Genomic DNA, 57,671 nt, shown 5'->3' with positions numbered 1-57,671 from the left:
ACGCTTCCCAGCGAGCTTTTTCATCACCAGCCAAGGTAGTTTTAACTTTTTCAATTGTGTCATCAAACTCTTTATTAGAGTAATGATCTAAGTTGTAAGGGTTATTCGTCGTAAATAGTTCAAGGAATGTAATTGGATCAGCAAAGTCAGGGCTCCAACCGTCAATTCCAATCTCGTAGTCACCTTTTAATAAGAGTGAAACTTGTTGTTTACGTGGTTGCGGTTTTATATTTACTGTTAAGCCATCTAAATTCTTTTCTAGTTGCCCTTTTAGGAACTCACCAGTTTTCTTCTCAAGGTCACCATCACTTGTTAATAATTCTAATGTTATCTTTTCAGAACCAAGTTCTTTTTTTGCTTTCTTCCATAATTCTTGTGCAGATGTTGTATCAACTTTTGTTAAATCGCCGTTTGCAGTACGGAAGTCTTTTCCATCAGGCCCTTTTGCAAAGTTTTTCGGCACGAGACTAAAGGTTGGTGTAGAGCCATCATTTAATAACGTATTTACAAAGGATTTTCGATCAATTGTTTGATCGATTGCTTGGCGTGCAGAAACGTTTTGAAGTACTTTGTTTTGTTGATTCATACGTAAAAACTGTACCCCTACATTCGGACGTTCTTTGAAGTTAGTATCCTTTTTATATTTATCAACGAAATCAGATGTTAGTTTTATACGGTCTAATTGTTTGGATTCGAATAAATTTACTTCTGTTGATTTCTCTTTCACAACGTTGAAATTGATTTCTTCGAGTTTGACATTATCTTTATCCCAATAGGTAGGGTTTTTCTTAAATTTAAAGCTTTGTTCATGCTTCCAATCGCTTAGTGTAAAAGCTCCGTTGTACAAGATTTTGTTATCTTCTAAAGCGTACTTATCACCTTGTGATTTAAAGAATTCCTCGTTAATTGGTAGAAATGTTGGGAACGCTGTTAAGCTAATAAAGTACGGAACAGGGCGTTCTAATTCTACCTCAAACGTATGGTCATCAATTGCTTTTACACCAAGTTGATCGGCTGGAAGTTCTTTGTTGTTAATTTTTGTTGCATTTTTAATATCAAAGAATAGAAATGCATATTCAGAGGCTGTTGCTGGATCGACAGCTCTTTGCCAAGCGAAGACAAAATCTTTCGCTGTAACAGGAGTGCCGTTTGACCATTTTGAATCTCGTAAATGGAATGTGTATTTCGTTTTATCGCCATTTACTTCATGAGATTTTGCAACGCCAGGGACAGGTTTGTTACCTTCACCAAGATTATACAAACCTTCAAATACGTTTCTCATTACTTGACCAGAATCAGTATCTGTAGCACGAGCTGTATCCATTGTTCGTATTTCAGTAGGTGAAGATAAGTTTAAAACCTGTTTACTAGGTGCCTCGTCTTTTGCATTTGCTCCGCTTGCTTCGTTTTTATAACTGCCGCAACCAGTTAATAAAATACTTACTCCTACAACTGATGCAATACCGGGTACAAACTTCTTTTTCATTTGATTTTCCTCCTAAATGGTTAATAAGATTGGATGATGATGAGGGAATGAAAAACAAAAAATCCCTCTTTTCATATTGAGAAAGAGGGATTTTTACGTACAAGTTATGCACCCGTATATAAACGAAGTCCCTCATTCTATCTTTCAAGCACAAAGCTTGCAGGAAGTGGCACAGTATTCAAAATGAACCTGTTGCCGAGGTTTCAAAGGGCCAGTCCCTCCACCTCTCTTGATACAATGAGTAAACGAATAAATTTTATTAATTTTTGTGTTTCTTTGATAATTCAAAATCTTACACCTTAGATAATGAAGTGTCAATCAAATGGAATATAGTTTAAATTTTCAGTTTTATTAAAAATAAAAAAACCACTGCATATGGCAGTGGTTTCCCTATTAGAAGTTAAAGTTATCCGGATCTGGACCAACGCGATGATCTTCATTTAGAGCTTGAATTGCTTTCATGTCATCAGCACTTAATTCAAAATCGAATATATTTGCATTTTCAATAATGCGATGTTCTTTAATAGATTTAGGGATTGTTACAACTTCGTTTTGTAGATCCCAGCGTAAAATAACTTGTGCAGTCGATTTATTATATTTTGTCGCAATGTCTTGTAATGTTGGGTTATCCAGTAGCTGTCCTTGCATTAATGGTGACCAAGCTTCAAGCTGGATATTATGTTCTTTACAGAAAGTGTGTAACTCTTCTTGTGCTAAACGTGGGTGGTATTCCACTTGATTGACCATTGGCTTAATTTCAGCAATTTCAAATACGTCTTGTAAGTGATGAATGTGGAAATTGCTCACACCAATAGCGCGAACACGGCCATCTTTATAAAGCTTTTCTAATGCTTTCCATGATTCAGTATATTTCCCTTTTACAGGCCAATGTACTAAATATAAATCTAAATAATCTAGACCTAATTTCTCTAATGTAGTTTCAAATGCTTGAAGTGTTGTTTCATATCCTTGATCGCTATTCCATACTTTTGATGTGATAAATAATTCTTCACGTGCAACACCTGATTCACGGATCGCTTGTCCAACGCCTTCTTCGTTTTGATAAATTGCTGCAGTATCGATACTACGGTAGCCATTTTTAATTGCTGCTTTTACAGATTCAATTACTTCTGAACCATCTTCTACTTTAAAAACACCTAAACCGAACCAAGGCATTTTTACGCCGTTATGTAATGTTGTATAGTCTTTTAAACTTGTTAAATTCATATTATTTCCCCCTAGCTTTTTTGTTTGTTGCTTCTACTGCTTTTTGAATTGCCTCTGAAAAATTATATTCATATAAAGCTTTGAGACCCTCAGCTGTGGAACCACCTGGTGTTGTTACTTGTTCGCGGAGGTTAGCTGGATCTTGCGTTTGTTCAAGCATAGAAGTAGAGCCGGAAATCATTTGAATGACAAGGTGTTTTGCGGTTGCTTCATCGACTCCATAACTTTTTGTTGCTTCAATTAAGCTTTCGGCAAAGTAATAAAGGAAAGCAGGTGCACTTCCAGTAACTGCGGTAAGCTGATGAACTTCCTCTTCAGTGCAAAGTTGCGAAGTACCAATGCCTCTTAAAAGCAGTTGCAGGGTTTCTTGATGCATCTCGTTTACTGATCGTCCCATTGTATATAAGGAGATAGACTTTCCGATTTCGGCAGCTGTATTTGGCATAATCCAAGCAACAGGTGTCCCCCCGGGAAGTCTTTCTTCTAAATAAGATGGGCCAATGCCAGCGGCTACCGTTACGACAAGTTGATTCGATAGTAACGGAGATAATTCTGCTAATAATTCTTCATGTGCAGAAGGTGGCATTGCTAAAACAATCGTATCAACAGATGTAACATGCTGCTTCCAATCTGTTGTAGTAGACACATTATATCGTGCTCGTAATTGTTCTAGCTTTTCTACGTTGCTTCGGTTAGAAACGATAATTTCTTCGATGTATTCTTTACTTGTTGTAAGTAGTCCAGCAAATATAGCTTCTGCCATACGACCGGCACCAATAAATAAAATTCGATGTTTATTAGGCATATCCTTTATTCCTTTCTGATGAGAATATGTTATAAAAAACGATACCATTTTTAAGAGAATTTTGTAAAAAGAAACGGCTTGTAGTGGAGAGAATACAATTGGAGGGAAGGAAGGCTATATAAAAAGGACTATGAAGATTATTATATTTGAAAAATAATTATAATCAAAAATCCCTGAAGCATTTATGCTTCAGGGATTGATAAATTATAAGCTTATGCTTTCGTCATACCAAGCAATACAGCGCCACCGATAATTAAAACACTACCTAGTGCAATAAAGATCAATTGACGTTTTGTTTTCTTTTCACCTAAGAATACGATTGCACCGAATGTTGAGATAACGATTCCAGTTTGAGATAATGGGAAGCTTGTTGCTACTCCGACACGTGGTAATGAAAGAAGTAAGAATAAGTTTCCAGTTCCCCATAGTAAACCAGATAAAGCATTACGGATTGCATATTTGTTAAATGGTTTATGTTTAGATGTCAGTACAACCGCACCAACAAACATACCAACTGCTTGTGGTAAAATAGCAGACCAACCATCGATATTATACCAACGAATAATAATTACATATACAAGGTAGCCGAAAGTAGAAACAATTAAAGTAAGAAGTCCTTTTTTCAATTGTCCTGGTGGCTGTGCATTTTCTTTGTCATCTAGTGATGTGAATACAACACCAACTACGATTAATAGGATTGCAATCGTTCCCAGAACAATCGTTGTTGTAGTAGTCCACTCACGGAAAGCGATAACCCCAAAGATAGAAGTTGCAACAAGTTGCATACCAGTAGAAATCGTTACAGTAGTTGAAACACCTAGTTTTTCAACTGTTTTTAATTGGTTTACTTGTCCTAAAGCCCAGAATAAACCTGAAATAAAACCAACAATCAAGACTGTCATTGTTAAAGCTGGTTGAGTAAATACATACATAATTGTTGCGAAGAATAGAGCACCGATTGTCATACCTACCGTTTGGCTGTATGCACCACCGCCCATTTTTACGCTTACTAATAAGATGTTTCCCCATGCGATTGCAGGAAGAAGCGCTAATAAAATGTCCATTACAAGACTCCCTTCGGTTTTCTATACCAATATAATTACATATCGTTCTAACGATCGGTAATGCCCCACTAATAGAGTAGAAGATTACCGATCGCTAAAACAGGATGAAGAACTTACGATATAAATGCGTTTTCATTTCTTCATTTTTTGAAACACCTCCATATAATAACAGGAAATTGCCTATTTTAGAAAGTGAATTCAAATAAAATGTATATTTTAATAAAAGGTAAAATTCAGTTATTTCCCATCGGTATATTTTATTTCCTAAGAAATAAAGAAGCAGCTTCGAAAAAAGCTGCTTTAAGAGTTAGTAATTCTTTTATTAATAAGCTGAATACATAGCAGAAATAGAAGTGACATACTAATAGTGATAACTACAAGTGTCCAGGCGAGTTGCATATTACTTGCATCAATCGCCATATAAATTGCAGTTGGGATAGTCTGTGTTTTACCAGGAATGTTCCCAGCAAACATGAGTGTAGCACCAAACTCACCGAGCGCACGAACAAAGCTCAAAATCATTCCGCTTAGTAAGGAAGGAAATGCAAGCGGGAGTGTCACGTGTAGAAAAACTTGATATTCACTGGCACCAAGGTCACGAGCACTTTCTTCAATTTGTACATTCGCAATAGAAAATCCTGTTTTTGCTGATTGGTACATAAGCGGAAATGCAACGACTGTAGAAGCAATGATCGCAGCAGTAGATGTGAACATAATGGACTGCTGAAACAATGATTCTATCCACATTCCAATGGGACTATTATTTCCAAAAATGATAATGAGAAAAAAGCCAATTACAGTTGGCGGAAGTACCATTGGTAATAAGAAAATAGTTTCTAATATTACTTTATATCTCCATGAGGAGCGTGCTAGCGCTCGCCCGATAATCGTCCCTAAAATTGTAACGATAATGGTGGCGTATGCAGCTACTCGTAAAGATAGAAAGATCGGTGACACAATAGCATCAAAGCTCATGGCAATTATGATAGGACTGTAAATCCATATTTTTTAAAGATAGATTGTGCATCTTTTGACTGCAAATACTCATAAAATGAAGTCGCCTCTTTCTTGTGCTTAGATTCTTTTATAACACCTAAAGGATAGTGAATTGGCTCATGAGAAGTAGCTGCTGCTGTCTCACCAATCTTTACTTTGTCTGAAATAAGAGCATCTGTTTTGTATACGATACCGGCATCGACATTGCCTGTCTCTACATATGTTAACACTTGGCGAACGTCTTTTGTAAACACGACTTTATTTTGAATGTCATTCCAAAGATTTTCATGTGTGAGAGAAGCCTTTGCATATTTTCCCGCAGGTACGGATTCAGGTGTACCAAGTGCGATTTTCTTTATTTTTTCATCTTTTAAATCTTGGAATTTTGCAAGAGAACTATCTTTTGGGACAACTAGAACTAGTTCATTTCCAAGAAGATTTTTCCCTTCTTTTTCATCAATGAATCCTTTTTTAACAAGAGTTTGGAATTTATCTTCTGCTGCAGAGAAGAATAAATCAGCAGGCGCGCCTTGTTCAATTTGTTGTTGAAGTGCACCAGAAGCACCGAAGTTAAAAGAAAGTTGAATAGTTGGTTCTTTCTCTTTATATTGCTTTTCAATTTCTTTTAATGCATCTTGTAAGCTAGCGGCAGCTGATACAGTCAGTTCGACTGTTTTTCCCTCTTTAGCAGCTGACTTTTCTTTCTTTTCCACGCTTGTACAAGCAGCACTAAATATAAGAAGGAAAGAAAGTATAAGTGCCCCAATAGATCGGAATGTGAATTTGTTCATAAAAAAATCCCCTTTCGTTTTGACATATTCAATTATAACTAATTATAACTAAATATAACTAGTTATAATTAAATGTAATTTGAACGATATGGTTGTTTTTAAAAAATAGGAGAAATATTCTTTTCTTTGTTACAATGAAGGAAGAAAGTGAGGAATCGTCTATGGATCATCATTCCTACACAACGGAAGAAGTAGCGAAGCGATTAAAAGTATCAAAATTAACTGTATACGACTTAATTAAAAAAGGAGAACTTCCTTCTTATAGAGTTGGTAGACAGATGCGCATTGATGCAGCGGATTTAGAACAATATATAAAGCAAATGAAAACAGGAAAGATACAAGTTACTTCTGTAAAGAATGACGATAGTAGTATCTTGAATACATGCATTATTAGCGGGCAAGAACTAACGTTAGATATGCTGGCAAAACGTATAGAAAATCGATTGCCAAATTCTAATGTATTAAGAGCGTATCAAGGTAGTTTAACGAGTTTAGTGAAGATGTATCAAGGAGAAGGAAGTGTAGTTAGTTTACACTTATTTGATGGTGAAACGGGTACATATAATGTTCCTTACGTAAAACGTATTTTAGTCGGACAACCATGTATTATGATTAATTTATTATCAAGGAATGTTGGGTTTTATGTGCAAAAAGAGAATCCAAAAAATATAAAAACATGGGCTGATTTATCTCAGTCATCTATACGATTTATAAATCGAGAAAAGGGTTCTGGTATTAGGGTATTAGTGGATGAGCAATTGCGAATTCAAAAAATAAATAAAGAAGATATTAGCGGGTATGAATGGGAAGAATCGAATCACCTTGGTGTTGCCTCGCAAGTTGCGAATGGAAAAGCTGATGCTGGGGTAGGATCAGAAAAGTTTTCACAAATTGTGAACGTAGACTTTATTCCAATCATGAAAGAGCAGTATGATTTAGTGATTTTGAAGAATAAAGAAAATGAAGAGCTGATCGAGGTCATGAAAGACATTCTGCGATCGGAAGAATTTCATGATGAATTAAAAGCGATTGGCGGATACGATATGACGAAAACAGGTCAAATTATATATGAAACAAACTAAAAAGCTGCTTGTCTATAAGACGAGCAGCCTTTTCTATATATAAAGGGGTTTGGGGAAACGAATTGTTAAACAAGACTTTGAGCAAGTATGTAAATGAAAGCTGTAAGAAGAGCTGCTCCACTTGCAAGTCCGATAAAGTCTGATTTGTTAAATGTAATGATGTTCATAATAATCTCTCCTTATTTGTTTAATGTAGTTGCAACTGCTTTTGCATCGATAAGTGCGGATAGCACCATGCTCATTGTATTTAAAAATTTGTTTGATTTCATTTTGTTCATCATGCGTATCCGCTCCTTTTCGAATTGTTGTTGCCCTGCTTTATGTCTTAATTATATGAAATATGGACGCCTGCAACTATCGAATTAGCTTACGGGAGGATTACACTTTTGTAAGAAAAAAAGACATTCGTGTAAGAATGTCCTTTAAAGCATATTGATATGATGATGCTCTTCAATTGTTTTTAAAAAGCTACGCATTGAATTCGTCATATAGCTATCTTTACGGCGTATGAAAACCGTTGAAATACTACCATATTTTTCAGGGATTGCATGACAATGTACCTTACCAGCTTTAGAAAGGTGGTGGACAGCAGACTGTGGTACGAGTGTAATTCCAAGGCCAAGTGCAACACTGTTTAATATTGTCTCTAATATATTAAATTCCATAATTCTCTTTGGCAGCAAACCTTCATCTTTCAGCCAACGTTCTAGCTTGGAACGGTATCCACATCCTTGATTAAAAACGAGTAGGGGCGTCGTAGTGAATTCTTCTATATGAAAAGCTTTATTTTGTGTAACAAGCATTAATTTTTCGGTACTAACATCGTATTGTTCAATTAATGGATGTTTAATAGGACCTGATATAAATGCACCATCTAATTGGTGATCGATTACTTCTCTAATAAGTTCTTCTGTTAGACCAGCTTGTAATGATAGATCGACATTTGGATAGCTCTTATAGTAAGAAGACAAAATGGTAGGTAATGTGCTTACTGTTTCGACTGTACCAATTTTTAATATACCAGATGGTGTTTCGCTATCTAAAAACACTTGTTTTAGCTCTTCAACATCTTGCAAAATTTTATGAACATAAACGAGCATTTTTCTACCTTCAGCTGTTAAAGTCATGCCTCGTTTATGACGGTAAAAGAGCGGTGTTTTCAGCTCGTTTTCTAATTGTTTAATACGTGCGGTTACATTTGATTGTACGTAATTTAATTCCTTTGCTGCGCCGCTTACACTACCACGGTCGGCAACGCTTTGGAAGATTTGTAAGTCTCGTAATTCCATTTTATGCTCCTCCTTGATGTTAACTATCATTATAAATGATAGTTAACATCATTTTGAATCATTTTACGTGATATATTTTTTCTTTTACAATTCTCTTTGTGCAAATAGAAAGAAGTGGGGGATTACGGTGAGAAGAAGTCAAATGATAATAGGTGCGTTCGCATGTTTAATTGCAAGTATGTCATGGGGAGCAATGTTTCCTGTTGCTGATCATGCACTAGAATACATAGATCCATTTTATTTTTCACTTATTCGCTATGGGGCGGTAGCAATAGTGCTGATGGTATTATTGTTAATGAAAGAAGGACAGAAAGCATTTCGTTTAGAAGGAAGAGGAAAGTTACTCGTCTTTTTTGGAACGATGGCGTTTACCGTATATAATGTATTAATTTTTCTAGGGCAAATGTTAATGGGGAAATCAGGTGTAATGGTAGCTTCTATTATGGAGGCACTGATGCCGATGATTTCCATTTGTATTCTATGGGGATATAAACATATAAAACCGAAAAAGTATATGATAACGAGCATGATTATCGCTTTTGTAGGAGCTATATTTGTTATTACAAAAGGTGACATGAGTTTCTTTTTAACATTGAAAGATAACATGTTTTCACTAGCATTTATATTTGTTGGTGTTGTAGGCTGGGTTATTTATACGATGGGTGGTCAAACATGTAGCGATTGGTCAACATTACGTTATTCTACGTTGACATGTGTATTTGGTACAACTGTCACGGGGATTATAACGGTAATCATTACGGCGCTTGGATATGTATCAATTCCGAGTATGGAAACGATCTCTATTGTGAAGTATGACTTGTTATTTATGATGACATTACCAGGTATCGTAGCACTACTTGCTTGGAACTACGGCGTGAAAATCTTATCATCAATTAATGGTATTTTATTTATTAACTTTGTGCCAATTACTACTTTAGTTATTATGATGATGCAAGGGTATAAAATAACAATATTTGATATTGTAGGAACATTATTTGTTATTGCAGCGCTTATTCGTAATAATGTTTGTCAGAGAAAAGAAGAAAATATAAATAAACAAGTTTTACAAGAAAAGCAATTGCGCCAAGCTGTTTAATAGGCAACTGGAGGATTTTATATGTTAGAAAGTTTATTGTTTTTCTTTGCTGCTGGAGTTGCCTGCGAGCTTGCAGCGATTAATCGAAATGGTCGTAAGAATATAAAACAACAAGCTGAACTGATACAGCTTTTAAAAGAATTGAAGGAAAGAAAAAATTAAAAAGACGACCGGGCATAGACGGTCGTCTTTTTCTATATAAAGGGGAAAGGGGACACAAAGTTATACAAGCGTTGCGGCGTAAATAAAAGTAGTAAGAAGAATTGAGCCGCTAGCTAGTCCTAAAAAATCTAATTTGTTAAAAGTGATGTTATTCATAATACATTCTCCTTATTTGTTTAATGTAGAAGCAACAGCTTTTGCATCGATAAGAGCGGAAAATACCATGCCCATTGTATTTAAGAAATTGTTTGATTTCATTTTGTTCATCATATAGATCCGCTCCTTTTCAAATGGTTGTTGTTTCTTTCTGACTTAATTGTATGAAAAATTATAAGAAGTAACTATCGAATTAGCTTACAAGAAAATTACACTTTTGTAAGAATTGAAATTTAACAATAAATACTTATTTTTATTACCAACTCCTAAAACTTAGTGTTATAATCGTTGTAAGAAAATCATTATACTTCGGATATTCAGAAAGGAACGAAACAAATGTATAAACCAATTACATTTTCGTTGAAATATATATTTAAAATGGCTGGGAAGGTAGAAGTGCAAGGGAGAGAAAAATTACCGGAAGATGGCCCTTACGTTGTTGCGTGTACACATACAAGTTTTATGGATGTTTTAATGTTAGCGACAGGAATGTATCCAACCCAAATTCATTACATGGCAAAAAAAGAATTGTTTGAAGGGAAATTTAAAAATTGGTTTTTTAAAAATGTAAATGCATTCCCTGTAGACCGTGCGAATCCAGGGCCAAGCACATTGAAAATTCCATCGCGTTTATTAAAAGAAGGAAAAGTAGTAGGTATTTTCCCGAGTGGAACGAGATCATCAGAAGATGTTTCATTAAAAGCTGGGGCTGTTACGATTGCAATGCGTTCTAACGTTCCATTAATACCAGCAGCTTATGTTGGTCCATCAAGTGTAAAAGAATTGATAAAAGGAAAAAAGGCACGATTGATTTTTGGAGACCCAATTCAAATTGATGCTGAAGAACAAATAGATCGAAAAACGGCTATGAAAATGATGACAGATCAATTAAATGAAAAGTTTGAAGAACTAAAGGAAGCTCTTCAATCAAATCAAAAGTAAGAAAAGACGACCGGGCATAGACGGTCGTCTTTTCTATTACTATTTATAATAAAGGGGAAAGGGGACGCAAAGTTATACAAGCGTAGCAGCGTAAATGAAAGCAGTAAGAAGAACCGAGCGGCTAGCAAGTCCTAAAAAATCTAATTTGTTAAAAGTGATGTTGTTCATAATATATTCTCCTTACTTGTTTAATGTAGAAGCAACAGCTTTTGCATCGATAAGAGCAGATAATACCATGCCCAGCGTATTTAAGAAATTGTTTGATTTCATTTTGTTCATCATATTAGATCCGCTCCTTTTCGAATGGTTGTTGCCCTGTTTCTAACTTAATTGTATGAAATATAGCGGAGAGTCACTATCGAATTAGCTTACAGGAAAATTACACTTTTGTAAGAGAAACGAGTGAAGGTGTAATGATAAGAAGATTTGACATATGTTCATGAGATTCATTAAGTTAAAGGTAGAGGTGAGTGTATGGCTAATATTAAAGATATTGCAAAGATGGCTGGGGTTTCAGTTACGACTGTTTCGAGGGTATTAAATGATCATCCGTATGTAAGTGAAGAAAAAAGGAAAATTGTTTTAGAAATAGTTGAGAAATTGAATTACTCACAAAATGCAAATGCTGTTCATTTATCAAAAGGGAAGACGAATATTGTTGGTGTGATTTTACCTTATATTAATCATCCGTGTTTTGATGCGATGGTGGGTGGAATGATGGAAATTGCGTTAGCTCACAATTATAGAGTGCTTCTTTGTCAAACGAATTACAATAAAAAAGAAGAAATGAAAAGTTTACATATGTTGAAAACAAAGCAACTAGATGGTCTAATCATTTGTTCTCGTGCGAATGATTGGGAAACGATAGAGCCGTATGCTTCCTATGGGGCAATTGTTGCTTGTGAAGATAATGATATTTCGAATATCTCAAGTGTATATACGAATCATTCGGCCGCTTTTCAATTAGGAATGGATTATTTAATCGAAAAAGGTTATAAAAAAATTGGTTATTGCACGGGAAGGAAATTAGGACCGAGTAGTCAAAAGCGTTTTGATGTTTATAAACAGCAATTGCAATCTATAGATGAAGAAGTGGATGAAGAATGGATTTTCACAGAATGTTTTACATTAGAAGATGGCGTGAGAGTGGCTCATAAATTAAAGGGGATGCAGCATCTTCCTGAAGCATTAATAGTAGCAGGAGATGAAGTAGCGATTGGGGTGATGACAGAAGCTGAAAAATTAGGTATTCAAGTTCCTAAAGATTTAGCGATTATTGGTTTTGATAATCAACCTATTTCGCAAGTGTTGCAACTTACAACCATTGATCAAAATTTAAAGGAGATAGGTAAAAAGGCCTTTGAAATGTTTTACAGGCAAATAAGTGATGAAAGTTCTAAACAAGAAAAGGTGGAAATTCCATACGAACTTGTGGAACGCTCTACAGTTTAATCTTAATCCGTTATGTGTATAATCGCATAACGGATTATTTTTTTGAAATATCTTTGACAGGAAACGCGTTTCATACTTTATAACGGAGTTAAACCGGTCTGTAATAATCCATGGATTCTTTTCAAAAATAGTATTTGGAGGGATATGCATGAATGAACTTTTATTGAGTATGAAAAAGTATATAGAGGATGATGAAAAGATTTTGGCTTTTGTAGTAGGGATATTTGAGAAGGATGATTTTACGCTATCGTATCAACATGGGATTTTTGCTGCTACTACTAGACGTCTCCTCTTTTACGGGAAATTTCTATACTATCCTGCAACATTTAAAGATTATTCATATTTGCATATAGATAGCATAGATTTTCATCCGTATTTTGAATTTACTTGTAATCATGAAACCATTCGCGCTAAGTATATTCAGAAAGGGAATGTGGAGCAATTTGTCCGTACAGTTAGAGCGAATATGAATAATTAATCACCCCTCTGTTTAAACATAATATTTCAATTTTTAAGAGGGAAAATGCGGAATAAAAACAACTTCTAAACCTCTAGGAGATAGTGATACAATGTCAAATGGGGGGAGGTATGAACTATGGTTAATCAACGTATAAAGGAAATAACACTAATTACAATTGGTTCATTATTATTCGCAATTGGTATTAATTACTTTGCAATTCCAAACCGTTTATCAGAGGGTGGAATTATTGGTGTAACGGTTGTTACGTACTATTTATTTGATTGGTCGCCGGGGATTGTGAATTTTGCTATAAATGCAATTTTACTAGCTGTTGGTTATAAATTTTTTGATAAGAAAACGATGGTTTATACAATTTTAGGGATTGTAGAAACATCCTTGTTTTTATATGTTACGGAACATATTGAGTATCATGTAAATAGTGATACGTTATTAGCGGCTCTATTCGCTGGCTTATTTGTCGGTGTCGGATTAGGCTGTATGTTCAAAGCTGGAGGTACATCAGGAGGATCGGCAATTTTAGCGCAGTTAGCCAATCAATATTTAGGGTGGAGCGTTGGTAAAGGCGTACTTATTATTGATATTGTGGTAATTGCTGGTTCTGTATTTATAATAGGGCAAGAAAAAGCAATGTACACACTTGTTGCAGTATTCATCGGAGCGAAAGTGATTGATTTCATTGTAGAAGGAATGGATACAAAAATAGCTGTTACAATCATTTCAAATCAACCGGATTTAATACGTGAAACTATTACGAAAAACATGACGCGTGGTGTCACTGTATTAGAAGGACGCGGCGGATATACTGGTAAAAATAAAGAAGTGTTATATATTGTTATTAATAAACAAGAGCTTGTTAAGTTAAAGCAAGTTATTAGCCGAGTAGATGAAGATGCTTTCGTTGTTATTCACGATGTACGTGATGTACTTGGTGGTGGCTTTAAAGCGAGCTAAAAGGTGAACGAGTAAATTCGTTCGCCTTTTTTAATTCTTACAAAAATGTAAGTGTAATGTAAGGAGATTCAATAGTAGATTTTATTCCTTCTTTTTAAAATGGATGTATATATATCCTACAGAGGAGGGATGTTTATTATGAAGAAAAAAATGATCACTACTATAATAGCGATGATAGTGATAGTAGTAATGTTACTGCCTACGAAACTTGGACCAGTTATCGATAAATATAATCCACTTTATAAGACGAAAGAATATTATACGGTTGTGAATACAATTGGTCAGCATATTGGTGATGAGTGGTATGAATATGAGTTTATTGCATTTGACGAACGTGGAAGAGAGCAAAAAATAAAGAAGACTGTTAAGTATATGTTAAAGAAAGATGAAGCATTAAAGGTGTACGCAAAAGGACGCTACGGCGAGGCGATTGAAGAAATTGAAGCTGTAAATATTCCTATTAATGCAAAGAGTAAACTTTTAACGATGAGATAGCGAATTATACCCCCGCCTATTTTTTGTCGAAAATAAAAATACTAGGTAGAGGTATTTTGGGATGCATGAAAGAGCCTTAGTCCATACGGACTAAGGCTCTTTTTATTATATAAAGGGGAAGGGGGTACATTGTAGTAGCATGAGTGAAAGGTATAAGAAGAGTAGGCTACTAGCAATGTAATTTGGTTATGTGAGTGTTCTTCTTATTTGGCTTACTTTCTAACTTTATTGTACGAAATATAGGTAAGGGGAACTATCGAATTACATTACACATAGCTTACAAACATGTAAGTCTTCTGTAATGTAATTCGATGGTTAAAAGCTAGTGAATTTCATATAGTGTAATTAGAAAGTCTCACTGTATTACTTTCTGTTTGTAATGTTAATGAAGAATGAAAAACCAACTACTTTTTAATAGCCCTCATCTGTATTTAGATGAGGCTCTTTTTTGAACCTTACAACATTGTAAGGTTCACGTAAGTTAATTCGATAGTAAATTTGTCATATTTTTTGCATAATAGATACAAATAGATAAAAATAATTAGGGATATAGTAAGAAGGGAGAAAACTGGGATGCATAAAGAAGAAGTAGTGAAGTTTCCAATTAAAGATTACTGTAGCTACTTTACTGTTGCCGTAGTATGTATTGGATTATTTGATATAATAACAAATTTAATTGTTAAATAATATAGATGATAAAACAAGAAGGGAGATCCTTTCTTGTTTTTTTTATGGGGGAATAAAGATGAAATGGATTGATAGTCATATACATGTTGACCAATATAAAGGTGAAGAGAAAAATAGATTACTTAAAGATGTGGAAAATAGTAAAGAGGTAAAGGGGCTTATTGCAGTATCTATGAATTATCAATCATGTAAAGACACTTTATCTTTAGCGAAGCGATATCCTTTTGTACATCCAGCAATAGGTTTTCATCCGGAGCAACTGATTCATAGAGAAGAATGTGAGCGCATATTTAAATTAATTGAAGCTCATGTAGAGGACATTGTTGCGATTGGTGAAGTGGGACTCCCGTATTATTTAAGGAAAGAAGATGAAAATATTGCTATCGATCCATACATAGCGGTGTTAAAAAAGTTTGTTGAACTAGCTAGTAAACATGATTTACCAATTGTATTGCATGCGGTTTATGAAGATGCTGACACTGTATGTGATTTTCTTGAAGAATATAAAGTTTCACGTGCACACTTTCATTGGTTTAAAGGAAGTGAAGAGACAATGAAACGGATGATGAGGAATGGTTATTATATTTCTATCACACCGGATGTTTTACATAAGGAGAAAATTAGGAAAATCGTTTCGTATTATCCGCTTGAATATATGATGGTAGAAACAGATGGCCCATGGGAATTTCGAGAGGATACTATGACGCACCCTAAAATGATTCGAGAAGTACTAAAAGAAATCAGTGTCATAAAAAACGTATCTGTTGATGAGGTTACAGAAACAATATACGAAAATACAATTCAATTTTATTTGAAAGGATAGGAGATGCACTCTTATCCTTTTTATTATGGATATTTTTTTTAATATTTTCTGTAATTTATCATGTGTTTAATTTGATGAAGGAAGTAGGGGGAGAAAATGGGGGAAGCATATAAAAAGATAGCTATTACGATTATGACCGGAGCGCTTTCGCTTGCGATGTTTGGGTGCGAATCAGAAAAAAAGGCGACAAATACAAACGTAGCACAAGAAAGTAAGGAAGAACAAATAGATCCATTAGTTGAAAAACAGATGAAAGAAAATGAGAAAAATGGGAATGCAGTTGGAAATAGTTCTAACAAAGGAAAAATGGCAGAGAGTAATGGATGGATTTACTATGCGGTAAATGGTGATAAAAACACCAAGCATCTCGCTTGGTGTTTTTTTATGACTCTAATTTTTTCGCACGTCTTAATAATAAAAGAAAGACAATTACAATGAACCCAATTATAAGGAAGAACCCATATTGTTTTATATAATCAATCATGTCATTCGCACTTGTTGGTTTTTCAACGTGAATGCCGTCTTTATTAGTAGTAATATGAATATCTTTCATTTTTACTTCATTCGTTTCTTTTTGTAAATCAATCCACGCTACGTTTGGAATACTTTCTAGTTCCTTTAATACTTCTTTTAATGGTTGAACACCTAAGTAAGGATGATAAAAAGCGCCGATAATTCCATCAGATAGTTTAGTGATAGATAAAGCACGTTCTTTCATTTTGGCAATATCTTGTGGCGTGCCTTCTTCGATAAATCCAACCGTTTCAGGCATTAATTTCATCCCATGTAAAAACGATGGTGTACTCGTATAAGCTGGTGAATGCATAGATTTCCAAGTTGTATCGTTTAGTTGTAGTTGTCCTACATAAGTAGAGAAATATTGAGAAAGTATCTCGTATCCTTTTTGAGACATTGTATAGTGCGGAGCTTCAAAGGCAACTGGATACAATTTAGCTTCTACAAGCTCTGTAATCCCTTTTTCAATATGCTCTTTAATATACTTTTCTTCAAAGGTTTTTCCGTTTTCCACGTATTTATTATAGTCCTCTGTAGATTGGAAATCGTCTTTTGTTTTTGGTTTTTCATGGTTCGGTTGACGAATTGGTTGATCAGTTTTTACATCCCAAAATTCAAAACCTTCGCCAGTTTCACTATCATAAAATTGATGAGTGTAACCATGCATGACGATAGAGCCACCGTTATCTTGCATAAAGCGTAAAACATCAATTAATTCAGAGTTATCCTTTAAATGTACTGTTTTTCCTGTGTTTGGATCTTTGTAGACAGGGATAACGGTAATCATATAAGGAAGCTTTTTCTTTTTTAGTAATTCAGCAATTTCTTTTAATTGCTTTACATTTACAGCTGGGTGAACGTCTTCAAGGCGTAAATAAGCTGAAGTTTTATTTGTCATAGGCTTTTGTTCGAAGTAAGAAAATAGCATTTCACCGACGTAATGAGACATCCAATCAAAAAGGTTTGGAGTCGCGACATAATATGATGTTCCTTGGTGAACGATTAACGGATGGGTTCCATCGGCACTCAAGGCGTAAGCAAGAGTTGTTCCTTTTGCTTCAATTTTCTTCATTAAGCGTTCTTCTTGTAATTCATTTTTTAATTTGTGTGTCGGATATTCTATAGTATGAGTTCGTATATCAGTTTCATCCGAGGTAATGAAAGAAAAACGATTAGATAATTGTTCAACATTTTGCCCTAAAACTAATACTGGACCTGAGAAGTTTTCTAGAAATTGTTTTGCTGCAATAGAAAAACCTTCTTTTTTTTCTCCGATATAAACAATATTTGTATAAGAAGATGAGTTAGTAGTTTCATTCATTTCTTTTAAACTTTTTACTGTTATATCATTTGTAAAGTGTCCTAACTGAGTATTAAGGATTTGTACATTGTTTGTAATTTTGTTGTCTTCTGTACTATACAAAATAAGTACTTTTGGCTTGTATGATGTTTGCGCAGATGTGTGTATAGGAATGAGTAGTAAAATGCTAAAAAAGAGTAGTAGGACTTTTTTCATTTATATATGCTCCTAGTCTATATGGAATTCAATTTACAATTATATACAAGAAAAAAGTTATAGTCCATGTAAGTTACATTTTTGCATGTATTTACCAATTGCTTTTTCACAAAATCGGTCTAAAGCATGATGATAATATGTATAGTAATTTGCTATGATGGAAGAGTAAGAGAACGATAGAATGTAGGTAATTGTAAAGGGAAGGCTGAAAGGGGACAAATTTCAGCGGAGAAAGAGGTAGAGGTAGTGAAGAAATTCTTTGTAGGATTTTTAGTTGTTCTTGGAGTGTATTTATATTTCCAAGAGAAGTCTGAAGGAATGGATAAGCTAATGAATGAGACAAGCTATGTTGATTCAGAGGAAGCAAAACAGATGAAACAAATTATTATAGAGGAAGCAAAGAAAGTAAACCTTCCAGAATGGATACCTCTTACAATTGCCGAACATGAAAGTAGGTTAAATCCAAGAAGTGTTGGAGATAACGGAACTTCATTCGGATTGTTTCAATTGCACCGCGGTGGTGGGCTTGCACCAGGTAATTTAACTGATGAAGAGTTGAAAGATCCGCGTACAAATGCGCAAATAGCAATGCCGCATTTAATGAAGGGATATCAGCGCGGGGTGCAAAAAGGTTTGACTGATTTTGCATTACTGAAATATGTAGCGAATACATCAGGTTGGCCAGGAAATTTAGGGCCAGAGTGGACGGATAACAACATGAAGTATAACGTTGGATTAGAGGACGTATACTATCGAAATAAAGGTGTAATAAAGTAAATCTTTAATCAGTGAGAAGTTTTACTACCCTAAAATAGTGGGAAAACAGAGTAGGCTTTCGATACCTACTCTGTTTTCTTATGGAGAATTTCATCTTCTCGTCTCGTGAAATACTGCGCTAGTTGTATTTTTACATCCTCTAGTTTTGTAGAAACTTGGGGTATTTTATATCCTACATACAACGGTGAAACGACAAACCTAGGAACAACTTTACAAATGATTTTTCCGTTTAGGTTATAGAAAAATAGGTTATAACTACTACACCCTTTATGGAAATCTGTCAGTATGTAACGTACAGTTTGCTGAATATAGTTTGTCATTTCATCGAGAAATGCAATATCTTCAATGATTATGTTAAATTCAGTAAAACCGATAATGGGGCGCTCTGAAATGTTGAGCTCAATGTGTCCGTTTTTTTGAACAATTACCCCTTGGAAATTTTCTTCTTCAATATTGTCGAGATAGTCTACATGCTTCATTCCGATAATTTGCATGTGTGCATGATGCAAACTTCCACCTGAAAATGGACCGTGATTTTTGTATAAAATCACAGATGTAAATTCTTCACTTTTCTGCAAGTGTAACCAATGTTGAATAGAGAAATGAATTAATTTTCTCATATGCTCTTCTGTATATGTTCCGATATGATCCTCACAATTATCAGTTTCAATTAACACTGTTTGAAATGTATCTTTTAATGTAGGGAATTTGTTTTTCAACCAAATAATAGAGCCCTCAGTTGCTAAAATATCCGTTAAATTCTCTCTGTCACAAAAAGGACATGCAGCGCTTCTGTTCCGAATGCTTTCCGGCTTTTGTTTACCGATATCGTTTAAAAAATATAGTTGTTGAGTATCCATTTGTATATATGCCCCTTTAAAATATGTGTAAAAATCCCGCTTAATACATTCGGGAAAAGGAGGGGGAAATCCTTTAAAGGGAATAGGGAAAAATAAAAGACAAGATATCCTCATTATAATAGGGTACCTTGTCTTTTATTTTTTCTTTAATAATGTGTATGGATAATATAGAGTATTTTCGTTTTGTTTCTTTGTTCTATTTTTTATTGTGTATAAGGCAATTGCTGTACTTGCGATTACAATAATGGCTTTCTTCATATTCATATACCCCTTTTTATTGTTGGTTTAATTCTTGACTAACTGCTTTTGCGTCGACTAAAGCGTGTAAAATCATTTTTACCATGTTCATCATATTCCTTCACTCCTTTTTATAGTTTGTTTAGTTCTTTTACAACTGCTTGTCCGTTCACTAATACCTCGAAGATTGCTTTTACGATTTCTTTCATCACGATTGTTTCCTCCTTGTTTTTGTCTCTCTTGTTTCTATCTTTATTGTATAGGGAGGTATCTTTTCGTACTATCGCTTTCCATTACGTGAACATAACAGTTTTGTAAGATTTGATGTCACTTATTGAAATGTTTAGTCTATCTTCATTATTTTCAGAAAAATGACTATTCAAACATGGAATGGGAAAGTATAATAAAGAAGTAAGTATTAAATTCCGTACGAAAGGGGTGAATGAGATGAAACGTTCTTTAGCTGCGCGTGCCAAATTTTTAGATTATATCTATTTTTGTCGTGCGATTTTTCATGATGTAGTTGTTAACGGGATACGTATGCCCTTTTTTAACAATTGCATAGTAGCTATTGAACGATAGAAATCTCTTCACCCATTTTTGATAAACGTGTGAAAAGGGAGCTATTTGGCTTCCTTTTTCTATGCCAAAAACCATGGGGAATGTTTCTTTTCCATGGTTTTTTATATTGAAAGGAGTACGGAAAATGACAATTTGTAGTGTAAATAATGTAACGAAATCTTTTGGTGGAAACATCATATTTGAAAATATATCGCTTGAAATAAAGAATGGTGAACGTATTGGTTTAGTTGGTCGTAACGGTAGCGGGAAGACAACTATCTTGCAGCTTCTAACAGGAATGGAGAGTTTGGACGAAGGAGCCATTCATATGAAGAAAGGTACACGTATTGGTCATGTGGCGCAAATTCCAAAATTTGATGAGGATATGACTGTATATGATGTATTGAGCTCCGCTTTTAAAGAAGAAAAGGAATTAGAAAGAGAAATGCATGCTTTAGAAAAGCATATGGCGGAAGAACGGGAACCGTCTGCTCTGCAAAAATTGATGGAGAGGTATGGGTTAATTCAAGAAAAGTTTGCGTTTCTCGGTGGTTATGAGATAGAAGCGAATATCATGAAGGTAGCAAATGGTCTACAGGTGACGGAACTATTTCCCCGATCATTTATGGAGTTAAGTGGTGGAGAACAAACAAAAGTAAGTCTTGCGTACATGCTATTGCAGAAACCGGATTTACTTTTGCTAGATGAACCAACCAATCATCTAGATTTATTTGCCGTAGAATGGCTAGAGCAATTTCTAAAAGAATATACAGGAACAGTTATGGTCATTTCACATGATCGCTATTTCCTTGATGAAGTTGTAACGAAAATTTTTGATTTAGAAGATGGAGAAATTCACGTATATTATACGAACTATTCCCAGTTTGTTGAGGAAAAGGAAGAACGGTTGCTTCAAGAATTTCAAGCGTATCAAGAACAGCAAAAGAAAATAAAGAAAATGAAAGAAGCAATTAAGCGTCTGCGTGAATGGGCAAATCAAGCGAATCCACCGAATGAAGGATTGCACAAGAGAGCGAGAAATATGGAACGTGCATTAGAGCGTATAGAGAAACTAAAGAGACCCATTTTGGATAGAAAACAGATGGGACTTCAGTTTGAAGGGCAAGAGAGAAGCGGAAAAGATGTTGTTGTAATGAAAGAAGTGAGTAAAGGATTTGCTGACAAATCTTTATTCGAGAAGGCAAATTTGCATATTCGTTTTCAGGAGCGCGCAGCTATCGTTGGACGTAATGGTACAGGAAAGACTACTTTATTAAAATTACTATTAGAAGAAATGAAGCAAGATGCTGGAGAAATTCGGATTGGTAGTAGTGTGAAAATCGGTTATTTATCGCAACATGCGTATGGGAATATGAAGAACAATGTATTGGAAGCTTTCAGAGATTGCGTAGCTGTAACAGAGGGAGAAGCAAGACATATATTAGCTCGCTTTTTATTTTATGGTCCAGCTGTTTTTAAGAAAGTAACGCAACTTAGCGGCGGAGAAAAAATGAGGTTAAGGCTCGCGCAACTCATGTATCAAGATGTCAACTTTCTTATTTTAGATGAACCGACGAATCATCTTGATATTGAATCAAGGGAAGTTTTAGAGGAAGCCCTTGAACAATATAACGGGACAATTTTAGCTGTTTCACATGATCGTTATTTCTTAAATAAATTGTTTGAAAAGACATATTGGATTGATGAGCACAAATTATTTGAGTTTGTGGGGAACTATGCATGGGCTCGTCAAAAGTGGGAAGAAAGAATTGAGAAACAAGTGGCAAAACAGAAGCAGCAACAGCAAGGGAATAAAGTGTTAAAAGTAATACCTATAAAAAAGAAGGAGTCTAGGAATTTAGAGGAAGTTGAAAACGAGTTAATGCATGTAGAAGAAGATATATATGCAATAGAATGTGAAATGGAACATCTAGCTGATGTTGAAAAACTTGAAAAATTATATGAGGAAAAAATGAAGAAAGAGTTGTTACGAGTAGATTTATATAATGAATTAGAGAATATTGTGGAGTAAAGAAAATAGAATGAAGGAGCAAATTGCTTTCTCATATTTTGAGGGAGGGATTGCTCTTTTTTTGTGTAAGAATAGATATAAATTGGTATAATTTTCTTATTGTTACATAAAAAAGAGATGAACTTTAGGTTATTAAAGTGTGAGGAGAATTTTATGTTAGGATACGCGCGGATTGCTACAATCGTCATGATTTGTTTCGTTTATGCAAACCATGTTTCACGTGAAACAGCATATTTACAAGTTTTTGTCGGTATTGCACTTTTTATTTATATTGTGAATCATATTTTACTTGTAAAAGTAAAAGGGAGTAGAAAACTCGTATTTTATACTTTGCTAGCAAATGGTATTGTTACAGCGTTATTAGGATTTTTATTTCCCGAGACATGTTTATATTTGATTATATTTGGGATTGATGCGGTAGGGTTATTTATTCATGATTGGCGTAAAAGCATGACGTATTTTTTTATTATCTTTTTCTTTCTTTGTTGGTTTGTGAATATCTTACATACGTATCAACATGTAGGGAGTTTAGAACTTGAGAGTAATGCGATTAATTTTATGTTCATCGTTTTTAGTGCTTTAGCTGGAAGTTTAATAAAAAAACTTACAGTAGCTCGGCAAATGGTAGATGAGCAATATGAGGAATTAGCATTATCTCATACAGCTTTAAAAGAAGCGCATGAACAATTACGGCTATATGCTAAAGAGGTGGAAGAATTGACTGCTGTTCGGGAGCGGAATGATATTGCCCGAGAAATTCATGATACAGTTGGTCACAATATGACTGCCTTACTTGTTCAATTACAATTGGCAGAGGCTTTGTGGAAACAAAAATCGGACGCTACGGAAGAGGTTTTACATACATGTCACGGGCTAGCTAGAAAATCACTTCAAGAGGTGAGAGCTTCTGTGCATGCCGTAAAAGAAGAAAGTAAACTAGGGAACATAATAGAGGATATGCGTGAAATGTTACATGGATATTCTAAAGCGACGAAAGTACAAGTATCTTTTCAATTACAAGGGGATCCGGTTGTGATTCCGTTGTCACTACAACCTACATTGCTTCGGATTATGCAAGAGTCTTTAACGAATGCAAAACGTCATGGGAAAGCGAGTTTATGTGAAGTGAGTCTAACCTGTTCAATGAAACAAGTTAAACTATGTATTCTGGATAATGGTTTTGGGGTTAATGAAGTAAGTCCAGGCTTTGGTTTACTTAATATGAAAGAACGTGTAGAGGAACATGGTGGAACTATTCAATTTGAGAGTGAGATAGAAAAAGGTTTCCGGTTACAGATTGAATTTCCGCTTCAGGAGAAAACGTGGATAATAGGGGGAACGGTATGATTCGCATTATGATTGTTGATGATCAATCACTCATTCGTGATGGTTTAGCGATGTTGTTAAATTTACGTTCGGAACTTGAAGTAGTGGGAACAGCTACTGATGGAGACGAAGTGATACAGAAAGTGAAAGAGTTACATCCTGAAATTATTTTGATGGATATTCGGATGCCTCGTATGAATGGTGTTGAAGGAACACGTCTAGTTAGAGAACAGTTCCCTCATATAAAGGTTCTTATGTTGACGACTTTTAGTGATAGTGAGCTTATTTTTGAAGCATTAGAGCAAGGAGCAAGTGGGTATTTATTGAAGGACATGGAGACAGATGCAATCGTTCAAGCTATTTTAACGGTACATGGCGGAGGAGCTGTGCTTCCTCAAGATGTAACAGCGCAAATTGTAAAGGAATTAAAAAAGACAAAAACAGTAGTAGAGTACACCACGCCAGAACAATTAGAACTATTAACTGAGCGAGAAGTAGATGTTTTAAGAGAAATTGGACTTGGGTTAAATAATAAAGAGATTGCGGAAAAGCTATTTATTACAGAGGGAACTGTTAAGAATCATGTTTCCAATTTAATTAGCAAGTTAGAACTGAGAGATCGAACGCAAGCAGCGATATACGCAGTAAGATATGGCGTCACGATGTACACATGACTTTTGGCATATATAAGTGTGAAAAAGCAGCAGAATTTGCTGCTTTTTTATTTTGTATTTCTATCTTAAGGGTGATGGAGAGAAGAAGAAATTTTTCTACAATGAAAGTGTAGATGAATGCAAAGGGGCTGAATCAATATGTTAGTCATAGATCATATTACGAAATCATTTGGTAAGAAGGAAATCATAAAGAATGTTTCTTTTGAAGTGAAAAAAGGTGAAACATTTGGATTGCTTGGCCCAAATGGGGCAGGAAAATCAACGACGATATCAATGATTTGCGGATTAATTCCATACGATAGTGGTGATATAAAAGTTGGTGGGAAATCTGTAAAAGAGTATCCATTAGAAGCGAAAAAGAAAATTGGTATTGTTCCGCAAGACATTGCGCTGTATCCGACACTTTCAGCAAAGGAAAATTTGGTTTTTTGGGGAAAGATGTACGGTTTAAATGGAAAAGTTGCAAAAGAGCGAGCGGAGGAAGTGTTAGGTTACGTCGGTTTACAGGATCGGGGAAAAGATAAAATTGAAACATTTTCAGGTGGAATGAAAAGGCGTATTAATATTGGTGCAGCACTTATGCACGAACCGGAGTTATTAATTATGGATGAACCGACAGTCGGGATTGATCCACAATCGAGAAATCATATTTTAGAGACTGTTAAAAAATTAAATGAAAAAGGTATGACAGTCATTTATACGAGTCATTACATGGAAGAAGTTGAGTATTTATGTGAGCGGATTGCAATCGTTGATCACGGAAAGGTAATTGCATTAGGAACGAAAAGAGAGCTATGTAATCGCCTGACAGATGGATTTATGGTGAAATTGCAATTAAACCGCTATAGTACGGAACTGCTGCACAAGCTAAAAGCACTACCCATTGTTGAAAGGATTATTTTTGACGAAGATAATAGCACGATTGATATTGGACTAAATGGTGGGGAGGCTATTGGGACAGTTGTGTCAGCAGTTGTTGAGAACAAAGCTCAAATTTTAAAACTGGAAGTACAAGAACCGAATTTAGAGGCACTCTTTTTACAATTAACAGGACGTTCACTGCGTGATTAAGGAGGTTAGTGCGAGATGAAAAGTTTCATTATTGCATGGAAAGATTTAAAAATCCGTTTAATTGATCGCCGCGGATTTATGATGATGTTAATTATGCCGCTTTTATTAACAGCGATTTTAGGTTCAGCGTTAAGTAATGTATTTGATAGTGGTGGACTACCGAAAACAATAATTGGCTATTATCAAGGGGGAACGGATGAGTTTGCAGATGTCTTTCAAAAAGATGTATTGCAATCTAAAGAAATAAAAGATGATGTGAAAGTAAAGGTAGTTAATTCTCAGGAAGAGCTTGAAGATATGTTAAAGGAAAAGAAAATCGATGTAGGAATTGTCATCCCAAATAAATGGAGCGAACAAATACAAGATGGAAAATTAAAAGAACCAAAGGTGCTTATAGACCCATCAAAAGATATACAAGCGAAAATTGCCGAATCAATGATCCGCTCTTTTTCAGAACGTGTTCAAACAGTCGCAGTATCTACTAAAAGTGTTGTAACAGAATTAGCGAAATCTCAGCAGGGTGATGTAGCACAAGTTGCAAAGGAAGTAAGTGGAAGTCTACAGACGATAGCAACTGCAAGTGTGGATAACATCCAAAAAGGAACGATAGGTAAAAAAACAGTTGCAGCGATGCAATATTATGCAGCAGCAATGTTAGTCATGTTTTTACTATATAACATAACAGTAGGTGCAAAGTCAGTTGTAACAGAGCAACGAACTGAAACGTTGGCGCGTTTGTTCAGTACACCGACGAGCTCATTTTCAATTTTATTCGGGAAGTTTTTAGGTACATTACTATTTGCCTGTATACAATTTGGAATATTTATAGTTGCTACACACTTTATGTTTCATGTGGAATGGGGCGAAGACGTGTCTCAAATAGTAGTGTTGGGAATTTCTTATGCAATTTGTGTTTCTGGTTTATCTATGTTAATTGCAGCCTTTATTCGTGAGGAAAAAACGGCAGATTTAATGGGGGGAATCGGTATTCAAATACTAGCTATATTAGGGGGATCAATGTTACCGATTTACGTATTTCCCGATACACTTCAAACAGTTGCGAATATTGCTCCGAATAAATGGGCACTTACGAGCTTCTTAAATATTATGTCGGGAACATCTTGGGATGTGCTATTCCCTGTCATTTTAAGTTTATGTAGTGCAGGAATTATCTCCGTTATGATTGGAACGTTACGTTTACGCACGAGATAGGAGGGGAAATGATGAAGAAGGTTTGGGCACTTTGTTGGCTAGAATTAAAACAAATTTTAATAAAGCCACAAAGTTATATACTTATGTTTGGAATGCCTATTATTTTCACACTCATTTTCGGTGGACTTTTAGGTGGAAGCGGGAATGAGAAAGTAAATATTAGTTTAGTAGATAAAGATGGTTCTGTATTATCTGGTAAGTATTATGAGGAAATAAAGAAAAGTGATTTAATTTCTATAGAAAAGGTAACGTATAGGGAAGGGACACAGAGGATCGAAGACAAGAAATCATCTGGTATAATCATCATTCCGAAAGATTTTCAAAAGAGTATGCTAGATGGAAAAGTAGAAAATATTCAATTTCAAGCCAGTGCTGATTTTACGGGTGGAACTTCTGTAGAGCAAGTATTGGCAAGTGTGTTAAAAAAGATGGAGATAGAAGTTAGTGCAGCAAGAGAGTTTGAAAAGAAAAGTAACACTTCGTGGGAAACGATGTATAAAGAAATCTATACAAAAGTAGAACCTGTTTCGATTCAAAAAGAATCAATTTTACATGATGATCAAAAGTTAAATAACGTTACAGGACGAGCGGCAGGTTTTTCGATTCTATTCGTTATGATTGTCATGTTAAGTGCCACGGGAACTATCTTGAAAGCTAGGCAACTTGGTGTTTGGTCTCGTTTATTAGGAGCGCCAGTTTCAAAAGTTCAAATACTGGCAGGATATATCCTTTCCTTCTTTTTAATAGGGTGGATTCAATTTGGTGTTCTAATGATATTAACGCATTCATTATTTGATGTGCAGTGGGGGAATGTATTAGGGGTTATTACACTTGTCTCGGTATTATTATTAGCTGTCATTGGTTTAGCCTTATTATTAGCAAGTATCGTAAAAACAACAGAACAACAGTCTGCATTAGGTAATATCGTTGTGATTTCAACATGTATGATTGGTGGTCTTTATTGGCCGATTGAAATTGAACCGGCATGGATGCAAACGGCAGCAAACTTTGTTCCGCAAACTTGGGCGATGCGTGGCTTTACAGAGTTAATTGTAAGGGGAGGTACATTAGCAGATATAGGAGGATATATTGGTATACTCATTTTATTTGCGGGAGTATTTTTCATAATTGGTTTAACAAGAATACGTTATGACTGAAAAAAGAAAGCAGAGTTCACAGCTTTACGCGCTGAACTCTGCTTTCTTTTTGTGTGGCATCTTCTCTCGTTGAAATTATAATAGCGATCCCGAGCATAATAAAAAAAGCTAAAAAGAGGACGAACTTTGGGAAGAAAGGGAATAGTAATAACGCCCCGACGATCATGAGTGTCAATAATATATAGTGCAGGACATATTGGAATAGATTGTCCATATTTTCGCCCCCTTCTTGGTAGTTAATTGTTATTATTCTATGCTGGGCTATTAGGTAATAGAAGGTGTTTTTTATTTTTTTGAGGGAAAACAATTAGCAAGGATTGACATAAATAGTGAAAAGGAATAATCTTGAAATTAATTCATACTATTTACATAGGTAAAATAAAGATAGTTACAGAAGGGCGTTATGTTACCACTTAATTAAAAAACAGGAAAGTAAGGGTGAGAATTATGCGAAAGGTCTTTAAAGGGTTATTTGCTATGTTTCTTAGTACATCGGTTTTATTAGCAGGATGTGCTCAAGAAGAGACAAGTACAAATGAAGCAACAGAGATGCCGAAAGTAAAAGATGAGTTTATTAAAGCGAGTGACAAAGCAAAAAGTCCAGCAAAGGCAAAAGAAAGAAAAGATACTTTTGTAATTGGAATGCCGAGCCCTGGCGGGATATTCCTTCCGCATTTTATGGAGAATGGGTGGGATGGTAATATAACGCAAGCGATCTTTGCGCCTCTTGTTGGGCTGGATAAGGAAGGAAAACCAATCCCAATTCTAGCGAAAAAATGGGATATTTCTCAGGATCAGCTTACATATACGTTCCATTTGAAAGATGATTTAAAGTTTAGCGATGGTTCGCCGTTAACAGCGGATGATGTAGCATTTACATTAACGTTACTACATGATCAGGCATATAGCGGAGCAACTGACATAAGTCAAACAGCAATAAAGAGTGGGCAAGCATATAAGGAAGGAAAAGCAAGCTCTATTGAGGGGATTCAAGTAATCGATCCGAAAACAATTACGATTACAACTGAAAAGGTAAATGCCCAAACATTATCGTTAATTGGTGGAGAAGTTATATCAAAAGCTTATTACGGTAAAGAATATAAGCAAGGGAATTTAGAGTATTTAAAAGAGTTATATGGAAAACCGATGGGAGCAGGAGCTTATAAACTTGATAAATATATTCCAGGTCAAGAAGTTCGTTTTGTAGCAAATGAAAATTATTTTGAAGGTAAACCGAAGATTGGGCACTTTATTTATAAAATTACAAAAGGTGATACGAATTTGCAACAATTTCAAGCGGGAGAAGTAGATTATGATGGTTTCACGACAAATGCGGAAACGATTGAGCAATTAAAAGAGCTAGGTTTCGCTAATATTAATGTGTATATAGGAAGTTCTTACGGCTATATTAAAATGAATTATAAGAAGCCCTACTTTAAAGATAAACGTATACGCCAAGCGTTTATTTACGGATTAGAGCGCCAAAAAGTAATTGATACGTATTTCCAAGGTTATGCTTCACTCGTCAATGTACCAATTACACCAGTCTCTTGGGCGTATACAGAAGAAGGGATCAATAAATACGAATATAATTTAGAAAAAGCAAAGAAATTACTTGATGAAGCAGGGTGGAAAGCTGGGGCAGATGGTATTCGGGAAAAAGATGGCCAGAAATTGAAGGTAAGTTATTTTGCTTCTTCTGCAAGTAAAATCAACGATGTGATGATCCCCGTTATGAAAGAGGATTATAAAAAGATTGGGGTAGATTTCAATCCTGAATACATGGACTTTAATACGATGATTTCCAAGGTAATTAAGGGAGATTATGATTTAGCGATGGTCTCCACACCGATGATTGATGATCCGAGCGGAACAATTGAGGAGTTTGTTTCGACAAGTAAGCGTAATTATGATGGATATTATAATCCGAAGGTAGATGAATTAGCTAAGCAGGCACTAGAAACATTGGATATTGAAAAACGAAAAGAAATCTATAAAAAATTATATCAAGAGTTAAGTGAGGATCCACCTGTTATCTTCTTAAACAATAGTAAAGTCGTGTCTGCACATAATGCACGAATTCAAGGATTACAAGAAGATAACTATAATGGTATTTTGTTAAGTTTACCTAAATTGAATATTGCTCAATAATTTTTGGAGAATTCTCGAAATATTTATATAGAAATAATTGACAAAATATACTGAAAGATATAAGCTAATAACCATAAAGTCTACCGGAAAGGTCGGAATAAGATTGTTACCCCTCAAAAACATCTTTTTTTACGTTCAAAACCGACTTTTCCGATTGGCTATAAATGTTGCTGTGGGAGGCATACATAAGGCAAGCAGTTCATAAAGTGTAATTATTAAAAAAAGTTAGGGTGGGGACAATGAAGAAAAAGACAAAAAAATGGGCTGGTGTATTTTCAGTATTATTGAGTAGTTCGTTTGTGTTATCTGCTTGCGGGGGACAGGAAGATACGGCTTCTACAGAACCAGTTAAACAGCAAGATTTAAAAAATATAAAAATCGAAAAGATTGCTGCTACAGATAAGACGAAAGTACCCGATAAAGCAAAAAATCGAAAAGACACGTTAGTTGTTGGGATTAGTAAACCGGGTGGTGTCTTTTTACCATACTTCCAGCAAAATGGTTGGGATGGAAATGTAACTTCTGTCATTTTTGCGTCGCTTGTATCGACAGATAAACAAGGAAAGCCAACTCCAGAATTAGCTGAGAAGTGGGATGTTTCTTCTGATCAGTTAACATATACATTCCATTTACGTAAAGATTTAAAATTTAGTGATGGTTCGCCATTAACAGCGGATGATGTAGCGTTCACATTGGCGCTTTTACATGATAAGGCATATGAAGGCGAAATAGACATCTCTCAATATGCTGTTAAAGGTGGTAAAGAATATAAAGAAGGAAAAGCAACTTCTATTGAAGGAATTCAAGTTGTTGATCCACAGACAATTAAAATTACGACTGAAAAAGTTAATTCGCAGACACTAACTGCTTTAGGTGGACCGGTGTTATCAAAAGCGTATTATGGAAAAGACTATAAACAAAATACAAGTTTAGATTATTTAAAAGAGTTATATGGAAAACCGATAGCTGCGGGGCCGTATAAATTTGAAAAGTATATTCCAGGTCAAGAAGTTCGTTTTGTAGCAAACGAAAATTATTATGCAGGTAAGCCGAAAATTCCAAACTTCATTTATAAAATTACTGCTGGTGATACAAAACTCCAATTGTTCCAAACAGGCGAAGTTGACTATACTGGCCTAGGTACTGGTGATGAAATTCTTGAACAGGCGAAAGGTTTACAATTCGCGAACATTCAAATCGAAACAGCCGCATCATTTAACTATATTTATATGAATAATAATAAGCCGTACTTAAAAGATAAAAAGGTTCGCCAAGCACTTATTTACGGGTTAGATCGTAAAAAATATGTTGATACAGCATTGAAAGGATACGGTACGGTAGCTAATGTACCAATTCATCCAACTTCTTGGGCTTATACAGAAGAAGGAGTTAATAAATATGAATACGACAAAGAAAAAGCGAAAAAATTATTAGATGAAGCAGGATGGAAAGTTGGTTCGGATGGAGTTCGTGAAAAAGATGGTCAAAAATTAAAGCTTTCTTATTTCGGCCCAAGTTCGGCTAAAGATAGTGATTTATTAATTCCAATTGCAAAAGAGAATTATAAAGAGATAGGTGTAGAATTTAATCCTGAATTTATGGACTTTAATACTATGCTTTCGAAGGTAAATAAAGGTGATTATGATTTAGCTTCTGTTGCTACACCGATTACAACTGATCCGAGTGAAACTGCAGGTGAATATTTATCTGGTGTTAATAAGGAGAGTCTTGGTTATAAAAATGCAAAAGTTGATGAGTTAATTAAAAAAGGTATTGAGACAGTTGATATTGAGAAACGTAAACCTATTTACAAAGAATTGTATAAAGAATTAAGTGATGACCCACCAGTAATTCTATTAAACTACCGTAGAACAATTACAGGATACAACGGGAATATAAAAGGAATTGACCCTGAAAAATACAATAGTATTAGTTCAAACTTACCAGTATTATCTATTGAAAAATAACGATAAGAATGTATAAGTAGAAGACATTTTTTCATTCGGCAAGTAGTGTGCCGTTTTGAAAAAATGTTCTTCTATTTTAAGCATAAGATTGGAGAGAAAAAGGGTGAAAACATATATCATTCGTAGGGTGTTACAAATGATTCCTACACTGTTGGGTACGTCAGTTATTATCTTTTTTTTGTTCGCGCTTCTTCCAGGTGACTATATTGATTCAAATCCAAAGATTACACCGCAAAGAGCTGAGGAACTTAGAGAGCTATATGGTTTAAATAAACCAATTGTTGAGCGTTACTTTCATTGGTTAGGTAATGCATTGCAGGGTGACTTTGGTTTTTCACTTCAATATCAAGAACCTGTAACATCATTATTAAATAAATTCATATGGAATTCGTTTATTGTTGCGATCATTGCATTGTTCTTTATTTGGCTAATTGCACTTATTATCGGTGTGTTTTCAGCGACAAAGCAACATTCCTTATTCGATAAGTTTGTAACAATTGGTGTCTTTGCAGCGATGTCATTCCCTTCATTCTTTATCGGTTTGTTTTTAATTAAAGTGTTTGCGGTTGACTTTAAGTTATTACCGATAGGCGGGATGATTGATGTTGGTAGTAATTCGACTGGGCTTGCTTACGTAATAGAAGTTTCAAAGCATATGGTTTTACCAGTGTTTATTTTAACCCTGCTTGGAGTAGGGTCACTAACTCGCTATTTTAGAACGAGTATGTTAGAAGTTGTACGGCAAGATTACATTCGAACGGCTAGAGCAAAAGGTTTAAAGGAGAAGACTGTTATTTATAAACATGCATTAAAAAATGCAATTTTACCGGCTATTACATTGCTTGCATTTGAGTTACCGGGATTGTTTTCAGGGGCAATTATTATTGAACAAATTTTCAACTGGCCTGGCATCGGTAATATTCAATTAGAGGCACTTAGTTTCCGTGATTATACAGTATTAATGGCATTTACGATGTTTCTTTCTTGTTTGACAATCGTTTCAAATTTTTTAGCGGATGTTGTATATGCAGTTGTTGATCCACGTATTCGGTTGAAGTAAGGGGGGAAAGAGATGGAAACTGTTACAGCAATTACAGAGAAAAAGGCAAAAAAGAAAAGACGGAATGAATCATCGCCGTGGAGGCAAGCTTTTAAAAGGATAAAGAAAAATAAAATGGCACTTATAGGATTTTATGCATTAGTTTTTATGTTTTTATTTTGTTTTATCGGTCCATTCTTTTCACCGTATGCATCAGGAAAAATACAAGTTACGCTAATTAACAAGCCACCTAGTTTTTCTCATTGGCTTGGTACGGATCAATTAGGACGGGATATTTTAACGAGGCTTATGCAAGCAGGACGAATTTCATTAACAATTGGCTTAGCTTCAATGGTTTTATCAGTAATATTAGGAGCTTTATTAGGAGCTATTGCAGGTTTTTATCGCGGTATCGTTGACAATATTATAATGCGTTTTGCAGATGTTTTAATGTCGATGCCAGGATTACCTTTACTTATTATAATGGGAGCTATTTTATCAGAATGGAAAGTACCATCTGATTACCGTCTTTATGTCATCATGATTATTTTAAGTTTAGTAGGTTGGCCAGGACTTGCACGTCTCGTACGAGGTCAAATTTTATCACTTCGAGAACAATCGTTTATGCAAGCTGCTGATGTGCTCGGGATAAAAGATTACCGGAAAATTGTATATCATTTAATCCCAAATGTTTTGCCGATATTAATTGTTGTATCAACATTAGGTGTTGCTGGTTCTATTTTAGGAGAGTCTGCACTAAGTTACTTAGGACTTGGCGTCGTTCCACCTACACCATCTTGGGGAAATATGATTAGCGCAGCAAACTCATTAATCGATTTCCAAAAACGCCCGTGGTTATGGATACCACCTGGTTTTGCAATTTTTATAACAGTTGTATCAATTAATCTACTTGGCGATGCACTTCGTGATGCATTAGATCCAAAGATGAAGCGGTAGGTGAGGAAGCATGAGTAAAGCAGTGGTAGAGCTAAAGGATTTACAAACACATTTTCAGACGGAAGAAGGTACAGTAAAGGCTGTTAATCATGTTAGCTTTTCAGTTCGAGAAGGTGAAACAGTTTGTGTAGTAGGCGAATCAGGTTGCGGGAAAAGTGTGACGGCTTTATCTATTATGGGACTTATTGCTGAATCTGGCGGTATCGTTGGTGGTGATATTCTTTATGAAGGAAAAAGTCTTTTAGGAATGAAAGAGAAAGAGCTTCGTAGTTTACGAGGTAATGACATTGCGATGATTTTCCAAGAACCGATGACATCGCTAAATCCTGTCTTCACCGTAGGCGAACAAATTGTAGAAACGTTAAGAGAGCATGAACTACTTAGTAAAAACGAAGCATACAAAAAGGCAATTGAATTAATTCGTAAAGTTGGTATAGCTCGCGCTGATGAAATTGTCCATTCTTATCCACATGAACTAAGTGGTGGGATGTTACAACGCATTATGATTGCTGTTGCACTTAGTTGTAATCCCAAGTTATTAATTGCAGATGAACCGACAACAGCTCTGGACGTTACGATTCAAGCGCAAATATTAGACTTACTAAGACAAGTAAAAGAGGAATTTAAAACGTCCATTTTATTAATTACACATGATCTAGGTGTTGTAGCGGAAATGGCCGATTACGTTGTCGTTATGTATGGCGGAAAAGTTATTGAAGAGGCACCGGTACTAGAGATATTTCAAAATCCTAAACATCCATATACACAGGGGTTGCTAAAATCAAAACCAGTAATGGGGAAACGAACAGATAAACTTTATTCTATTCCAGGGCAAGTTCCAAATTTAGTTGGCTTAGATGAGTTTTGCTACTTTAGTGGTCGCTGTGAACATTGCATGGAAATATGCAAAAATGAAGCGCCAAATCTTAATGTGCATGACGAGGATCATAAAGTAGCTTGTTGGTTATATGAGGAGCGTGCTGGGCAATGAGTGAACCATTATTAGAAGTGAAGAACTTAAAAACGTATTTTCCGATTAAGGGAGGCGTATTTAGTAGAACGATTGGACATGTGAAAGCGGTAGATGGGGTAAGCTTTACAATTGATAAAGGAGAAGTGTTTGGCCTAGTAGGAGAGTCTGGAAGTGGGAAGACGACGATAGGGAAAACAATTCTCCGTCTCGTTCAAAAAACAGAAGGTGAAGTGAAGTTTAAAGGTCAAGATGTTCATGCTTTATCAAAAGAGGAGCTGAGAAAGCATCGTCCTAATATGCAGCTCGTGTTCCAAGATCCATTTAGCTCATTAAATCCTAGAATGAGAATTGGAGAAGCGCTCGGTGAGCCAATGTTGGCTCATGGGCTAGCGACGAAAGAAAATGTCCGTGAAAAGGTGATAGAAGTATTGGAGTTATGTGGTTTAGCGCCGTATCATATTGACCGGTACCCTCATGAGTTTTCCGGTGGGCAACGTCAACGTATCGTTATCGCAAGGGCGATGGTATTAGATCCAGAATTTATTGTAGCTGATGAGCCTGTTGCGGCATTAGATGTATCTATTCAAGCGCAAATTATTAATTTGTTTAGTGAATTACAGGAGAAAAAGGGATTATCATATTTATTTATTTCACATGATTTAAGTGTTGTGGAGCACTTATGTACGAAAATTGGAATTATGTATTTAGGAACTATTGTGGAAACAGCACCACGTGATGAGTTATTTGCGAATCCGCTTCATCCATATACAAAAGCATTGTTATCGGCAGTGCCAATACCGGATCCAACAGTTAAGCGAGAACGGATTATTCTAGAAGGGGATATTCCAAGTCCGGCAAACCCGCCGTCAGGTTGTCGTTTTCATACACGCTGCCCATTTGCTACGGATATTTGTAAAACGAAAGTACCAGAATTTCGTAATGTAGGTGAAAATCATTTTGTTGCTTGTCACCATGTGTGAAAAAAGGACTCTTTCCAAAAGTGAAAGAGTCCTTTTCTTATTTACTAGATGAAGTTTGTTTCAATACAAATTGCTCGATTGCATGAGCAACACCATGCTCATTGTTTGTTAATGTTACAACGTCACATAGTTTTTTTACATCTTCTTCGGCATTTCCCATTGCAACTGATAAGCCAGCTACTTGTAACATTGGCACATCATTAAAGTTATCACCGATTGCAACAGTATCTTCAATTGGTATATTGAAATAAGCTGCCATTTCTTGTAGGCCGTTCCCTTTATGACCATGCTTATCCATAATTTCTACATTAGTAGGAGCTGATGCGGTAACTGAAATATCCGTATCTTCTTGTAAAGTTTGTAATAGCTGCGAACGATGGGCGGCATTAAATGTCAAAATAAAGAATTTAGATATTTCTAATTCTGGATTATTTACAACATCTTCGATTTTTTGGAAATCAGTAATTAGGTTTGATTTCTTTTGTTTTTCTGTAATTCTTTCAAGTTCTTCAAGTGTAACATCTAGTGTATGCTTGTTTTCTTCGAATGCCTGCATAACCTGATCTTGCCATGTATAAGGAGAGTAAACCCCTTTATTTGTGTACAACTTATATGGAAAACCTTCAGATTCTAGTAACTTTGCAAGCTTGTATACTTTATCATTTTGTAAACAACGCGAGTTAATTACTTTTCCATCCACATAAACGATTGCCCCATTGCTTGCTCCAACTGGAAGAGATAGTTTATATTCTTCCAATAATTTCAAAGCATCCTCTTTCGCGCGGCCAGAACAAATCATTACAATATGACCAGCTTCTTTTGCGGTTTGGATAGCTTGTAAGTTCTCTTTGGAGATTTCAAGATTAGATGATAGTAGTGTACCATCCATATCTAGTGCGATTAATTTCAAAATGACCACCTCTTTGTTTCCATTATACATAGTTATATAGAGGAAACATATAAACTTATCTTGGAAAGATAGTATTTTATCCCGCATTAATTGCCAGTAAAAGCCCGATTGGTGAAGGGGAATAATTAGTAGGGAATGGAACTCTCGCTAATTAAAGTTTCACTTTGTTTTGTAACAAAATAGAGATGAATAATATTATATTTCGCTTTATGACCGTAATGTTACACTAGTGTTACAAGTGTGGGCATAGTGGAAAACGCATTAAAACAAGGTTTTTGAGTGTTTATTAAAAAAACGTAAAAAAAGTGTAATAAAATTTACGTAATTATATTGCAACGTAATAATAGTTATGTTACATTAATGTTACAAACGTTACGTAATTAATTTTAATGTAACGGTAACATAAAAAGTATGAACTAATCATTTCTTAGAAATTACATATAGATAACTTATAAAAAAGGAGAATGAATGATATGAACAACGAGCAAGTATTAAACGTAACAAAAGGTGACTTCTTAGGATCAGCAAGCGGAGCGGTAGTATTAACAGCGTTAATCGTATTTCTTTCAAGCGTATTAGTATAATAGAAGTTTTGTAACAAAAATAGGAGAAGGGAGAATGAAAATTATGAACAACGAGCAAGTATTAAACGTAACAAAAGGTGACTTCTTAGGATCAGCAAGCGGAGCGGTAGTATTAACAGCATTAATCGTATTTCTTTCAAGCGTATTAGTATAATAGAAGCTTTGTGACAAAATAGGAGAAGGGAGAATGAAAATTATGAACAACGAGCAAGTATTAAACGTAACAAAAGGTGACTTCTTAGGATCAGCAAGCGGGGCGGTAGTATTAACAGCGTTAATCGTATTTCTTTCAAGCGTATTAGTATAATAGAAGTTTTGTAACAAAAATAGGAGAAGGGAGAATGAAAATTATGAACAACGAGCAAGTATTAAACGTAACAAAAGGTGACTTCTTAGGATCAGCAAGCGGAGCAGTAGTATTAACAGCATTAATCGTATTTCTTTCAAGCGTATTAGTATAATAAAAATTTTGTAACAAAAACAAAAGAAGGGAGAATGAGGAATATGAACAAGGAACAAGTATTACAGGTAACAAAAATGGATATTTTAGTATCAGCAGGTGGAGCAGCAGTGTTGACAGCGTTTATTATATTCCTTACAAATGTATTGGTATGAGACATATAAATACAATCATTCAAAATAAATAAAGACTCTAGCATATTAGTAAGTAGTTAATATGTTGGGGTCTTTTTTGTTTTCTTCTATATATCCCTCCAAGTATTAATAGTTCCCCTTTACTTTAAAGAGAAAAAAGTCGAATTTTATATGTAAGAAAAAAAGAGGAATTTGACAGAAAAGATAGAAAATTTTAAAGGTCAGAATTTGTTAGCTTGCTAACTAATTTCTATTAACGAATGTTGGAAGCGTTTTCGGTTAGGTTTAATTATGGACCATTTAATCTATTTACAGGGGGATGAGGAATTTATGAAACAAAAATCTATGGATACGCTAGCTGCACAAATGGAGGACTTTTTTCCGGTACGCGATGTAGATCATTTGGAATTTTACGTAGGGAATGCAAAGCAATCAAGTTATTATCTTGCGAGAGCATTTGGATTCAAAATTGTAGCTTATTCTGGATTAGAAACAGGAAACCGTGAAAAGGTATCTTATGTTCTTGTGCAAAAAAATATGCGTTTTGTTGTGTCTGGAGCTTTAAGTAGCGATAGCCGTATTGCAGAGTTTGTAAAGACTCATGGTGATGGGGTGAAAGATGTGGCTTTACTTGTTGATGACGTTGATAAAGCCTACTCTGAAGCGGTGAAGCGTGGCGCTGTTGCGATTGCTCCACCTGAGGAGTTAACAGATGAGGACGGTACATTGAAAAAAGCGGTTATTGGTACGTATGGTGATACAATTCACACGCTTGTAGAGCGTAAAAATTATAAAGGAACATTTATGCCAGGATTCCAAAAGGTTGAGTTTAATATTCCATTTGAAGAGTCTGGTTTAATTGCTGTAGACCATGTAGTTGGTAACGTTGAGAAAATGGAAGAGTGGGTTAGTTATTACGAGAATGTTATGGGATTTAAACAAATGATCCATTTCGACGATGATGATATTAGTACAGAGTATTCGGCGTTAATGTCAAAAGTTATGACGAATGGAAGTCGTATTAAGTTCCCTATTAACGAACCAGCAGATGGAAAGAGAAAATCACAAATTCAAGAATATCTTGAATTCTATAATGGAGCGGGTGTACAGCATCTCGCTTTATTAACAAGTGACATTGTAAAAACAATTGAAGTACTTCGTGCGAATGGTGTTGAGTTTTTAGATACGCCGGATACGTATTACGATGAGTTAACTGCGCGAGTGGGGAAAATTGATGAAGAAATTGATAAATTAAAAGAATTGAAGATTCTAGTAGATCGTGATGAAGAAGGTTATCTATTACAAATCTTTACGAAGCCAATTGTAGACCGTCCAACTTTATTTATTGAAATCATCCAACGTAAAGGTTCTCGTGGATTTGGTGAAGGAAACTTTAAAGCATTATTTGAATCAATTGAAAGAGAACAAGAGCGTCGCGGAAACTTATAGAATTTGTATCCACCAGCAAGAGGTCCTTTGCTGGTGGAAATTTCATTTTCATAGGGAGGAATCATGATGAAACTTGTTACATTTCGTCTACCTTCGAAGGAAATGCGAGCTGGATGGCTTGAAGGTGACAAAGTAATTGATATGAATCTTGCTAGTGATGGAAAATTACCTTCTTCGATGTTCGCCTTTTTAGAGAAAGCGGATGAGTATGTAGAAGTAGTACGTAATATTAAGAATCCGGAAAAGGGTATATATTCCTTAGAGGAAGTACAACTCGCTGCGGCTATTCCTAATCCGAGTAGCATTCGAGATTTTTATGCATTTGAACAGCATGTAAAAACAGCCCGAGGACGTAGAGGACTAGATGTTGTACCTGAATGGTATGATATCCCGGTTTTTTATTTTACGAATCATCGTGCTGTTATTGGACCAGATGATTTTGTTATTGGTCCGAAGAAGTCTAAAAAGCTTGATTATGAGTTAGAGATTGCTTGCGTAATTGGGAAAGAAGGACGAAACATTTCTCGTGAGCAAGCAGAGGAGTATATTTTGGGTTACTGCATTATGAACGACTGGAGTGCAAGGGACTTACAAGCAACAGAAATGAAAGTGGGGCTCGGTCCAGCGAAAGGAAAAGATTTTGCAACTTCATTAGGAGCATATCTCGTTACGAAAGAGGAATTAGACGTTTATCGTAACGGTGATCGTTATGATTTAGAGATGACTGCTCATGTAAATGGAAAGATATTATCAAAGGGAAACTTCCAAGATATTTACTATACATTTGCTGAAATGATTGAACGTGCCTCGGAAGACGTTACGTTATATCCAGGAGATGTAATTGGTTCTGGGACAGTAGGAACAGGGTGTATTTTAGAACTCGGTACAGAAGAGTGGCTGCAAGATGGGGATGTTGTAGAACTTACGATTACTGGTTTAGGTACATTACGTAATACGGTCAAAAAAGAAATGGAAGCAGGTGATGGGCATGTATTATCGTCACATGGGGGAGCTACCTCATAAACGACATGTACAATTCCGTAAAAAGGATGGATCGCTTTATCGTGAACAGGTAATGGGAACAAAAGGTTTTTCTGGTACGCAGTCTATTTTGTATCATCATTATATGCCAACGGAAGTAGCGCATGCGGCATTATCGCATTCTTGCCAGTTGCAGTATGAAGAGGATGTTGCTCTTTCTCATCGCCATTTCCGCACGAAAGAAAATAAAAAAACTGGTGATGCAATAAGCGGAAGAAACTTTATGCTTGGGAATGAGGATTTATTAATTGGAGTAGTGAGTCCAACAGAAAAAATGGATTATTTCTACCGTAATGGTGATGGCGATGAAATGTTATTTGTTCATTATGGAACAGGGAAAATTGAGACGATGTTTGGAACGATTCACTATAGAAAAGGTGATTATGTAACGATTCCAATTGGAACGATTTACCGTGTTATTCCAGATGAGGGAGAGACTAAGTTTCTTGTTGTAGAGGCAAATAGCCAAATTACAACACCAAGTCGCTATCGTAATGAATATGGGCAATTGTTAGAGCATAGTCCGTTTTGTGAAAGGGATATTCGTGGTCCGGAAAAATTGGAGACATATGATGACAAAGGTGAGTTTATCGTAATGACCAAGTCGAGAGGGTATATGCATAAACATGTTTTAGGACACCATCCGCTAGATGTTGTTGGATGGGATGGCTATTTATATCCGTGGGTCTTTAATGTGGAGGATTTTGAACCAATTACAGGTCGTATTCATCAGCCACCGCCAGTACATCAGACATTCGAAGGGCATAATTTCGTCATTTGCTCTTTCGTACCGCGTTTATACGATTATCATCCAGAATCTATTCCGGCACCATATTATCATAGTAACGTGAATAGTGATGAAGTACTGTACTATGTAGAAGGAAACTTTATGAGCCGAAAAGGAGTGGAAGAAGGTTCTATTACGCTTCATCCAAGCGGGATTCCGCATGGACCACATCCAGGGAAAACAGAAGCGAGTATAGGGAAGAAAGAGACACTTGAACTGGCTGTTATGATAGATACATTCCGTCCGCTTCGTATTGTAAAACAAGCACATGAGACGGAAGATGAAAAATATATGTATAGCTGGATTGAAGAGGGTTCATATACTGTGAAATAAGTAAAAAGAGGCATGCTCACTAAGGGAGCATGCCTCTTTTATGGAATCGACATGTATAATAATACCAAAAAAAATATAGAAAGATATATAGAAAGAATGATAAGGATAGTCCATATTCAGAAGGATTTCTACTTATTTCGACAAAAGTATTGACTGAAAAAAGTGTTATAAGTAAAATAAAAAAGCGAATTAAAAATTTTCAGAAAATTTAAAACTTGGAGGATCATGCTATGAAGCAAATTTTTCAAAAGAAGCCTCTTGCAAAGTTAATGCAAGAAAGTAAGCAAAAGACGTTAGCAAGAACATTGGGCGCACTGGATTTAACTATGCTTGGAATCGGGGCAATTGTTGGAACCGGTATTTTTGTTCTAACGGGCGTGGTAGCAGCGAAACATTCTGGACCAGCTATTATATTATCCTTTGCGATAGCTGCGTTAGCCTGTGCCTTTGCTGCATTTTGTTACGCTGAATTTGCTTCTTCAGTTCCTGTCTCGGGCAGTGTGTATACGTATACGTACGCGACGATGGGGGAAGTATTCGCATTTTTAATTGGATGGGATTTAATGCTTGAGTATTTACTAGCTACCTCTGCTGTAGCAAATGGGTGGTCCGCCTATTTTCAATCTTTATTAAAGGGATTTGGGATTCACATTCCGACTATCCTCTCCTCCGCACCTGGTACAGGAAAGGGTGGAATAATTGATTTACCTGCAGTTCTAATTATTTTAGTTATGACGGCTCTTTTATCTAGAGGTGTTCGTGAAAGTGCACGTGTAAATAATATAATGGTATTTATTAAACTAGCAGTTGTTCTTATCTTTATCTTCGCTGGATTTAATTATGTAAAACCTGAAAACTGGACACCTTTTATGCCATTTGGATTAGATGGTGTAATGGCTGGAGCAGCTACAGTTTTCTTTGCATTCATAGGATTTGATGCAGTTTCAACAGCTGCAGAAGAAGTGAAACGTCCACAACGTGATTTACCAATCGGCATTATCGCATCGTTATTAATTTGTACTGTTCTTTATATCGTTGTTTCACTTATTTTGACGGGGATTGTTCCATACGGACAGCTAAATATATCAGATCCAGTTGCCTTTGCACTTCAATTTATTGGACAAGATAGTTTAGCGGGAGTAATTTCAGTAGGAGCAATCACAGGAATTACAACTGTAATGTTAGTTATGATGTATGGACAAGTTCGTGTTTCATATGCAATGAGCAGAGATGGATTGTTGCCGAAGCGTCTTGCTAAAGTTCATCCGAAATTTAAAACACCATTTTTAAATACATGGACAACAGGTATTATCGCAGCGCTTATTTCAGGATTAATAGATTTAAATGTTTTAGCACACCTTGTAAATATGGGGACTTTGTCAGCCTTTGCACTTGTAGCTGTTGCTGTCATTGTGATGAGAAGAACTCACCCTGATTTACCAAGGGCGTTTAAGGCGCCGCTCGTACCATTTTTACCAGCGTTAACGGTAATTTTTTGTTTATACTTAATGCTTCAGTTATCCGGCACAGCTTGGATTAGTTTTGGTGTATGGATGGTCATCGGCATAGCAGTTTACTTTTTATATAGCCGAAAGCATAGTGCTCTAAATAATAGTAAAAAAGAAGAAGATGTAGCAAATTTATAAGTGGAAAAATCCATTCTAATTCTGTTAGAATGGATTTTTTATTTTGAAAATTTACATTTTTCTGAAACTGTTATAAGATAATTGTTGGTTAATTAAGGGGGTGGAAGTATGAAAAATACATGGCGTGAGTTAAGGGCGATGGATCGTAACGTATGGATTCGGTTTATCGGTGAGACATTGAACGGAATTGCGATGATGATGTTAATGCCTTTTTTTGCACTATATTTAAAAGATAAGGTAGATTCTTTATTACAAGTTGGAATCATTATGGCGCTTTCTCCAATAGCTGCAAGTTTTGGCTCGCTTATAGGCGGAAGAATTGCCGATATATATGGAAGAAAGCCAATTATGATATTTTCGATGGCGAGTAATGCATTACTAATGCTCGGTTTTTTATTTATAGAAGGGTTTATTCCATATGCCATTTTATCTATTTTTTTAGGGTTAAGTAATTCGCTATTTCACCCAGCGGCATCAGCGATGGTTGCAGATGTGACGGCGCCAGAAAAAAGAACAGAAGCATATGGTTTATTGCGGATGGGACACAATATTGGTGCTGCAATTGGACCGATAATGGGAGCATCAGTAGTTGTTTTATCAAAGAACCTCGTGTTTATTATTGCTTCATCCGCTATGTTGTTTTATGCACTACTAGTGTTAGTACTTATTAAAGAAACAATGCCAAAAATTACGGATATGACGGAAAAAAATAAAGAGAAGGAATCCGGAGCAGTTTGGAAAATTTTAATGAGAGATAAGGCGTTAATGATTTATTTGTTAGCGGGGATCATTATTTCTATGGGGTTCTCTCAAACAGAAGGCATGTTGCCGCTGCACTTTGATAACGAAATGAAGGATATTTTTGGAGTCAATAATCCATACCCATATTTAATGGCATTAAATGGTCTATTAGTTGTTTTATTTCAATTTCAAATTTCAAAATGGGCGACAGATAAACCTGTCGGAAAGACGATGTTATACGGTGCGTGTTTGTTCGGAATTGGTTTGTTTTTTATAGGGTGGTTACCGAAGTGGTTTGGAGAATTTGATACAAATGCTACAATTATTTTAATGACATTAATGTTTGTTTATGCCATATATACGTTAGGTGAGATGATTATGTCGCCTGTACAGATGACGTTTGTAGCGAATTTGGCCCCTGAGCATTTGAGAGGAACCTATATGGGGGCGGCGAGTTTGCAGTGGATTACAGGAAGCGCATTCGGTCCACTTCTTGGTGGTTTTCTATTGGATCGTTTGCTTGGTCACTACTTATTTACAATTTTAAGTGTAGGGTGTGTAGTTGCAGGCTTTGTATATGTTTCTTTAGATCGTCTTGTTGAGCAGAGGCAAAAAGATACGTTTACAAAACAGTCTTCTTAATGAAATGAAACTTTAATCAGTGTTTTTTCATTCTCCACAAATGGTAGGGTAATATAGATGACATACACAAAAAGTGGATTTCTACATATTTTAGGTACATAACCAGATTAGATAGCAATCTTACTGTAAAGTTTAATTTTGTTTAGGTGTGTAGAAAATTAAAGAGGAAAAGTGCAGAAAACCAATAAGTGGTGTCTTTTAATTATTTGTGGAAGTTACATTTTATTTCAAATAGGAACTACCTATTTTTATAAAAAGTGCTAAAATAGAAAAATGAAAACAATTGGTTAGGGTGATTTCAGTGACAAAAATTAAATTAGGTTTATTATACGGTGGAAAATCAGCTGAGCATCAGGTTTCGTTACAAACGGCTCTTGCTGCTATCAAAGCATTAAATCAAGATAAATTCGAGATTCATCCAATTTATATTACAGAACAAGGCCAATGGATGCGTGGAGAGCGTATTGAAGGCGAAGTAACAAATGTTGAGGCATTACAAATGAGTGGGGAAGAAAATACGATTTCTCCTGTATCATTAAGTACAGAAATTATTCCAACTGCAAATTCTAAACAAGAAGATGTAATTGATGTTATTTTCCCATTATTACATGGACCAAATGGTGAAGATGGAACAGTACAAGGGTTATTAGAATTACTAAACATTCCATATGTAGGTAACGGTGTATTAGCATCATCTGCTGGGATGGATAAAGTCGTTATGAAAAATATCTTTGCAGAAGCTGGTTTAAAACAAGCGAAATATGCATCTTTCATTCGTAGCGCATGGGAAAAAGATCGTGAAACAGCGTATGAAAAAGTAGAAGAAGTATTAGGATATCCTTGCTTCGTAAAACCAGCAAACCTTGGTTCAAGTGTTGGTATTAATAAGTGTAAAGATCGTGAAGAGCTTGAGAATGCATTCGAAGAGGCATTCCAATTTGACCGCAAAATTATTGTAGAAGAAAATATTGTTGGGCGTGAAGTAGAAGTTGGTGTATTAGGTAATGATGAGCCAAAATGTTCAGTTGTAGGTGAAATCGTACCGAAAAAGGACTTCTATGATTATAAGTCGAAATACATCGATGGTGATACAGCACTAATTATTCCAGCTGAAATGACAGAAGAAGAGTCTGATGTAATTAAGCGAGATGCAATTGTTGCATTCCAATCATTAGATGGTGCTGGCTTAACACGAGCTGATTTCTTCTTAACGAAAGACGGAGAAGTATATATTAACGAAGTGAACACAATGCCAGGATTTACGCCGTTTAGTATGTTCCCTCTATTATGGCAGCATACTGGATTGCCGTATCCAGAATTAATTGAAGAGCTAATTCATTTAGCAATTGAGCGTCACGAAGAAAAACAAAAAATTAAATATACAATCTAACAAAAAAGGAGGAAGCACTATTCGAAGGAATAGTGCTTCCTCTATGTAAGGAGTGTTTCTATATGATAAACCGAACGTTAAAACAAGTAGAACAGATGATAAATGGTACTGGATTAGCAAAGCGGTATGAGGGAATTACTATAAAAGGAGTTTCTATTGATACGAGAAAAATTGAAAAGGGAAACTTATATGTTCCGATTCAAGGTGAACGTTTCGATGGACATGCCTTTGTGGATAAAGCTGTTGAAAGTGGAGCTGTTGCTACATTGTGGATGAAAGGTGTAGCAAATCCGCCTGAGAATCTTCCTGTTATTTTTGTAGAGGATACGCTATCAGCGTTACAAATGCTAGCGAAAAACTATCGCGATCAACTGGATGTTAAAGTTGTTGGTGTAACAGGTAGTAACGGTAAAACGTCTACGAAAGATATTGTAACGAGTCTTCTTGCAACTAAATTTAAAGTTCAAAAAACAGAAGGTAATTTCAATAATCATATCGGTTTACCTCTTACTATTTTAAACCTAGAAGAAAATACAGAAGTAGCTGTATTAGAAATGGGTATGTCAAGCCGCGGAGAAATTGAATTCCTATCTAAGTTAGCTCGTCCTAATGCAGCTATTATCACGAATATTGGTGAGGCGCATTTAATGGATTTAGGCTCTCGTGAGGCAATTGCAGAAGCGAAGTTAGAAATTGTTACAGGCTTACAAGAAGGTGGAGTATTCGTATACAATGGAGATGAGCCATTATTGACGAATCGTGTTCCAGAAATGAATTTAGTAGCTGAAACAGTTACATTTGGTGATGCGAGAGCAAACGATTATTATCCAACGACTGTAACATTACAGGCAACTGGAACTCATTTTAAAATGAATAGAGAAGAAAATATTTCATTCTATATACCAGTGTTAGGGAAACATAATGTGTATAATACACTTGCTTCAATGGCAATTGCGAAACATTTTGGTGTGACATGGGAAGAAATGAAACAAGGTTTAGTAACACTTCAAATGACAGGTATGCGTATGGAAATTGTAAAAACGGATAGTGGATTAACAATTATCAATGATGCTTATAATGCGAGTCCGACTGCTATGGAAGCGGCATTCCATTTAATGAACGGTTTAGATGATTTTGCTCAAAAAATCGTCGTGCTTGGTGATATGTTAGAGCTTGGAGACCAAGAAGTTCAATTTCATTATGAGGTAGGTAAATTAATTGACCCAGCAAAAATCTCATATGTATTCACATATGGTAGACTAGGGGCTCAAATTGCTGAAGGAGCGGAAATTAATTTCCCTAGTGAACGTGTAAAGGCGTATGATAATAAAGAAGAGCTTGTAAAAGATTTACAAGCGGTAGTTGGTAATAAAGACGTTGTATTAGTTAAAGCATCTCGTGGTATGAAATTAGAAGAAGTTATTACGATGTTGAAATAATTGGTGTATATAAACAGGAATGATAGTCACGGAAATAGAAGAAACTTATAATAAGCGCTTACAGAGAATGTTAAAAAATAAAAGTGAAGAAAAAAGCTCTGAATATGAAAATAAGGTAACAGTTGGGTTTGCTTTTTGCACATACAAAACTTATAATTGATAAAGTGTAATAACGTTTAGAAGTATTTTCGTGTAGAAATACGCCCGTTTATATACGTGAGCATTCAGGAAAAGGGCTTTTCCGCCAATTCGGAAAATGCCTTTTTTTAAATGATAAGTATAGGATAGAAAAGGAGAAGTAACATTGACAACATTTCGAGAATTAGGATTAAGTGAATCTTTATTGCAATCTGTTGAAAGTATGGGCTTTGAAGAGGCTACGCCGATTCAAGCTGAAACAATCCCACATGCATTGCAAGGTAAAGATATTATTGGGCAAGCGCAAACAGGTACAGGGAAAACAGCAGCATTTGGATTACCGCTATTAGATAAAGTAGATACTCGTAAAGAGGCAGTTCAAGGTATTGTTATCGCGCCAACGCGTGAATTAGCAATCCAAGTTGGAGAAGAGCTATACAAAATTGGTAAACATAAACGTGTTCGTATTTTACCAATTTACGGTGGTCAAGATATTAACCGCCAAATTCGTGCTCTAAAAAAACACCCACACATTATTGTTGGTACGCCGGGTCGTATTTTAGATCATATTAACCGTAAAACACTTCGCCTGCAAAACGTTGAGACTGTTGTTCTTGATGAAGCGGATGAAATGTTAAACATGGGCTTCATTGAAGATATTGAAGCGATTTTAACAGATGTGCCAGAAACACATCAAACACTATTATTCTCAGCGACAATGCCAGATCCAATCCGTCGTATTGCTGAGCGCTTCATGACTGAGCCTCAACACATTAAAGTAAAAGCAAAAGAAGTAACAATGCCAAACATTCAGCAGTTCTATTTAGAAGTGCAAGAAAAGAAAAAGTTTGACGTATTAACACGCTTACTAGATATTCAATCTCCAGAGCTTGCAATCGTATTCGGTCGTACAAAGCGTCGTGTTGATGAATTATCAGAAGCATTAAACTTACGTGGTTATGCAGCAGAAGGTATTCATGGTGATTTAACACAAGCGAAACGTATGTCTGTATTACGTAAATTTAAAGAAGGTGCTATTGAAGTTCTTGTTGCAACGGACGTTGCTGCACGTGGTCTTGATATTTCAGGCGTAACACACGTATACAACTTCGATATCCCACAAGATCCAGAATCATACGTTCACCGTATTGGTCGTACTGGCCGTGCAGGTAAAAAAGGTATTGCAATGTTATTTGTAACACCACGTGAATCAGGACAATTAAAAAATATCGAGCGTACAACAAAACGTAAGGTTGACCGTATGGAAGCACCGACACTTGACGAGGCATTAGAAGGTCAACAACGTTTAATCGCTGAAAAACTTCAAAGCACAATTGAAAATGATAACTTATCATACTACAAGCGTATTGCAGAAGAAATGTTAGAAGAGAATGACTCTGTAACAGTAGTAGCTGCTGCTTTAAAAATGATGACAAAAGAGCCAGATACAACACCAATCGCTTTAACATCAGAACCACCAGTTGTTTCAAGAGGTGGCGGTTCTAAAAAACGCGGTGGTAACGGAGGCGGATACCGTGATGGTAACCGTAATCGTAGTCGTGATGGACGCAGTGGCGATGGTCGTAACCGTGACCGTAACCGTGATGGACGCAGTGGCGATGGTCGTAACCGTGATCGCAATCGTGATGGTGGTAGCCGTGATGGCAACCGTGGTCGTAGAGGTGAAGGTCAAGGTCGCCCTGGATCTTCTTCAAATGGACGCGGCGAAAGAAAACATCATAGCCGTCCACAAGCTTAATAAAAAAGAGAATGCCCTTTGTTGGCATTCTCTTTTTTTATTTCTATAATTGTACATACTACATAATAACTTATGTAGAAAAGAGGTACTATATGCTTGTAAGGCTCGGGTATGTTGCGATGAGTGTGCATTTGAAGAACGCATCTCCATCTCAAACGATGACATATGCACAGTTTCAGAGGATTGATGATCGAGAGGCTGCGATTCGTAAACTCGAAAGAATCGCTAATTCGAATTTGGAAAATTGCTTGCGGTTATTAAAGCATAATAAGGGACATGATATATCTTTCTTTCGACTTAGTTCTAAGCTTATTCCTTTAGCAAATCATGAGGAGTTATTAGAGTGGAACTATATTCGTCCATTAAAAGAAAGTTTAAAAGTGCTAGGTGAATACGCAATTCGTATGAATATGCGAATTGATTTCCATCCGGATCACTTTGTTGTACTAAATTCACCTGAGGAGAGTATTTTTAAGCAATCCGTAAAGACATTGCAGATGCACAAAAAATTATTAAAGGGTATGGGAATTGAACATAAACAGAGATGTGTATTACATGTGGGAGGAGGTTATAACGATAAAGAACTTGCATTAGAACGTTTTATAGAAAATTGGTCAAGTGTTCCAAGAGGTATTCAAGAGATGATTATATTAGAAAATGATGACACGACTTTTTCTTTAGGAGAAACATTGTATTTAGGAGAGAAATTAGATATTCCAGTCGTGTTTGATTTGCATCATCATATGATGAATAATGATCAGGAAGATTGGCATGAAGATTGGGCACGTGTTGTGCATACGTGGGAATCGTCTTTGTTACCAGTTAAAATGCATATTTCTAGTCCTAGAGATGAAAAAGATCCGAGAGCACATGCGGATTTTATTGATGTAGATACTTTCTTATCTTTTTTGAAAAAGATAAAGGGGAGTGTTCCGCAAATTGATTGTATGATTGAGGCGAAGAAGAAGGATGAGTCTTTATTTCAATTAATGAGAGAGTTAAGTAAACAAACAGAGGTGGAAATTATCGATGGTGCGAGCTTTTACATTAAATAAGCTCAGCACCATCGAATTTTTTTGTTAAAAAAGGAGTTAAAATACCACCAATTATCAATCCTGTTAAATGGCTTATAGGATTGGCAGAAGGATTAAAGAAAGTAAATAGCAGTAATAGAAGTATCATGATTGAAAAAATAGCAATTTCTTTTGGGTTTGAAGAGCGATATCGACTGTACAATAAAAATAATTGTGCACCTAGTAATCCAAAAATACCACCAGATGCTCCGGCGTGAATATAGTCAAGAGGCATAATAATATAAGAAGAAATATTTCCGATAATGCCAGAAAGGAAAAAAATAATGATGAAAGAAAAATGTCCTAGTTGTTTTTCGATAGAAGAACCAAGAACAAATAAAAAAATGCTATTGGAAAGAAAATGTTGTAAGTCTACGTGTACAAGTAGGGAAGTTATGACACGCCACCATTCTCCTTTAGCGATATATTCATTGTAGGCTGCCATGTGTAAGAGGGAAAAGTCGCTCAATATAATCATGACTAATTGTATAAGAAGTAAAGAGAGGATGACTGGTTGTAATAGCATACGAGTAGATGGTATTAGCATGTTGTTAGTATCACTCCTTTTGCATCAGAAAGATTCTCTGTTATTCTTACAATATGAATGCAGAAAGCTAAATAGAAGAAGGGGATTTTGAAATGATTGTAGGGATTGGAATCGATATTATTGAATTGAATCGAATTGAAAAAATGCTAGATGGAAAGCTTAAATTTATGGAACGTATTTTAACTGAAAGTGAACGTAATGTTGCCAAGAAGCTGAAAGGAAGTCGTCTTACAGAATTTGTGGCAGGAAGATTTGCAGCAAAAGAAGCGTATTCTAAGGCGGTAGGGACTGGAATTGGGAAAGAAGTTAGTTTTTTAGATATAGAAGTAAGGAATGATGATAGAGGTAAACCGATTCTTATTGCAAATACAGAGCATATTGTTCATTTATCAATTAGCCATAGTAAAGAATTTGCTGTTAGCCAAGTTGTTTTAGAAAGCTCGTCACGCTAGTCTGCATATTTTATATCTTTGTCTCATATATTTGAGGTAGCGATAAGGAAGGCATATCTTCCATTCATTTATAGGGGCAAAGGGGCTGAAGTGATGAAAAGGCGTCTGTTTTTAGTTCTCATCGGTTTATTGACCGTTTTTGTGTTGGCGGGCTGTATGGAAAAGAAACAGGAAGATGTTGTGAGAGATTTAGAGGCAAAAGTTAAAGGTATGAAGAGTTATCAAGCTGAAGCGAAATTATCTATTAAAACGGGAAATGAGCCGCAGGAGTATAGTGTAGAAATTTGGCATAAAGAACCTTCGTATTATCGTGTGAATTTAAAGAATGCGAAAAAGGATCAGAGTCAAATTATTTTAAGAAATGATGAAGGGGTATTTGTATTAACACCTGCGCTTAATAAGAGCTTCCGTTTTCAAAGTGATTGGCCGCAAAATAGTAGCCAGGCTTACCTATATGAATCACTTGTAAGAGATATTTTGCAGGATAAGAAAAACCTTACTTTCGAGAAAACAGATAAGTATTATATTTTTAAAACAAAAACAAACTATCAACATCAAAATATGTTACCGAAACAAGAGATTACATTGAAGAAGAGTGATTTAACACCAGTTTCCGTGAAACTGATGGATAATGATCAAAATGTCCTTGTAAAAGTAGATTTCACTAAAGTAAAGTTTGATACAAAGTTTGATAAAGGTGCATTTGATACGAAACAAAATATGTCCAGAGCACAAGTAGATGTTCAGACAACAGCGAAAGAAGACAAACCGTTTGCTATTTTGTATCCACGTGACACGCCGCAAGGCATGACGTTGAAAGAGGAAGAAGAGTTGAAGACAGCCAGTGGCAAGCGTACGATACTCACATATACTGGAGGTAAGAAATCTTTTACTTTAATACAAGAAAAGGCAAAAGTTGCAGAGGCTTCATCAGCGGTAAGTGTAAGTGGAGAGCCAGTTGACCTTGGCTTCACGATTGGTGCATTGACGAAAGATTCTGTAACGTGGTCGTATAATGGAGTAGAATATATGCTCGTGTCTAAAGGTTTAGAGCCGAATGAGTTGTTGATGGTTGCTCGTTCGGTTACAGCGAAGCAGGTGAAGTAAACTTCTTAGACGTGGTGATATATGTGCACCACGTCTTTTCTTAGTTTGAAGGTGGATTTCATAAAAAGAAGCATATAAAAGAATAAGCTTCGCATATCGTGTATAAGGAAGTGTATTTATGGAAGAAGCACCGTTTTACCGTGACACTTGGGTGGAAGTGGATTTAGATGCGATCTATAACAATGTTACGCATATTAAAGAGTTCATTCCAAGTGATGTAGAAATTTTTGCTGTAGTTAAAGCGAATGCATATGGGCACGATTATGTACCAGTGGCTAAAACCGCATTAGAAGCAGGGGCAACAAGATTAGCAGTTGCTTTTTTAGATGAAGCTTTAGTGCTTCGGAGGGCTGGTATTACTGCACCGATTTTAGTATTAGGTCCCTCCCCTCCCCGTGATGTAAATGTTGCTGCTGAAAATGATGTAGCGTTAACTGTTTTTCAAAAAGAATGGGTGGAAGATGCGATAAAGCTCTGGGATGGTTCATCAATAATGAAATTCCATATTAATTTTGATAGTGGTATGGGGAGAATCGGAATACGTGAACGTAAAGAATTAAAGGGGTTCTTAAAGAGTTTAGAAGGCGCGCCATTTTTAGAGTTAGAAGGAGTATATACACATTTTGCAACAGCCGATGAGGTTGAGACTTCTTACTTTGATAAGCAATATAATACATTCTTGCAGCAGTTAAGTTGGTTGAAAGAATTTGGAGTGAACCCTAAATTTGTCCATACAGCCAATAGTGCTGCAACGTTAAGGTTTCAGGGGATTACATTTAATGCGGTACGAATTGGTATTGCGATGTATGGATTAACGCCGTCTGTAGAAATACGTCCGTTTTTACCATTTAAATTGGAACCAGCGTTGTCGCTTCATACGAAGGTTGCTCATATTAAGCAAGTGATTAAAGGGGATGGGATTAGTTATAATGTCACTTACCGAACGAGAACTGAAGAATGGATTGCGACAGTTGCGATTGGATATGCGGATGGCTGGCTTAGAAGGTTGCAAGGATTTAAAGTGCTTGTAAATGGTGAAAGAGTACCGATTGTAGGGCGAGTAACAATGGATCAATTCATGATACATCTTCCTTGTGAAGTGCCACTTGGTACGAAAGTTACACTCATTGGAAGACAAGGCGATGAGTATATTAGTGTTACCGAGGTTGCTGAATATTCCGGGACTATTAATTATGAAATTATCGCAACGATAAGTTTCCGTGTGCCGAGAATATTTATACGACATGGTAAGGTTGTAGAAGTAATCAATTATTTGAACAATATATAAAAGAAGGTATTATTACTCAGCGTCTCGCCATTTGTAGGAGTTTCACTAATGAAGAATAGGCTCTTTGTTTGCTGGGGAGCTTCTTTTTATAATTGTTATTAATATAAGTTAACAATGAAATATTACTGAAGGATTGCTTTATTTCTTGTTTGAAAGAGATAAAAAGTAAAAGAAGATGAATGTTTTGTTTATGAATTGGAAAACATAAGCAGGGAATAAGGAAGTCTTTGCAACAGGCTCCATACAATGGTATTATTACAATAGGTGTCATATATATATTTGGGTGTGTAGTTGACGGTGGAGGTGTATTTTTGTGTCCGAATCAAGTGTAACTACTGAAATCGTGGTTCGGTTGCCAAAGCAAATGGTAACGGAATTGGACGGAATTGGAAAACAAGAGAATAAGAATCGCCATGAACTAATTTGCCAGGCAACACAACTGTTATTGCGTCAACATAAGACGAAGAAACGCTACCAACATGAATCAATGCGACGTGGGTACATTGAAATGGGAAAAATTAATCTTGGTATTGCATCTGAAGCTTTCTTAGCAGAGTATGAAGCAGCTCATACAGTAGAACGCTTAGTTAGCGGGGGGTAATATTTTGATTGTAAAACGCGGCGACGTGTATTTTGCAGACCTTTCCCCAGTTGTTGGTTCTGAGCAAGGAGGCGTTCGTCCGGTTCTTGTCATTCAAAATGACATCGGAAATCGTTTTAGTCCGACTGTGATTGTAGCGGCTATTACTGCACAGATTCAAAAAGCGAAATTACCCACTCATGTGGAAATTGATGCGAAAAAGTACGGTTTTGAGAGAGATTCTGTTATTTTACTTGAGCAGATTCGAACAATCGATAAGCAACGCTTAACGGACAAAATCACTCATTTGGATGAAGTGATGATGAGTCGTGTAGATGAAGCGTTACAAATTAGTTTAGGACTAATAGATTTTTAAATCGGCAGTTTAAGTTGCTCTCTTTACAGGGCAACTTTTTTTTATTATAGAGGAGGTTACGGTTGGATATGGAAATGGTAGATAATCGACAAGGGTTAATGAAAATGTTAGTGAAAGAATTAGGCTTTACAGAAAAGCAAGTTCGTCATGTTATTCAATTAACAGAAGAAGGTAACACAGTTCCATTTATCGCTCGTTACCGAAAAGAATGGACAGGATCTCTAGATGAGGTGCAAATTCGTGCAATCTTAGAAAGATGGCAATATATGATGCAATTAGAAGATAGGAAAGAAGAGGTTCTTCGTCTTATTGGTGAAAAAGGGAAATTAACCGAAGAATTGCGTCGTCATATTGTTGCTGCAACAAAACTTCAGGAAGTAGAAGATTTATATCGTCCTTATAAAGAAAAAAGAAGAACGAAAGCTACAATCGCTAAAGAAAAGGGATTAGAACCGTTAGCTGAGTGGTTATTGTTATATAAAAAAGAAAATCCAGCAGAGAAGGCTATGGAATTTGTTGATGGAGAAAAAGAAGTGGAATCTGCAGAAGACGCGTTGCAAGGTGCGCAAGATATTATTGCGGAACTTGTTTCGGATAATGCATCATATCGTAGTTGGATTCGGAATACTACTTTCCGAAAAGGGATTATGTCTTCATCTGTAAAAGATAAAGAAAAAGATGAAAAGAATATATACGAAATGTATTATGACTATGAAGAACCGTTGCAAAAAGTAGTGCCTCATCGAGTGTTAGCGATGAACCGTGGTGAAAAGGAAGATGTATTAAGAGTTGCTGTTGTTACACCGACTGAGGAAATCAATCAGTTTTTACATAAAAAAATGATTCGTGATGAAGCTTCTAAAAGTGCGCGCTATGTACAATTAGCGATTGAAGATGGATATAAACGCTTAATTCAACCTTCAATAGAAAGAGAAATTCGTAAAGAATTAACAGAAACCGCTGAAGAACAAGCGATTCATATTTTCTCTGAGAATTTACGTAATTTATTATTACAGCCTCCAATGAAAGGGAAAGTTGTGCTAGCGGTAGATCCGGCATATAGAACAGGTTGTAAATTATCAGTAGTAGATGATACAGGGAAAGTTCTTAACATAGATGTTATTTATCCGCATCCACCTGTTCGTAAATATGAGGATGCAAAAAAGAAAGTTCTTTCAATTATAGATAAATATGAAGTTGAAATGATAGCAATTGGAAATGGTACAGCTTCCAGAGAAACGGAAGAATTTATAGTAGATGTCTTGCAAAATGTAAAACGGGATGTATTTTATATTATTGTAAATGAAGCGGGTGCTAGTGTATATTCAGCATCTGATTTAGCTCGTGAGGAGTTCCCGGATTTACAGGTTGAAGAAAGAAGTGCCGTTTCTATTGGGAGACGTCTACAAGATCCGCTTGCGGAGCTAGTGAAAATTGACCCTAAATCTGTAGGGGTAGGACAATATCAACATGATGTATCACAAAAAAGATTAAATGAATCGTTAACATTTGTGGTAGAGACAGCTGTTAACCAAGTTGGTGTTAATGTAAATACAGCTTCAGTTGCGTTGTTACAATATGTTTCAGGATTATCAAAAACGGTCGCAAAAAATATTGTAGCTAAGCGTGAGGAAGATGGGAAATTTACGAAGCGTACTGAATTAAAGAAAATTCCTCGTTTAGGTGCGAAAACATATGAACAATGTATTGGATTTTTACGTATATTAGAAGGGGCCAATCCGTTAGATCGCACAGGGATTCATCCAGAACAATATAAAAATGTTGAATTGCTATTAAAAAGTCTAGGGTTATCAAAGAATGATGTAGGTAAACCGAACTTGCAGAAGAGTTTAGAGGGAGTAGATGTTTCTAAATTATCTCAAGAGACAGAGATTGGCGAGCCGACTTTGGTTGATATTATCGATGCTTTAATTAGTCCAGAACGAGATATGAGGGATGAGTTGCCAAAACCACTTCTGAAAAAAGGGATTTTGAAATTAGAAGATTTAAAGCGTGGTATGGAGTTAGAGGGGACGGTTCGTAATGTTGTTGATTTCGGTGCCTTTGTTGATATAGGTGTAAAGCAAGATGGCTTAGTGCATATTTCTAAACTCAGCAAACAGTTTGTAAAGCATCCATTAGATGTTGTATCCGTGGGGCAAATTGTAAAAATATGGGTAGATGATATTGATACAAAAAAAGGTCGTGTTGCATTATCGATGTTACCAATTGAATAGTAAGTAAAGAGAGCAGATGAAACTGCTCTCTTTTTATGGATAGGAAAGTTTCGTTGATTATGAGCTTTGATGTATTTTACTATAATAAAACCAGCATTCATTTAGTAATTTGATTTGATACCGGTTTTTTTCGAAGTATGCACGTTGCATTTGTTTCTTTAGCCACGTAGGCATAGGAATCCCTCCTTGTTTAATCCTGCTCTCAAACATCTCTTCTTAATTAGTTAAAGAAATATTGATGAGAGGTTGGTGAGTGGATTTCTATCAATGCTTTATTTTTAGAAATCACGCTTCTTGAATGAGGATGGGTATATGTACTATTTAATATATGTATAGGAAGGGAGAAAAGTGTAAAAATATTTTTTTGTTTAGGGGGAATGAGAATGGATGAGCAAGAAATTCAGAGGTTAGTGGAGGAGGTATCGTTACAATACTTTGGGATGCCGTTTTTACATAAAGCGATGTTTAATAGTAGGTTACGTACAACTGGTGGGCGCTATCTATTGAATACTCATAATATAGAACTGAATTATCGATATTACGAAATGTATGGCAAAGAAGATTTAG

61 protein-coding genes, 1 pseudogene and 1 riboswitch (2 of these 63 running past the window's edge) are annotated in these 57,671 nt (G+C 35.8%); of the genes and pseudogenes, 45 read left to right on the top strand and 17 right to left on the bottom strand.

Going from position 1 to position 57,671, the window contains the following annotated elements:
• The 6 genes from ACP6L7_RS27345 to modA all read right to left on the bottom strand — a co-directional run.
• Positions 1 to 1,486: the 5' portion of a peptide ABC transporter substrate-binding protein gene (locus tag ACP6L7_RS27345; protein ID WP_097831193.1), read on the bottom strand. It extends 155 nt beyond the left edge of the window; only the first 1,486 of its 1,641 coding nucleotides appear in the window; the start codon lies at positions 1,484 to 1,486; its stop codon lies beyond the left edge, outside the window.
• A 134-nt stretch (positions 1,487 to 1,620) separates the two neighbouring features.
• Positions 1,621 to 1,725: riboswitch (SAM riboswitch) on the bottom strand.
• Between the two features lie 154 nt (positions 1,726 to 1,879).
• Complete coding sequence (locus tag ACP6L7_RS27340; RefSeq protein WP_097831194.1) at positions 1,880 to 2,713, bottom strand: aldo/keto reductase; 834 nt, start codon at positions 2,711 to 2,713, stop codon at positions 1,880 to 1,882.
• A 1-nt stretch (position 2,714) separates the two neighbouring features.
• Positions 2,715 to 3,518, bottom strand: a complete 804-nt coding sequence (gene proC / locus ACP6L7_RS27335; protein ID WP_097831195.1) for a pyrroline-5-carboxylate reductase — start codon at positions 3,516 to 3,518, stop codon at positions 2,715 to 2,717.
• 212 nt (positions 3,519 to 3,730) lie between these two features.
• On the bottom strand, positions 3,731 to 4,582 hold the full coding sequence (locus ACP6L7_RS27330) for a GRP family sugar transporter (protein WP_000353549.1): 852 nt from the start codon (positions 4,580 to 4,582) through the stop codon (positions 3,731 to 3,733).
• A gap of 300 nt (positions 4,583 to 4,882) precedes the next feature.
• Entirely contained in the window at positions 4,883 to 5,557 is a 675-nt protein-coding gene (gene modB, locus ACP6L7_RS27325) for a molybdate ABC transporter permease subunit (RefSeq protein ID WP_097831196.1), read from the bottom strand.
• A gap of 5 nt (positions 5,558 to 5,562) precedes the next feature.
• The gene (gene modA, locus ACP6L7_RS27320; RefSeq protein ID WP_097831197.1) at positions 5,563 to 6,369 is read right to left on the bottom strand and encodes a molybdate ABC transporter substrate-binding protein; all 807 of its coding nucleotides are present in this window, start codon (positions 6,367 to 6,369) and stop codon (positions 5,563 to 5,565) included.
• 134 nt (positions 6,370 to 6,503) lie between these two features.
• Here modA and ACP6L7_RS27315 point away from each other — a divergent pair, with 134 nt between their 5' ends.
• Positions 6,504 to 7,451 carry a substrate-binding domain-containing protein gene (locus ACP6L7_RS27315; RefSeq protein WP_097831198.1) on the top strand — a complete coding sequence of 316 codons (948 nt, stop codon included), beginning with the start codon at positions 6,504 to 6,506 and terminating at the stop codon, positions 7,449 to 7,451.
• A 65-nt stretch (positions 7,452 to 7,516) separates the two neighbouring features.
• Here the strand turns inward: ACP6L7_RS27315 and ACP6L7_RS27310 are convergent, their stop codons facing one another.
• Positions 7,517 to 7,618: a DUF3948 family protein gene (locus ACP6L7_RS27310; protein WP_097831199.1), complete on the bottom strand. Its 102-nt coding sequence runs from the start codon at positions 7,616 to 7,618 to the stop codon at positions 7,517 to 7,519.
• Positions 7,619 to 7,873: 255 nt separating this feature from the next.
• Positions 7,874 to 8,740 carry a LysR family transcriptional regulator gene (locus ACP6L7_RS27305; protein ID WP_002113382.1) on the bottom strand — a complete coding sequence of 289 codons (867 nt, stop codon included), beginning with the start codon at positions 8,738 to 8,740 and terminating at the stop codon, positions 7,874 to 7,876.
• 127 nt (positions 8,741 to 8,867) lie between these two features.
• Between ACP6L7_RS27305 and ACP6L7_RS27300 the strand changes: the two genes are divergently transcribed.
• Entirely contained in the window at positions 8,868 to 9,836 is a 969-nt protein-coding gene (locus tag ACP6L7_RS27300; protein ID WP_141536803.1) for a DMT family transporter, read from the top strand.
• Positions 9,837 to 9,857: 21 nt separating this feature from the next.
• Positions 9,858 to 9,998 carry a YrzO family protein gene (locus tag ACP6L7_RS27295; protein WP_002151322.1) on the top strand — a complete coding sequence of 47 codons (141 nt, stop codon included), beginning with the start codon at positions 9,858 to 9,860 and terminating at the stop codon, positions 9,996 to 9,998.
• 60 nt (positions 9,999 to 10,058) lie between these two features.
• Here ACP6L7_RS27295 and ACP6L7_RS27290 read toward each other — a convergent pair whose 3' ends face one another.
• On the bottom strand, positions 10,059 to 10,154 hold the full coding sequence (locus ACP6L7_RS27290; protein ID WP_073530339.1) for a DUF3948 family protein: 96 nt from the start codon (positions 10,152 to 10,154) through the stop codon (positions 10,059 to 10,061).
• A gap of 336 nt (positions 10,155 to 10,490) precedes the next feature.
• Here ACP6L7_RS27290 and ACP6L7_RS27285 point away from each other — a divergent pair, with 336 nt between their 5' ends.
• A complete protein-coding gene (locus ACP6L7_RS27285; RefSeq protein ID WP_097831201.1) occupies positions 10,491 to 11,096 on the top strand; it encodes a lysophospholipid acyltransferase family protein in 606 nt (201 codons plus the stop codon).
• Positions 11,097 to 11,168: 72 nt separating this feature from the next.
• On the opposite strand, the gene ACP6L7_RS27280 is transcribed toward ACP6L7_RS27285, so the two are convergent.
• A complete protein-coding gene (locus tag ACP6L7_RS27280; RefSeq protein ID WP_097819865.1) occupies positions 11,169 to 11,264 on the bottom strand; it encodes a DUF3948 family protein in 96 nt (31 codons plus the stop codon).
• Positions 11,265 to 11,570: 306 nt separating this feature from the next.
• Between ACP6L7_RS27280 and ACP6L7_RS27275 the strand changes: the two genes are divergently transcribed.
• The 6 genes and pseudogenes from ACP6L7_RS27275 to ACP6L7_RS27250 all read left to right on the top strand — a co-directional run.
• Complete coding sequence (locus ACP6L7_RS27275) at positions 11,571 to 12,548, top strand: LacI family DNA-binding transcriptional regulator (protein ID WP_097831203.1); 978 nt, start codon at positions 11,571 to 11,573, stop codon at positions 12,546 to 12,548.
• 148 nt (positions 12,549 to 12,696) lie between these two features.
• On the top strand, positions 12,697 to 13,026 hold the full coding sequence (locus tag ACP6L7_RS27270) for a PH domain-containing protein (protein WP_097831204.1): 330 nt from the start codon (positions 12,697 to 12,699) through the stop codon (positions 13,024 to 13,026).
• A 117-nt stretch (positions 13,027 to 13,143) separates the two neighbouring features.
• Complete coding sequence (locus ACP6L7_RS27265) at positions 13,144 to 13,980, top strand: YitT family protein (protein WP_097831205.1); 837 nt, start codon at positions 13,144 to 13,146, stop codon at positions 13,978 to 13,980.
• A 138-nt stretch (positions 13,981 to 14,118) separates the two neighbouring features.
• Positions 14,119 to 14,475, top strand: a complete 357-nt coding sequence (locus ACP6L7_RS27260) for a YxeA family protein (RefSeq protein WP_097831206.1) — start codon at positions 14,119 to 14,121, stop codon at positions 14,473 to 14,475.
• A gap of 745 nt (positions 14,476 to 15,220) precedes the next feature.
• Positions 15,221 to 15,985, top strand: coding sequence for a TatD family hydrolase (locus tag ACP6L7_RS27255; RefSeq protein ID WP_097831208.1), 765 nt, complete (start codon positions 15,221 to 15,223; stop codon positions 15,983 to 15,985).
• Between the two features lie 96 nt (positions 15,986 to 16,081).
• Positions 16,082 to 16,345, top strand: a pseudogene (locus ACP6L7_RS27250) (hypothetical protein); the annotation flags it as partial.
• Positions 16,346 to 16,367: 22 nt separating this feature from the next.
• Here the strand turns inward: ACP6L7_RS27250 and ACP6L7_RS27245 are convergent.
• The gene (locus ACP6L7_RS27245; RefSeq protein WP_097831209.1) at positions 16,368 to 18,017 is read right to left on the bottom strand and encodes a DUF2334 domain-containing protein; all 1,650 of its coding nucleotides are present in this window, start codon (positions 18,015 to 18,017) and stop codon (positions 16,368 to 16,370) included.
• Between the two features lie 246 nt (positions 18,018 to 18,263).
• Between ACP6L7_RS27245 and ACP6L7_RS27240 the strand changes: the two genes are divergently transcribed.
• Positions 18,264 to 18,794, top strand: coding sequence for a transglycosylase SLT domain-containing protein (locus ACP6L7_RS27240; RefSeq protein WP_097831210.1), 531 nt, complete (start codon positions 18,264 to 18,266; stop codon positions 18,792 to 18,794).
• Positions 18,795 to 18,859: 65 nt separating this feature from the next.
• Here the strand turns inward: ACP6L7_RS27240 and ACP6L7_RS27235 are convergent, their stop codons facing one another.
• Positions 18,860 to 19,654, bottom strand: coding sequence for a DUF4931 domain-containing protein (locus ACP6L7_RS27235; protein WP_097831211.1), 795 nt, complete (start codon positions 19,652 to 19,654; stop codon positions 18,860 to 18,862).
• A gap of 135 nt (positions 19,655 to 19,789) precedes the next feature.
• A complete protein-coding gene (locus ACP6L7_RS27230) occupies positions 19,790 to 19,918 on the bottom strand; it encodes a spore coat protein B (protein WP_141533377.1) in 129 nt (42 codons plus the stop codon).
• Positions 19,919 to 20,338: 420 nt separating this feature from the next.
• Between ACP6L7_RS27230 and ACP6L7_RS27225 the strand changes: the two genes are divergently transcribed.
• The 7 genes from ACP6L7_RS27225 (at position 20,339) to ACP6L7_RS27195 (ending at position 27,924) form a co-directional block, all read left to right on the top strand.
• Positions 20,339 to 20,473: an RAxF-45 family protein gene (locus ACP6L7_RS27225; protein ID WP_079999070.1), complete on the top strand. Its 135-nt coding sequence runs from the start codon at positions 20,339 to 20,341 to the stop codon at positions 20,471 to 20,473.
• Between the two features lie 124 nt (positions 20,474 to 20,597).
• On the top strand, positions 20,598 to 22,484 hold the full coding sequence (abc-f, locus tag ACP6L7_RS27220) for a ribosomal protection-like ABC-F family protein (RefSeq protein ID WP_097831212.1): 1,887 nt from the start codon (positions 20,598 to 20,600) through the stop codon (positions 22,482 to 22,484).
• A gap of 153 nt (positions 22,485 to 22,637) precedes the next feature.
• On the top strand, positions 22,638 to 23,831 hold the full coding sequence (locus tag ACP6L7_RS27215; RefSeq protein ID WP_097831213.1) for a sensor histidine kinase: 1,194 nt from the start codon (positions 22,638 to 22,640) through the stop codon (positions 23,829 to 23,831).
• Positions 23,828 to 24,484, top strand: a complete 657-nt coding sequence (locus tag ACP6L7_RS27210) for a response regulator (RefSeq protein WP_097831214.1) — start codon at positions 23,828 to 23,830, stop codon at positions 24,482 to 24,484. The genes ACP6L7_RS27215 and ACP6L7_RS27210 overlap by 4 nt, the downstream gene beginning before the upstream one ends.
• A gap of 138 nt (positions 24,485 to 24,622) precedes the next feature.
• Positions 24,623 to 25,555 carry an ABC transporter ATP-binding protein gene (locus tag ACP6L7_RS27205; RefSeq protein WP_097831215.1) on the top strand — a complete coding sequence of 311 codons (933 nt, stop codon included), beginning with the start codon at positions 24,623 to 24,625 and terminating at the stop codon, positions 25,553 to 25,555.
• 15 nt (positions 25,556 to 25,570) lie between these two features.
• Positions 25,571 to 26,767 (top strand): ABC transporter permease, encoded by a 1,197-nt coding sequence (locus tag ACP6L7_RS27200; protein WP_097831216.1) that lies wholly within the window; start codon positions 25,571 to 25,573, stop codon positions 26,765 to 26,767.
• 11 nt (positions 26,768 to 26,778) lie between these two features.
• On the top strand, positions 26,779 to 27,924 hold the full coding sequence (locus ACP6L7_RS27195) for an ABC transporter permease (RefSeq protein ID WP_097831217.1): 1,146 nt from the start codon (positions 26,779 to 26,781) through the stop codon (positions 27,922 to 27,924).
• A gap of 16 nt (positions 27,925 to 27,940) precedes the next feature.
• Here the strand turns inward: ACP6L7_RS27195 and ACP6L7_RS27190 are convergent, their stop codons facing one another.
• Complete coding sequence (locus ACP6L7_RS27190) at positions 27,941 to 28,138, bottom strand: hypothetical protein (protein ID WP_097831218.1); 198 nt, start codon at positions 28,136 to 28,138, stop codon at positions 27,941 to 27,943.
• Between the two features lie 233 nt (positions 28,139 to 28,371).
• Here ACP6L7_RS27190 and ACP6L7_RS27185 point away from each other — a divergent pair, with 233 nt between their 5' ends.
• From ACP6L7_RS27185 to ACP6L7_RS27160, 6 genes are all read left to right on the top strand, one after another.
• Positions 28,372 to 30,075, top strand: coding sequence for an ABC transporter substrate-binding protein (locus ACP6L7_RS27185; protein ID WP_097831219.1), 1,704 nt, complete (start codon positions 28,372 to 28,374; stop codon positions 30,073 to 30,075).
• Between the two features lie 239 nt (positions 30,076 to 30,314).
• Complete coding sequence (locus tag ACP6L7_RS27180; protein ID WP_097831220.1) at positions 30,315 to 32,042, top strand: ABC transporter substrate-binding protein; 1,728 nt, start codon at positions 30,315 to 30,317, stop codon at positions 32,040 to 32,042.
• A gap of 103 nt (positions 32,043 to 32,145) precedes the next feature.
• Complete coding sequence (locus ACP6L7_RS27175; RefSeq protein WP_141533375.1) at positions 32,146 to 33,102, top strand: ABC transporter permease; 957 nt, start codon at positions 32,146 to 32,148, stop codon at positions 33,100 to 33,102.
• 12 nt (positions 33,103 to 33,114) lie between these two features.
• Positions 33,115 to 34,038 (top strand): oligopeptide ABC transporter permease, encoded by a 924-nt coding sequence (gene opp4C, locus ACP6L7_RS27170; RefSeq protein ID WP_097831221.1) that lies wholly within the window; start codon positions 33,115 to 33,117, stop codon positions 34,036 to 34,038.
• Positions 34,039 to 34,048: 10 nt separating this feature from the next.
• Positions 34,049 to 35,029 carry an ABC transporter ATP-binding protein gene (locus ACP6L7_RS27165; RefSeq protein WP_097831222.1) on the top strand — a complete coding sequence of 327 codons (981 nt, stop codon included), beginning with the start codon at positions 34,049 to 34,051 and terminating at the stop codon, positions 35,027 to 35,029.
• Complete coding sequence (locus ACP6L7_RS27160) at positions 35,026 to 35,991, top strand: ABC transporter ATP-binding protein (protein WP_097831223.1); 966 nt, start codon at positions 35,026 to 35,028, stop codon at positions 35,989 to 35,991. Before ACP6L7_RS27165 ends, ACP6L7_RS27160 begins: the two co-directional genes overlap by 4 nt.
• A gap of 37 nt (positions 35,992 to 36,028) precedes the next feature.
• On the opposite strand, the gene ACP6L7_RS27155 is transcribed toward ACP6L7_RS27160, so the two are convergent.
• Positions 36,029 to 36,901: a Cof-type HAD-IIB family hydrolase gene (locus tag ACP6L7_RS27155; RefSeq protein WP_000766416.1), complete on the bottom strand. Its 873-nt coding sequence runs from the start codon at positions 36,899 to 36,901 to the stop codon at positions 36,029 to 36,031.
• Positions 36,902 to 37,374: 473 nt separating this feature from the next.
• Between ACP6L7_RS27155 and ACP6L7_RS27150 the strand changes: the two genes are divergently transcribed.
• The 14 genes from ACP6L7_RS27150 (at position 37,375) to uvsE (ending at position 50,499) form a co-directional block, all read left to right on the top strand.
• The gene (locus ACP6L7_RS27150; protein ID WP_001058532.1) at positions 37,375 to 37,485 is read left to right on the top strand and encodes a DUF3948 family protein; all 111 of its coding nucleotides are present in this window, start codon (positions 37,375 to 37,377) and stop codon (positions 37,483 to 37,485) included.
• Positions 37,486 to 37,519: 34 nt separating this feature from the next.
• Positions 37,520 to 37,639: a DUF3948 family protein gene (locus ACP6L7_RS27145; RefSeq protein ID WP_002074222.1), complete on the top strand. Its 120-nt coding sequence runs from the start codon at positions 37,520 to 37,522 to the stop codon at positions 37,637 to 37,639.
• A gap of 42 nt (positions 37,640 to 37,681) precedes the next feature.
• Complete coding sequence (locus ACP6L7_RS27140) at positions 37,682 to 37,792, top strand: DUF3948 family protein (protein ID WP_001058532.1); 111 nt, start codon at positions 37,682 to 37,684, stop codon at positions 37,790 to 37,792.
• A 34-nt stretch (positions 37,793 to 37,826) separates the two neighbouring features.
• A complete protein-coding gene (locus ACP6L7_RS27135; RefSeq protein ID WP_002074222.1) occupies positions 37,827 to 37,946 on the top strand; it encodes a DUF3948 family protein in 120 nt (39 codons plus the stop codon).
• Between the two features lie 43 nt (positions 37,947 to 37,989).
• Complete coding sequence (locus tag ACP6L7_RS27130) at positions 37,990 to 38,100, top strand: DUF3948 family protein (protein ID WP_002113412.1); 111 nt, start codon at positions 37,990 to 37,992, stop codon at positions 38,098 to 38,100.
• Positions 38,101 to 38,409: 309 nt separating this feature from the next.
• On the top strand, positions 38,410 to 39,528 hold the full coding sequence (gene hppD / locus ACP6L7_RS27125) for a 4-hydroxyphenylpyruvate dioxygenase (RefSeq protein WP_097831066.1): 1,119 nt from the start codon (positions 38,410 to 38,412) through the stop codon (positions 39,526 to 39,528).
• A gap of 66 nt (positions 39,529 to 39,594) precedes the next feature.
• On the top strand, positions 39,595 to 40,551 hold the full coding sequence (locus ACP6L7_RS27120) for a fumarylacetoacetate hydrolase family protein (RefSeq protein WP_097831065.1): 957 nt from the start codon (positions 39,595 to 39,597) through the stop codon (positions 40,549 to 40,551).
• Positions 40,517 to 41,689 carry a homogentisate 1,2-dioxygenase gene (locus tag ACP6L7_RS27115; RefSeq protein WP_097831064.1) on the top strand — a complete coding sequence of 391 codons (1,173 nt, stop codon included), beginning with the start codon at positions 40,517 to 40,519 and terminating at the stop codon, positions 41,687 to 41,689. The genes ACP6L7_RS27120 and ACP6L7_RS27115 overlap by 35 nt, the downstream gene beginning before the upstream one ends.
• A 230-nt stretch (positions 41,690 to 41,919) precedes the next feature.
• Complete coding sequence (gene bcaP / locus ACP6L7_RS27110) at positions 41,920 to 43,335, top strand: branched-chain amino acid transporter BcaP (RefSeq protein WP_097831063.1); 1,416 nt, start codon at positions 41,920 to 41,922, stop codon at positions 43,333 to 43,335.
• A gap of 108 nt (positions 43,336 to 43,443) precedes the next feature.
• Entirely contained in the window at positions 43,444 to 44,718 is a 1,275-nt protein-coding gene (locus tag ACP6L7_RS27105; protein ID WP_097831062.1) for an MDR family MFS transporter, read from the top strand.
• Between the two features lie 301 nt (positions 44,719 to 45,019).
• On the top strand, positions 45,020 to 46,108 hold the full coding sequence (locus ACP6L7_RS27100; protein ID WP_097831061.1) for a D-alanine--D-alanine ligase: 1,089 nt from the start codon (positions 45,020 to 45,022) through the stop codon (positions 46,106 to 46,108).
• 62 nt (positions 46,109 to 46,170) lie between these two features.
• Positions 46,171 to 47,547, top strand: a complete 1,377-nt coding sequence (gene murF, locus ACP6L7_RS27095; protein WP_097831060.1) for a UDP-N-acetylmuramoyl-tripeptide--D-alanyl-D-alanine ligase — start codon at positions 46,171 to 46,173, stop codon at positions 47,545 to 47,547.
• Between the two features lie 304 nt (positions 47,548 to 47,851).
• Positions 47,852 to 49,444: a degradosome RNA helicase CshA gene (gene cshA / locus ACP6L7_RS27090; RefSeq protein ID WP_000206606.1), complete on the top strand. Its 1,593-nt coding sequence runs from the start codon at positions 47,852 to 47,854 to the stop codon at positions 49,442 to 49,444.
• Positions 49,445 to 49,536: 92 nt separating this feature from the next.
• Positions 49,537 to 50,499, top strand: coding sequence for a UV DNA damage repair endonuclease UvsE (uvsE, locus tag ACP6L7_RS27085; RefSeq protein WP_097831059.1), 963 nt, complete (start codon positions 49,537 to 49,539; stop codon positions 50,497 to 50,499).
• Here the strand turns inward: uvsE and ACP6L7_RS27080 are convergent.
• A complete protein-coding gene (locus ACP6L7_RS27080; RefSeq protein WP_097831058.1) occupies positions 50,492 to 51,064 on the bottom strand; it encodes a rhomboid family intramembrane serine protease in 573 nt (190 codons plus the stop codon). The two genes, uvsE and ACP6L7_RS27080, sit on opposite strands and share 8 nt — an antisense overlap.
• Positions 51,065 to 51,156: 92 nt before the next feature.
• Here ACP6L7_RS27080 and acpS point away from each other — a divergent pair, with 92 nt between their 5' ends.
• From acpS to ACP6L7_RS27050, 6 genes are all read left to right on the top strand, one after another.
• Positions 51,157 to 51,516 carry a holo-ACP synthase gene (gene acpS, locus ACP6L7_RS27075; RefSeq protein ID WP_097831057.1) on the top strand — a complete coding sequence of 120 codons (360 nt, stop codon included), beginning with the start codon at positions 51,157 to 51,159 and terminating at the stop codon, positions 51,514 to 51,516.
• A gap of 93 nt (positions 51,517 to 51,609) precedes the next feature.
• Positions 51,610 to 52,623 carry a LolA family protein gene (locus tag ACP6L7_RS27070; protein WP_097831056.1) on the top strand — a complete coding sequence of 338 codons (1,014 nt, stop codon included), beginning with the start codon at positions 51,610 to 51,612 and terminating at the stop codon, positions 52,621 to 52,623.
• A 118-nt stretch (positions 52,624 to 52,741) separates the two neighbouring features.
• On the top strand, positions 52,742 to 53,911 hold the full coding sequence (gene alr, locus ACP6L7_RS27065; RefSeq protein ID WP_097831055.1) for an alanine racemase: 1,170 nt from the start codon (positions 52,742 to 52,744) through the stop codon (positions 53,909 to 53,911).
• Between the two features lie 313 nt (positions 53,912 to 54,224).
• Entirely contained in the window at positions 54,225 to 54,512 is a 288-nt protein-coding gene (locus tag ACP6L7_RS27060; RefSeq protein WP_000004570.1) for an antitoxin EndoAI, read from the top strand.
• A gap of 4 nt (positions 54,513 to 54,516) precedes the next feature.
• Positions 54,517 to 54,867 carry a type II toxin-antitoxin system endoribonuclease NdoA gene (ndoA, locus tag ACP6L7_RS27055; RefSeq protein ID WP_000635965.1) on the top strand — a complete coding sequence of 117 codons (351 nt, stop codon included), beginning with the start codon at positions 54,517 to 54,519 and terminating at the stop codon, positions 54,865 to 54,867.
• A 68-nt stretch (positions 54,868 to 54,935) separates the two neighbouring features.
• Positions 54,936 to 57,104 (top strand): Tex family protein, encoded by a 2,169-nt coding sequence (locus tag ACP6L7_RS27050; RefSeq protein ID WP_141533554.1) that lies wholly within the window; start codon positions 54,936 to 54,938, stop codon positions 57,102 to 57,104.
• Positions 57,105 to 57,161: 57 nt separating this feature from the next.
• On the opposite strand, the gene cmpA is transcribed toward ACP6L7_RS27050, so the two are convergent.
• Entirely contained in the window at positions 57,162 to 57,278 is a 117-nt protein-coding gene (gene cmpA / locus ACP6L7_RS27045) for a cortex morphogenetic protein CmpA (protein ID WP_001143642.1), read from the bottom strand.
• 209 nt (positions 57,279 to 57,487) lie between these two features.
• Between cmpA and ACP6L7_RS27040 the strand changes: the two genes are divergently transcribed.
• Positions 57,488 to 57,671, top strand: the start of a protein-coding gene (locus tag ACP6L7_RS27040; RefSeq protein WP_097831053.1) for a SprT family protein. The gene runs 278 nt beyond the window's last position; only the first 184 of its 462 coding nucleotides appear in the window; the start codon lies at positions 57,488 to 57,490; the stop codon falls past the right edge of the window.

Source organism: Bacillus silvicola (assembly GCF_050524305.1).
GTDB classification, from domain to species: domain Bacteria; phylum Bacillota; class Bacilli; order Bacillales; family Bacillaceae_G; genus Bacillus_A; species Bacillus_A cereus_AT.
This window is presented reverse-complemented; position numbering and strand designations above follow the sequence as displayed.

Bases quoted from the DNA above. Each gene is read 5' to 3' on its own strand.
- ACP6L7_RS27340 (WP_097831194.1), bottom strand. From the start codon at position 2,713: ATGAATTTAACAAGTTTAAAAGACTATACAACATTACATAACGGCGTA.
- proC (WP_097831195.1), bottom strand. From the start codon at position 3,518: ATGCCTAATAAACATCGAATTTTATTTATTGGTGCCGGTCGTATGGCA.
- ACP6L7_RS27330 (WP_000353549.1), bottom strand. From the start codon at position 4,582: ATGGACATTTTATTAGCGCTTCTTCCTGCAATCGCATGGGGAAACATC.
- modB (WP_097831196.1), bottom strand. From the start codon at position 5,557: ATGAGCTTTGATGCTATTGTGTCACCGATCTTTCTATCTTTACGAGTA.
- modA (WP_097831197.1), bottom strand. From the start codon at position 6,369: ATGAACAAATTCACATTCCGATCTATTGGGGCACTTATACTTTCTTTC.
- ACP6L7_RS27315 (WP_097831198.1), top strand. From the start codon at position 6,504: ATGAAGGAAGAAAGTGAGGAATCGTCTATGGATCATCATTCCTACACA.
- ACP6L7_RS27310 (WP_097831199.1), bottom strand. From the start codon at position 7,618: ATGAACATCATTACATTTAACAAATCAGACTTTATCGGACTTGCAAGT.
- ACP6L7_RS27305 (WP_002113382.1), bottom strand. From the start codon at position 8,740: ATGGAATTACGAGACTTACAAATCTTCCAAAGCGTTGCCGACCGTGGT.
- ACP6L7_RS27295 (WP_002151322.1), top strand. From the start codon at position 9,858: ATGTTAGAAAGTTTATTGTTTTTCTTTGCTGCTGGAGTTGCCTGCGAG.
- ACP6L7_RS27290 (WP_073530339.1), bottom strand. From the start codon at position 10,154: ATGAATAACATCACTTTTAACAAATTAGATTTTTTAGGACTAGCTAGC.
- ACP6L7_RS27285 (WP_097831201.1), top strand. From the start codon at position 10,491: ATGTATAAACCAATTACATTTTCGTTGAAATATATATTTAAAATGGCT.
- ACP6L7_RS27280 (WP_097819865.1), bottom strand. From the start codon at position 11,264: ATGAACAACATCACTTTTAACAAATTAGATTTTTTAGGACTTGCTAGC.
- ACP6L7_RS27275 (WP_097831203.1), top strand. From the start codon at position 11,571: ATGGCTAATATTAAAGATATTGCAAAGATGGCTGGGGTTTCAGTTACG.
- ACP6L7_RS27270 (WP_097831204.1), top strand. From the start codon at position 12,697: ATGAATGAACTTTTATTGAGTATGAAAAAGTATATAGAGGATGATGAA.
- ACP6L7_RS27265 (WP_097831205.1), top strand. From the start codon at position 13,144: ATGGTTAATCAACGTATAAAGGAAATAACACTAATTACAATTGGTTCA.
- ACP6L7_RS27260 (WP_097831206.1), top strand. From the start codon at position 14,119: ATGAAGAAAAAAATGATCACTACTATAATAGCGATGATAGTGATAGTA.
- ACP6L7_RS27255 (WP_097831208.1), top strand. From the start codon at position 15,221: ATGAAATGGATTGATAGTCATATACATGTTGACCAATATAAAGGTGAA.
- ACP6L7_RS27245 (WP_097831209.1), bottom strand. From the start codon at position 18,017: ATGAAAAAAGTCCTACTACTCTTTTTTAGCATTTTACTACTCATTCCT.
- ACP6L7_RS27235 (WP_097831211.1), bottom strand. From the start codon at position 19,654: ATGGATACTCAACAACTATATTTTTTAAACGATATCGGTAAACAAAAG.
- ACP6L7_RS27230 (WP_141533377.1), bottom strand. From the start codon at position 19,918: ATGAATATGAAGAAAGCCATTATTGTAATCGCAAGTACAGCAATTGCC.
- ACP6L7_RS27225 (WP_079999070.1), top strand. From the start codon at position 20,339: ATGAAACGTTCTTTAGCTGCGCGTGCCAAATTTTTAGATTATATCTAT.
- abc-f (WP_097831212.1), top strand. From the start codon at position 20,598: ATGACAATTTGTAGTGTAAATAATGTAACGAAATCTTTTGGTGGAAAC.
- ACP6L7_RS27215 (WP_097831213.1), top strand. From the start codon at position 22,638: ATGTTAGGATACGCGCGGATTGCTACAATCGTCATGATTTGTTTCGTT.
- ACP6L7_RS27210 (WP_097831214.1), top strand. From the start codon at position 23,828: ATGATTCGCATTATGATTGTTGATGATCAATCACTCATTCGTGATGGT.
- ACP6L7_RS27205 (WP_097831215.1), top strand. From the start codon at position 24,623: ATGTTAGTCATAGATCATATTACGAAATCATTTGGTAAGAAGGAAATC.
- ACP6L7_RS27200 (WP_097831216.1), top strand. From the start codon at position 25,571: ATGAAAAGTTTCATTATTGCATGGAAAGATTTAAAAATCCGTTTAATT.
- ACP6L7_RS27195 (WP_097831217.1), top strand. From the start codon at position 26,779: ATGAAGAAGGTTTGGGCACTTTGTTGGCTAGAATTAAAACAAATTTTA.
- ACP6L7_RS27190 (WP_097831218.1), bottom strand. From the start codon at position 28,138: ATGGACAATCTATTCCAATATGTCCTGCACTATATATTATTGACACTC.
- ACP6L7_RS27185 (WP_097831219.1), top strand. From the start codon at position 28,372: ATGCGAAAGGTCTTTAAAGGGTTATTTGCTATGTTTCTTAGTACATCG.
- ACP6L7_RS27180 (WP_097831220.1), top strand. From the start codon at position 30,315: ATGAAGAAAAAGACAAAAAAATGGGCTGGTGTATTTTCAGTATTATTG.
- opp4C (WP_097831221.1), top strand. From the start codon at position 33,115: ATGGAAACTGTTACAGCAATTACAGAGAAAAAGGCAAAAAAGAAAAGA.
- ACP6L7_RS27165 (WP_097831222.1), top strand. From the start codon at position 34,049: ATGAGTAAAGCAGTGGTAGAGCTAAAGGATTTACAAACACATTTTCAG.
- ACP6L7_RS27160 (WP_097831223.1), top strand. From the start codon at position 35,026: ATGAGTGAACCATTATTAGAAGTGAAGAACTTAAAAACGTATTTTCCG.
- ACP6L7_RS27150 (WP_001058532.1), top strand. From the start codon at position 37,375: ATGAACAACGAGCAAGTATTAAACGTAACAAAAGGTGACTTCTTAGGA.
- ACP6L7_RS27145 (WP_002074222.1), top strand. From the start codon at position 37,520: ATGAAAATTATGAACAACGAGCAAGTATTAAACGTAACAAAAGGTGAC.
- ACP6L7_RS27140 (WP_001058532.1), top strand. From the start codon at position 37,682: ATGAACAACGAGCAAGTATTAAACGTAACAAAAGGTGACTTCTTAGGA.
- ACP6L7_RS27135 (WP_002074222.1), top strand. From the start codon at position 37,827: ATGAAAATTATGAACAACGAGCAAGTATTAAACGTAACAAAAGGTGAC.
- ACP6L7_RS27130 (WP_002113412.1), top strand. From the start codon at position 37,990: ATGAACAAGGAACAAGTATTACAGGTAACAAAAATGGATATTTTAGTA.
- hppD (WP_097831066.1), top strand. From the start codon at position 38,410: ATGAAACAAAAATCTATGGATACGCTAGCTGCACAAATGGAGGACTTT.
- ACP6L7_RS27120 (WP_097831065.1), top strand. From the start codon at position 39,595: ATGAAACTTGTTACATTTCGTCTACCTTCGAAGGAAATGCGAGCTGGA.
- ACP6L7_RS27115 (WP_097831064.1), top strand. From the start codon at position 40,517: ATGTATTATCGTCACATGGGGGAGCTACCTCATAAACGACATGTACAA.
- bcaP (WP_097831063.1), top strand. From the start codon at position 41,920: ATGAAGCAAATTTTTCAAAAGAAGCCTCTTGCAAAGTTAATGCAAGAA.
- ACP6L7_RS27105 (WP_097831062.1), top strand. From the start codon at position 43,444: ATGAAAAATACATGGCGTGAGTTAAGGGCGATGGATCGTAACGTATGG.
- murF (WP_097831060.1), top strand. From the start codon at position 46,171: ATGATAAACCGAACGTTAAAACAAGTAGAACAGATGATAAATGGTACT.
- uvsE (WP_097831059.1), top strand. From the start codon at position 49,537: ATGCTTGTAAGGCTCGGGTATGTTGCGATGAGTGTGCATTTGAAGAAC.
- ACP6L7_RS27080 (WP_097831058.1), bottom strand. From the start codon at position 51,064: ATGCTAATACCATCTACTCGTATGCTATTACAACCAGTCATCCTCTCT.
- acpS (WP_097831057.1), top strand. From the start codon at position 51,157: ATGATTGTAGGGATTGGAATCGATATTATTGAATTGAATCGAATTGAA.
- ACP6L7_RS27070 (WP_097831056.1), top strand. From the start codon at position 51,610: ATGAAAAGGCGTCTGTTTTTAGTTCTCATCGGTTTATTGACCGTTTTT.
- alr (WP_097831055.1), top strand. From the start codon at position 52,742: ATGGAAGAAGCACCGTTTTACCGTGACACTTGGGTGGAAGTGGATTTA.
- ACP6L7_RS27050 (WP_141533554.1), top strand. From the start codon at position 54,936: ATGGAAATGGTAGATAATCGACAAGGGTTAATGAAAATGTTAGTGAAA.
- cmpA (WP_001143642.1), bottom strand. From the start codon at position 57,278: ATGCCTACGTGGCTAAAGAAACAAATGCAACGTGCATACTTCGAAAAA.